50 protein-coding genes (2 of these 50 only partly in view) are annotated in these 56587 nt (G+C 66.7%); 22 read left to right on the top strand and 28 right to left on the bottom strand.

The features are described 5' to 3' along the window. The 3 genes in view from KHP16_RS10040 to KHP16_RS10030 are tightly spaced (at most 12 nt apart) and all read left to right on the top strand, a layout consistent with a single transcriptional unit that may run on beyond the window. Window positions 1–180 carry the 3' portion of a Bug family tripartite tricarboxylate transporter substrate binding protein gene (locus KHP16_RS10040; RefSeq protein ID WP_115953311.1) on the top strand. The gene continues 819 nt to the left of window position 1, outside the view, so the window shows 180 of its 999 coding nt (coding positions 820–999); its start codon lies beyond the left edge, outside the window; it ends in the stop codon at window positions 178–180. 12 nt (window positions 181–192) lie between these two features. Then, complete coding sequence (locus KHP16_RS10035) at window positions 193–1392, top strand: CaiB/BaiF CoA transferase family protein (RefSeq protein WP_115953312.1); 1200 nt, start codon at window positions 193–195, stop codon at window positions 1390–1392. After that, window positions 1389–2234: a citryl-CoA lyase gene (locus KHP16_RS10030; protein ID WP_244214597.1), complete on the top strand. Its 846-nt coding sequence runs from the start codon at window positions 1389–1391 to the stop codon at window positions 2232–2234. Before KHP16_RS10035 ends, KHP16_RS10030 begins: the two co-directional genes overlap by 4 nt. 4 nt (window positions 2235–2238) lie before the next feature. Here KHP16_RS10030 and KHP16_RS10025 read toward each other — a convergent pair whose 3' ends face one another. From KHP16_RS10025 to KHP16_RS10005, 5 genes are all read right to left on the bottom strand, one after another. Next, entirely contained in the window at window positions 2239–3021 is a 783-nt protein-coding gene (locus tag KHP16_RS10025; protein WP_211960105.1) for a phosphate/phosphite/phosphonate ABC transporter substrate-binding protein, read from the bottom strand. 19 nt (window positions 3022–3040) lie between these two features. Further along, entirely contained in the window at window positions 3041–4051 is a 1011-nt protein-coding gene (locus tag KHP16_RS10020; RefSeq protein WP_244214598.1) for an ornithine cyclodeaminase family protein, read from the bottom strand. A gap of 14 nt (window positions 4052–4065) precedes the next feature. Further along, the gene (locus tag KHP16_RS10015) at window positions 4066–5046 is read right to left on the bottom strand and encodes a Bug family tripartite tricarboxylate transporter substrate binding protein (RefSeq protein WP_109583481.1); all 981 of its coding nucleotides are present in this window, start codon (window positions 5044–5046) and stop codon (window positions 4066–4068) included. A gap of 208 nt (window positions 5047–5254) precedes the next feature. Continuing rightward, window positions 5255–6574 carry a GGDEF domain-containing protein gene (locus tag KHP16_RS10010; RefSeq protein ID WP_109583482.1) on the bottom strand — a complete coding sequence of 440 codons (1320 nt, stop codon included), beginning with the start codon at window positions 6572–6574 and terminating at the stop codon, window positions 5255–5257. Window positions 6575–6765: 191 nt separating this feature from the next. Further along, on the bottom strand, window positions 6766–7536 hold the full coding sequence (locus KHP16_RS10005; RefSeq protein ID WP_121491664.1) for an IclR family transcriptional regulator: 771 nt from the start codon (window positions 7534–7536) through the stop codon (window positions 6766–6768). 260 nt (window positions 7537–7796) lie between these two features. On the opposite strand from KHP16_RS10005, the gene KHP16_RS10000 reads away from it, so the two are divergent. After that, window positions 7797–9035 carry an MFS transporter gene (locus KHP16_RS10000; protein ID WP_109583484.1) on the top strand — a complete coding sequence of 413 codons (1239 nt, stop codon included), beginning with the start codon at window positions 7797–7799 and terminating at the stop codon, window positions 9033–9035. On the opposite strand, the gene KHP16_RS09995 is transcribed toward KHP16_RS10000, so the two are convergent. The 5 genes from KHP16_RS09995 to KHP16_RS09975 form a co-directional block, all read right to left on the bottom strand. Beyond that, window positions 8996–9766 (bottom strand): class I SAM-dependent methyltransferase, encoded by a 771-nt coding sequence (locus KHP16_RS09995; RefSeq protein ID WP_109583485.1) that lies wholly within the window; start codon window positions 9764–9766, stop codon window positions 8996–8998. The genes KHP16_RS10000 and KHP16_RS09995 overlap by 40 nt on opposite strands. A gap of 106 nt (window positions 9767–9872) precedes the next feature. Then, the gene (locus KHP16_RS09990; RefSeq protein ID WP_109583486.1) at window positions 9873–10742 is read right to left on the bottom strand and encodes an ABC transporter permease; all 870 of its coding nucleotides are present in this window, start codon (window positions 10740–10742) and stop codon (window positions 9873–9875) included. 2 nt (window positions 10743–10744) lie between these two features. Continuing rightward, window positions 10745–11605, bottom strand: coding sequence for an ABC transporter ATP-binding protein (locus tag KHP16_RS09985; protein WP_115953317.1), 861 nt, complete (start codon window positions 11603–11605; stop codon window positions 10745–10747). A gap of 2 nt (window positions 11606–11607) precedes the next feature. Further along, window positions 11608–12627 carry an ABC transporter substrate-binding protein gene (locus KHP16_RS09980; RefSeq protein WP_109583488.1) on the bottom strand — a complete coding sequence of 340 codons (1020 nt, stop codon included), beginning with the start codon at window positions 12625–12627 and terminating at the stop codon, window positions 11608–11610. Window positions 12628–12655: 28 nt separating this feature from the next. After that, a complete protein-coding gene (locus KHP16_RS09975; protein ID WP_211960104.1) occupies window positions 12656–13534 on the bottom strand; it encodes a TauD/TfdA dioxygenase family protein in 879 nt (292 codons plus the stop codon). 236 nt (window positions 13535–13770) lie between these two features. On the opposite strand from KHP16_RS09975, the gene KHP16_RS09970 reads away from it, so the two are divergent. Together KHP16_RS09970 and KHP16_RS09965 are read left to right on the top strand one after the other, a co-directional pair. Beyond that, entirely contained in the window at window positions 13771–14736 is a 966-nt protein-coding gene (locus KHP16_RS09970) for an aliphatic sulfonate ABC transporter substrate-binding protein (protein WP_211960103.1), read from the top strand. Between the two features lie 84 nt (window positions 14737–14820). Beyond that, the gene (locus KHP16_RS09965; RefSeq protein WP_109583491.1) at window positions 14821–15474 is read left to right on the top strand and encodes a peroxiredoxin; all 654 of its coding nucleotides are present in this window, start codon (window positions 14821–14823) and stop codon (window positions 15472–15474) included. Between the two features lie 101 nt (window positions 15475–15575). Here the strand turns inward: KHP16_RS09965 and KHP16_RS09960 are convergent, their stop codons facing one another. Further along, window positions 15576–16538, bottom strand: a complete 963-nt coding sequence (locus KHP16_RS09960; protein ID WP_109583492.1) for a chemotaxis protein — start codon at window positions 16536–16538, stop codon at window positions 15576–15578. A gap of 481 nt (window positions 16539–17019) precedes the next feature. On the opposite strand from KHP16_RS09960, the gene KHP16_RS09955 reads away from it, so the two are divergent. Then, the gene (locus KHP16_RS09955; protein WP_167468459.1) at window positions 17020–18387 is read left to right on the top strand and encodes an NCS2 family permease; all 1368 of its coding nucleotides are present in this window, start codon (window positions 17020–17022) and stop codon (window positions 18385–18387) included. A 426-nt stretch (window positions 18388–18813) separates the two neighbouring features. Further along, window positions 18814–19134, top strand: coding sequence for an H-NS histone family protein (locus KHP16_RS09950; RefSeq protein WP_109583494.1), 321 nt, complete (start codon window positions 18814–18816; stop codon window positions 19132–19134). A 141-nt stretch (window positions 19135–19275) separates the two neighbouring features. Here the strand turns inward: KHP16_RS09950 and KHP16_RS09945 are convergent, their stop codons facing one another. Together KHP16_RS09945 and KHP16_RS09940 are read right to left on the bottom strand one after the other, a co-directional pair. Next, the gene (locus KHP16_RS09945) at window positions 19276–19812 is read right to left on the bottom strand and encodes a hypothetical protein (RefSeq protein ID WP_109583495.1); all 537 of its coding nucleotides are present in this window, start codon (window positions 19810–19812) and stop codon (window positions 19276–19278) included. 241 nt (window positions 19813–20053) lie between these two features. Beyond that, window positions 20054–20863, bottom strand: coding sequence for an IclR family transcriptional regulator (locus KHP16_RS09940; protein WP_109583496.1), 810 nt, complete (start codon window positions 20861–20863; stop codon window positions 20054–20056). Between the two features lie 270 nt (window positions 20864–21133). Between KHP16_RS09940 and KHP16_RS09935 the strand changes: the two genes are divergently transcribed. From KHP16_RS09935 to KHP16_RS09920, 4 genes are all read left to right on the top strand, one after another. Then, the gene (locus tag KHP16_RS09935; protein WP_109583497.1) at window positions 21134–22585 is read left to right on the top strand and encodes an NAD-dependent succinate-semialdehyde dehydrogenase; all 1452 of its coding nucleotides are present in this window, start codon (window positions 21134–21136) and stop codon (window positions 22583–22585) included. A 97-nt stretch (window positions 22586–22682) separates the two neighbouring features. Next, window positions 22683–23840 (top strand): iron-containing alcohol dehydrogenase, encoded by a 1158-nt coding sequence (locus KHP16_RS09930; RefSeq protein ID WP_211960102.1) that lies wholly within the window; start codon window positions 22683–22685, stop codon window positions 23838–23840. Window positions 23841–24022: 182 nt separating this feature from the next. After that, window positions 24023–24181 (top strand): DUF3309 family protein, encoded by a 159-nt coding sequence (locus KHP16_RS09925; protein WP_109583499.1) that lies wholly within the window; start codon window positions 24023–24025, stop codon window positions 24179–24181. A 40-nt stretch (window positions 24182–24221) separates the two neighbouring features. Continuing rightward, window positions 24222–24410 carry a DUF3008 family protein gene (locus KHP16_RS09920; protein ID WP_109583500.1) on the top strand — a complete coding sequence of 63 codons (189 nt, stop codon included), beginning with the start codon at window positions 24222–24224 and terminating at the stop codon, window positions 24408–24410. Window positions 24411–24524: 114 nt separating this feature from the next. Here KHP16_RS09920 and KHP16_RS09915 read toward each other — a convergent pair whose 3' ends face one another. The 3 genes from KHP16_RS09915 to KHP16_RS09905 are packed head-to-tail and all read right to left on the bottom strand — an operon-like array spanning window position 24525 to window position 26610. Continuing rightward, entirely contained in the window at window positions 24525–25151 is a 627-nt protein-coding gene (locus KHP16_RS09915; protein WP_211960101.1) for a ParB-like protein, read from the bottom strand. Between the two features lie 6 nt (window positions 25152–25157). Continuing rightward, the gene (locus KHP16_RS09910; RefSeq protein WP_211960100.1) at window positions 25158–25676 is read right to left on the bottom strand and encodes a Rossmann-fold NAD(P)-binding domain-containing protein; all 519 of its coding nucleotides are present in this window, start codon (window positions 25674–25676) and stop codon (window positions 25158–25160) included. A 40-nt stretch (window positions 25677–25716) separates the two neighbouring features. Further along, on the bottom strand, window positions 25717–26610 hold the full coding sequence (locus KHP16_RS09905) for an SDR family oxidoreductase (protein ID WP_211960099.1): 894 nt from the start codon (window positions 26608–26610) through the stop codon (window positions 25717–25719). A 247-nt stretch (window positions 26611–26857) separates the two neighbouring features. On the opposite strand from KHP16_RS09905, the gene KHP16_RS09900 reads away from it, so the two are divergent. Beyond that, entirely contained in the window at window positions 26858–27505 is a 648-nt protein-coding gene (locus KHP16_RS09900; RefSeq protein ID WP_109583503.1) for a ParB-like protein, read from the top strand. Here KHP16_RS09900 and KHP16_RS09895 read toward each other — a convergent pair. Together KHP16_RS09895 and KHP16_RS09890 are read right to left on the bottom strand one after the other, a co-directional pair. Next, window positions 27502–27918: a hypothetical protein gene (locus tag KHP16_RS09895; protein ID WP_211960098.1), complete on the bottom strand. Its 417-nt coding sequence runs from the start codon at window positions 27916–27918 to the stop codon at window positions 27502–27504. The two genes, KHP16_RS09900 and KHP16_RS09895, sit on opposite strands and share 4 nt — an antisense overlap. Window positions 27919–28156: 238 nt before the next feature. Continuing rightward, on the bottom strand, window positions 28157–29200 hold the full coding sequence (locus KHP16_RS09890) for a DNA topoisomerase IB (protein ID WP_211960097.1): 1044 nt from the start codon (window positions 29198–29200) through the stop codon (window positions 28157–28159). 325 nt (window positions 29201–29525) lie between these two features. On the opposite strand from KHP16_RS09890, the gene KHP16_RS09885 reads away from it, so the two are divergent. Beyond that, complete coding sequence (locus KHP16_RS09885; protein ID WP_179593922.1) at window positions 29526–30131, top strand: DUF4142 domain-containing protein; 606 nt, start codon at window positions 29526–29528, stop codon at window positions 30129–30131. 73 nt (window positions 30132–30204) lie between these two features. Here KHP16_RS09885 and KHP16_RS09880 read toward each other — a convergent pair whose 3' ends face one another. The 3 genes from KHP16_RS09880 to KHP16_RS09870 form a co-directional block, all read right to left on the bottom strand. Then, the gene (locus tag KHP16_RS09880; protein ID WP_109583507.1) at window positions 30205–31107 is read right to left on the bottom strand and encodes an alpha/beta hydrolase family protein; all 903 of its coding nucleotides are present in this window, start codon (window positions 31105–31107) and stop codon (window positions 30205–30207) included. After that, window positions 31094–32317, bottom strand: coding sequence for a DUF3182 family protein (locus KHP16_RS09875; RefSeq protein WP_218891900.1), 1224 nt, complete (start codon window positions 32315–32317; stop codon window positions 31094–31096). The genes KHP16_RS09880 and KHP16_RS09875 overlap by 14 nt, the downstream gene beginning before the upstream one ends. Before the next feature lie 102 nt (window positions 32318–32419). Next, complete coding sequence (locus tag KHP16_RS09870) at window positions 32420–32932, bottom strand: low affinity iron permease family protein (RefSeq protein ID WP_415831411.1); 513 nt, start codon at window positions 32930–32932, stop codon at window positions 32420–32422. A gap of 168 nt (window positions 32933–33100) precedes the next feature. Here KHP16_RS09870 and KHP16_RS09865 point away from each other — a divergent pair, with 168 nt between their 5' ends. Further along, window positions 33101–33421 carry a BON domain-containing protein gene (locus tag KHP16_RS09865; RefSeq protein ID WP_109583508.1) on the top strand — a complete coding sequence of 107 codons (321 nt, stop codon included), beginning with the start codon at window positions 33101–33103 and terminating at the stop codon, window positions 33419–33421. Between the two features lie 45 nt (window positions 33422–33466). On the opposite strand, the gene KHP16_RS09860 is transcribed toward KHP16_RS09865, so the two are convergent. From KHP16_RS09860 to KHP16_RS09840, 5 genes are all read right to left on the bottom strand, one after another. After that, complete coding sequence (locus KHP16_RS09860) at window positions 33467–33931, bottom strand: PRC-barrel domain-containing protein (RefSeq protein WP_109583765.1); 465 nt, start codon at window positions 33929–33931, stop codon at window positions 33467–33469. A gap of 133 nt (window positions 33932–34064) precedes the next feature. Beyond that, on the bottom strand, window positions 34065–34670 hold the full coding sequence (locus KHP16_RS09855; RefSeq protein WP_115953324.1) for a hypothetical protein: 606 nt from the start codon (window positions 34668–34670) through the stop codon (window positions 34065–34067). Between the two features lie 15 nt (window positions 34671–34685). Further along, window positions 34686–35069 carry a hypothetical protein gene (locus tag KHP16_RS09850; protein WP_244214603.1) on the bottom strand — a complete coding sequence of 128 codons (384 nt, stop codon included), beginning with the start codon at window positions 35067–35069 and terminating at the stop codon, window positions 34686–34688. Window positions 35070–35271: 202 nt separating this feature from the next. Next, entirely contained in the window at window positions 35272–36087 is an 816-nt protein-coding gene (locus KHP16_RS09845; RefSeq protein WP_244214604.1) for a sensor histidine kinase, read from the bottom strand. A gap of 124 nt (window positions 36088–36211) precedes the next feature. Further along, window positions 36212–37612: a sigma-54-dependent transcriptional regulator gene (locus KHP16_RS09840; protein ID WP_109583510.1), complete on the bottom strand. Its 1401-nt coding sequence runs from the start codon at window positions 37610–37612 to the stop codon at window positions 36212–36214. Between the two features lie 237 nt (window positions 37613–37849). On the opposite strand from KHP16_RS09840, the gene KHP16_RS09835 reads away from it, so the two are divergent. The 6 genes from KHP16_RS09835 to malQ all read left to right on the top strand — a co-directional run bounded on the left by KHP16_RS09835 (window position 37850) and on the right by malQ (window position 52616). Continuing rightward, entirely contained in the window at window positions 37850–38869 is a 1020-nt protein-coding gene (locus KHP16_RS09835; protein ID WP_244214605.1) for a sigma-54 interaction domain-containing protein, read from the top strand. Window positions 38870–39113: 244 nt separating this feature from the next. Then, window positions 39114–42458 carry an alpha-1,4-glucan--maltose-1-phosphate maltosyltransferase gene (locus tag KHP16_RS09830; RefSeq protein ID WP_211960096.1) on the top strand — a complete coding sequence of 1115 codons (3345 nt, stop codon included), beginning with the start codon at window positions 39114–39116 and terminating at the stop codon, window positions 42456–42458. Beyond that, window positions 42455–45853: a maltose alpha-D-glucosyltransferase gene (treS, locus tag KHP16_RS09825; protein ID WP_211960095.1), complete on the top strand. Its 3399-nt coding sequence runs from the start codon at window positions 42455–42457 to the stop codon at window positions 45851–45853. The genes KHP16_RS09830 and treS overlap by 4 nt, the downstream gene beginning before the upstream one ends. A 10-nt stretch (window positions 45854–45863) precedes the next feature. Continuing rightward, on the top strand, window positions 45864–48104 hold the full coding sequence (glgB, locus tag KHP16_RS09820; RefSeq protein ID WP_179594063.1) for a 1,4-alpha-glucan branching protein GlgB: 2241 nt from the start codon (window positions 45864–45866) through the stop codon (window positions 48102–48104). Window positions 48105–48207: 103 nt separating this feature from the next. Further along, on the top strand, window positions 48208–50355 hold the full coding sequence (glgX, locus tag KHP16_RS09815; protein WP_211960094.1) for a glycogen debranching protein GlgX: 2148 nt from the start codon (window positions 48208–48210) through the stop codon (window positions 50353–50355). 38 nt (window positions 50356–50393) lie between these two features. After that, complete coding sequence (gene malQ / locus KHP16_RS09810; protein ID WP_211960093.1) at window positions 50394–52616, top strand: 4-alpha-glucanotransferase; 2223 nt, start codon at window positions 50394–50396, stop codon at window positions 52614–52616. 49 nt (window positions 52617–52665) lie between these two features. Here malQ and KHP16_RS09805 read toward each other — a convergent pair whose 3' ends face one another. Both KHP16_RS09805 and KHP16_RS09800 read right to left on the bottom strand, forming a co-directional pair. Continuing rightward, window positions 52666–54627: a PAS domain-containing hybrid sensor histidine kinase/response regulator gene (locus KHP16_RS09805; RefSeq protein ID WP_211960092.1), complete on the bottom strand. Its 1962-nt coding sequence runs from the start codon at window positions 54625–54627 to the stop codon at window positions 52666–52668. A 187-nt stretch (window positions 54628–54814) separates the two neighbouring features. Then, the gene (locus tag KHP16_RS09800) at window positions 54815–54952 is read right to left on the bottom strand and encodes a hypothetical protein (RefSeq protein ID WP_167468446.1); all 138 of its coding nucleotides are present in this window, start codon (window positions 54950–54952) and stop codon (window positions 54815–54817) included. A gap of 193 nt (window positions 54953–55145) precedes the next feature. On the opposite strand from KHP16_RS09800, the gene KHP16_RS09795 reads away from it, so the two are divergent. Further along, a protein-coding gene (locus tag KHP16_RS09795) for a glycogen/starch/alpha-glucan phosphorylase (RefSeq protein ID WP_244214606.1) crosses the window boundary here: on the top strand, window positions 55146–56587 show its 5' portion. It continues 1138 nt past the right edge of the window; the window shows 1442 of its 2580 coding nt (coding positions 1–1442); it begins with the start codon at window positions 55146–55148; its stop codon lies off the right edge, out of view.

Raw genomic sequence — 56587 nt, 5'->3', positions numbered from 1 at the left:
GTCGCGCGGCTCAACGAGGAAGTCAACAAGGCGCTCAAGCAGCCCGACACCATCGCCCGCATGCGCGAGGAAGGCAGCGAGCCGCGCGGCGGCACCGCGCAGGAACTGGGCGCATTCATCAAGAGCGAGAACAGCCGCTGGGGCGCCATCGTGCGCGAGTCCGGCGCTCGCGTGGAGTAAGGAGGGTTTTCGATGCAGAAGCCGCTACGCAACATCCGCGTGCTGGACCTGACCAACGTGCTGGCCGGCCCGTTCTGCTGCCACCAGCTCGCGCACATGGGCGCCGAGGTCATCAAGGTGGAAACGCCGGGCACGGGAGACCTCGCGCGTCAGCTCGGCGCCGATGCGGAACTGAACAAGGCGCTGATGGGCGTGTCATTCCTCGCCCAGAACCCGGGCAAGCGTTCCATCACGATCAACTTCAAGCACGCGCGGGGCAAGGAGGTTTTCCGCAAGCTCGTGCAGAGCGCGGACGTCGTGGTCGAGAATTTCCGGCCCGGTGTGATGACGCGGCTCGGCCTCGGTTACGAGGAGCTACGTAAGGAGAACCCTCGACTGATCTATTGTGCGATCTCGGGCTTCGGTCAGGATGGTCCCCTCTCGGACCTGCCCGCGTACGACCAGATCATCCAGGGGATGTCCGGCGTGATGAGCATCACGGGCGATGCGGAGACCGCGCCGTATCGCGTGGGCTATCCGGTCTCCGACACGATCGGCGGTATCACGGCGGCCTTTTCCATCGCCGCATCGCTGGCCGATCACGAACGCACGGAGGGTTACTTCCTCGATGTGTCGATGCTGGAAGCGACGTTGGCTACGATGGGCTGGGTCGTGTCGAACCATTTGATCGCCGGCAAGAATCCGTCGCCGATGGGCAACGAGAACATGACCGCGAGTCCGTCCGGCACGTTCCATACCGGCGCGGGGCTGCTCAATATCGCCGCCAACAAGCAGGAGCAGTTCGAGGCCGTGTGCCGCGTCATCGAGCGGCCGGACCTCGCCACCGACCCGCGCTTCGCGGAACGCCAGGCGCGCCTCACAAATCGCGGCGTACTGAAGCAGGTGCTGGAAGCCGAACTGGCGCGCAAATCGGCCACGGAATGGTGGACCTTGCTCAACGACGCCGGTGTGCCAGCCGGTCCGGTGATGAATGTGCCGGACACGCTCGCCCATCCGCAGGTGCGCGATCGCGGCATGATCGGCGAATTCCCCAACGTTCCTGGCGTGGGCCGCGACATCCGCCTCGTGCGCACGGGATTCAAGGTCAATCGCGAGGCACCGTCGGTCGATACGCCCCCGCCGCAACTGGGCGAGCACACCGACGAGATTCTCGCGCAGCTCGGCTACGACGCCACGGACATCTCATCGCTCAAGGAGGCACGCGCGGTATGACCATGCAAAACGACAAGCCCGCCGTCGACGCGGGACAGCAGGCTTCGCAGGACTGGTGGCGCACGGAGATCATCGACATGCGCCCCGGCGAGATCCGTTACCGCGGTTATCCGATCGAACAGCTGATCGGCCGCGTCTCGTTCGCGCAGATGATCTGGCTGATGCTGCGCGGCGAACTCCCCGCCCGCCGCGAGGGCGAACTGCTCGATGCCGCGTTGATGGCCGCCGTCGATCATGGCCCGCAGGCACCGAGCATCGCGATCGCGCGCATGGCGGCAACCTGCGGCGTGGGCCTCAACAATGCGATGGCCTCCGCCGTGAACGTGCTCGGCGACGTGCATGGCGGCGCTGGCGAACAGGCGGTGGAGCTGTATCAGGACATCGCGCGGCGCATCGATGACGGGGCCACGCAAGACGATGCGGTGGCCGCGGCGCTGCAGGACTATCGCGATCTGCACGGCAAGTTCGTGTCGGGCTTCGGCCATCGCTTTCATCCGCTCGATCCGCGCGCGCCGCGTCTGCTGGAATTGGTGGATGCGGCCGCGAAGGATGGCGTGGTGTCTGGCCGCTACGCCACGATCGCGCGCGCGGTGGAAGCCGCGCTGGGCGCTGGGCGCAGCAAGCCGATTCCGATGAATATCGACGGCGCCACGGCGGTGATCTACGCCGAGCTCGGCTTTCCGGCGCCACTCGCGCGCGGGCTGTTCTGCCTGTCGCGCTCGGTCGGCATCCTGTCGCATGCCTGGGAGCAAACCCAGCAGGGCGGCCGCAACAAGGGGCCGATCCCGCGTCAGTATCTGTGGACGTACGACGGCAAGCCGCAGCGGGACGTGGAGGTTTGACGTCTCAACGGATCGCGGGGTAGTCCGCTACGGGGTCGAGCAGGACGCCGTAGCTGTCGATGTCCGGGACGACGAAGCGGTCGATGCAGACGTCGTCCAACAGCGCGCGATAGGCCGCTGCATCGCCGATCGCCACGAGGTGCGAGACCAGCGCCTCGCGGTCCGCGACCGGCACGTCGCCTGCCGCGACCAGCAGCGGGTTCGGCGTCCACGGCGTGACCGCGATGGTCTGCAAACCCGCGAGCGTCTCTGGCGCATGGCGGCGCAGCAGGTCGAGGTAGAAGCTGTCGAGCGCGGTCACGTCGATCTGGCGCGTGCGTAGCGCCTCGAGCGTACGCGCGGGCGTGTCGAGCGGGCCGATCGATGCGCTGAACAATGTTTCTCGCTCATGCGCGTAGGAGGAGAGCGCCCGCCGCGCCGCGTGATACCCAGATTGCGAATGGTCGGCCATCCAGCCGAAACGGGAGCCGAACGCATCCTCCATCGTCCGCCATCCGCTCTCCGCACGTACAAGCACCTCGGAGCGATAACGGGCGTGGCCATGCAGTACCGGTGCCACCAACGGCACCACCGGCGCCGCCCCGCGCACGAACGGCAACCCGCACATGAACCCGCACACCAGATCGCGCCGCTGCCAGAGATCGGTCAGCGGCGCGGGCCACGCATGCGGAATGACTTCGACGGGCCAGCGCAGGTCCTGGAATACCTGCGTGAACAGCGCGCGCCACGCGGCCGCGACCGCGGGCGTGGCGTTGTACATGCGGAACGAGGCGATGCCGCTGGCCATCTGGTACTCCTTGCCCTTCTCAGGCGAAACGCAGCGACTGGCCGATGCCGAGCCCGCGCGCCTTGGTCAGCATCGCATGGCCCAGCGCGATATCGGTCGTCGACAGGCCGCGGTGCCAGAACAGGATGGTCTCGTCGTCGCGCTCGCGCCCGGGCTTGAGTCCGGCGACGATCTGGCCGAGCTCCGCATGCAGGTTTTCTTCGTTCAGGCGTCCGCTGTCGACGTGCTGGCGCAGGGCACCGAAGGGCAGGCCCTTGCGGCACTGGCCCCAGTCGTCGACGACCATCTTGCTCATGATGTCGGTCAGGGACAGTTCCACCGCGCTCATGGTGCCGTAGGGAATCACGAGCGCGCCGGGCTTGATCCACTCGGTCAGCAGCATCGGCTGCGGCGCGGGCAGGCGCGAGGCCTCCACCACGATATCCGCGCCGCGCACGCACGATTCCCAGTCGGTCGTCACGGTCACAGGCTTGCCGAGGTCGCGCGACAGGCGCGCGGCGAACGCTTCCCGGCTTTCCGGGCGGCGCGAATGCACGCGGATCTCGTCGAAGTCGAAGATCGAGTCGAGCAGGCGCACGTTCCAGTACGATGTGCCGCGCGCGCCGATGTGCGCAAGCACCTTGCTGTCCTTGCGCGCGAGGTGACGCGCGCCGAGCGCGGTGACGGCGCCCGTGCGCATGTCGGTGATGGCCGTGGCATCGATCATCGCGAGCGGTACGCCGTTATCGGGATCGAACAGGTTGAGGATCGCCATCTCCGACGGCAGCCCCTGCTTGTAGTTGTCCACGTAGTCGGACACTACCTTCACGCCCGCCACGTGTAGCGGACGGATGTAACCGCGCAGCACGTTGAAGTGGCCCTTGTCGGACGACTCGGGCACGAGGTGCACGCGCGGCTCGATCACGGTCTCGCGGCGGCCCTGCGCGGCCAGCGCCGACTCCACGGCGGCGAGGATCTCGGCATCGGTCAGCGCCAGCCTGGCCACGTCCGGACCGTTGAGGTAGGTCAGGTGAATCTGCTTCTCTTCCACTTTGGGGGTCTCCTTTACTGCAGGGGCGGAATATTGGCGCGATGCACGATCGCACGCCATTTGAGCGTTTCGCTCGAGATCGTCGTGCCGAAGGCCTGCGGCGTGCTGCCCACGGGTTCCAGGCCGAGGGCGTCGAGCTTTTCGCGCACGTCTGGCTGGCGGAGCACCGCAGCCACGTCGGTCTGCCATTTACGCACGATCGCGTCGGGGGTGCCCTTCGGCGCGACGAGGCCGTACCACGAGGTCACGTCAAAGCCGGGGTAGCCGGATTCCGCCACCGTCGGCACGTTAGGCAATTGCGGCAGGCGGCGCGGACCGGCGACGGCAATCGGCACGAGCTTGCCCGTACGGATGTGCTGTAGCACCGTCGAGATGCCGCCGAACATCATCTGCACTTGTCCGCCGAGCACATCGTTGAGCGCGGTGGCCATGCCGTTGTAAGGCACGTGCACGGTCTTGATGCCCGCTTCCAGGTTCAGCAGTTCGCCGGCGAGGTGGGCGCCGCTGCCGTTGCCGGGCGACGCGAAGTTGAGTTCGCCGGGGTGGGCCCTGGCGTAGCCGACAAGGTCCCTGAGCGTGCGGACGTGCACGGAAGGATTGACCACAAGCACGTTGGGCGAGGCGGCCAGCATCGTGACGGGCACGAGATCGCGCACGTCGAAGCCGAGCTTCGGGAACAGGATCGGGTTGACGGTCAGGTTGCCGGCCGGTGCAAGGCCGAGTGTGTACCCATCGGGCGCGGCGCGCGCGACCGTCTCCATGCCGATGTTGCCCGCCGCGCCGGGCTTGTTGTCGACGACGATCGACTTGCCCCACTGCTCCGACAGCTTCTGGCCCACGAGCCGCGGCAGGGCGTCCGCCACGCCGCCCGCCGCAAAGGGAACGACGATGCGGACCGGTTTCGAAGGATAGGCGCCGGCATCCGCCTGCGCGGGCTGTGCGTTGGCGGCGGTGATTCCGACCGAAGCGCCGGCCAACATGATACCCGGCAGCATGAGGCATGCCGCCACTTTGTTTGCAAATCGATTCACGCTGAAAGCTCCCCTGGTACGCGTTGTGGCCCGAATGTTAAGCAGCTTGTCTAACACTGTATAGACAGGTTTTCGCAAATCGAAAAGCGTTTTTCGCATAAGGCCCGAATGGCCTCGCGCCAGCACCGGAATGGCGCGCGGGAGGGCCTTGCGTGACGTGCGCTGGTGCGGACTACACCGAGATGGGGAGAGGGTCTGGCTCGCCGAGCGGAAGCAGTGCATCGGCTCCGTGTGACGTTGCGGGTTCTTCTTCGGCCACGCGCGAGGCGATGACGAATTGATCGCGGCCGCGTTCCTTGGCGATGTAGAGCGCGCGGTCGGCTTCCGCGAAGAGGCCGCGCCAGATGACGTCGCGGGTGCCGGCGGCGCCTCGAAGCTGGGCCACGCCGATGCTCACGCTGGCGTGACGGTCGCGGCCGGGCAGCGGGATCGCGCGCACCTTGCGGAGGATGCGGTTGGCGAGCGCGGTGGCCTGCTGTTCGTCGGTGTGCGGGCAGAGGATGCAGAACTCTTCGCCGCCGTAGCGAGCGGCGATATCGGAGGCCCGCCGGGAGTGGTCGAGCGCGGCGGCGATCTCGCGCAGGATGCCGTCGCCGGCGTCGTGGCCGAAGGTGTCGTTGACCTGCTTGAAGTGGTCGACGTCGATCACCAGGCAGGACAGTGCTTCGCCATCGCGCTGCCAGCGGGCGATGAGGTGAGCCGCCGACAGGTCGAGGGCGCCGCGGTTCAGCAGGCCGGTCAGCGCATCGACGCGAGCGCCGTTTTCATTGCGGGCGATGATCTGCTCGGTCGCCATCATGCAGAAGCCGAACAGGCCCAGCAGGACGGCCATCATGGCGGCGATCATTGGCAGGAGGGGCCACGTCATGCCGGATGGCTGCATGAAGAACGGCGTCATGGCGGCGCCGTCCCGGGAGACCGGGGACGCGAACGAGGTCAGCGCGACGACCTGTCCGGCCAGCAGCACGAGGTGGGACATCATGACCACCGGGCCGCCGATGCCGGTGCGGCCCCTTTCGCTGCGGAGCATGATGACGATGGTGCTGAACGACATCATGGCCAGGACGCCGTAGGCCAGCGCGTGGACGAGCAAACGCGCGTCGTTAAGGCCGGTGGCGATCACGAGCAGCGCCACCACGACGAGGCCGAACATGCGGAGGGGGACGGTGTGCTGGGGCAGGCCGTAGAACGTACGGACGCCGCGATAGATTGTCAGCCTGCCGAGGATGTAGCAGCCGGCGGCCAGCGCGCTCAATTGCAGCGCGCCCGGTGGGAGCTGGCCGTGTTGGGGGTGGGCGGGGTGCAGGAGGTCGTAGCCCGCGGTGCAGGCCACTACCATCAACCCGGCGGCCGATGCGACGACATGCCCGATCGCCCACTGCCGTCCCGCTTCGCTGGCGCGCAGGGCGACGACCAGCCCTGCCGACATCAGCAGTGTGCTGGAGAACACCACCATCATGACGACGACGATCGTCTGCTGGGCCAGTTGCACGGGTTTCCTTCGGAACGCGGGCGCGCGAAAACGCGAATCATAACGGCGCGGACTTAGGGCAGGCACCCCCGACAAGGGGTGCATTCGCATGCATGCAACGGAGTGAGTGCACTCCTCCCCGGGAGGGTGGGGAAAGTACGGATGGGACGGTCGGTCGTTGGCGGCTCTTAGGCGCGGAGCAAAGCCGACCGTCAGTCTTTGCTGTCGCTGTCCGTGATCGGCGCCGCCGCCGCGGGGGCGAAGTCGGGGAAGGTGCCGCCGAGGGCCTGAGTGAGCTGGCGCGCGGCGTCGAGGACCTGGTCGCGGAAGCTCACGGAGAAGCGGGGGGTGGGGCAGGTCAGCGTCAGGGCGCCCCGCAGGTCGCCCGCCGGGCCGAAGACCGGAGAAGATACCCCGGCGATGTCCGGACTGCGGTCGCCGACCAGCGCGATGACGCCCTCGTCGCGGATGCGCTGGTAGATTTCCCCGCGCGCCCCGGCAAACGCCCGCAATACCCGGCCGCCCGCGCCACGGTTACGGGGCAGCACATCGCCCGCACGGATGTGGTCGCGCACCGGCTGCGGGGAATCCACCCGGTACAGGCAGAGCCGATGCTCCCCCTGCTCGATGTGGAACGCCGCCGACTCCCGCGTCACCTGCACGAGCTGCCGTAGCGCCGGCATGACCACGGCCTCCAGCGAGAAGGATGCCGCATAGACAGCGTTGAGCCGGGCGACCTCTGGCCCCAGCCCATAACGTCCATCGGGCAACCGCCGCACCAGCCGCGCATGCTCGAGCGAGGCCAGCAGCCGCAGCAGCGTACTTTTGTACAGGCCGCTGCGTAGCGCGAGTTCCGCCAGCCCGAGCGCGCTGTCGCCCTCGCGAAACACCGACAAGACGAACAGCGCCCGGTCGACGGCAACGGCGCCCCCTTCCGCGGCGTGCTTGTCGGCTTCGGAGAGTTGGGCGGCTTTACGTGGCATTGGCGTCGAATGTCAGTACCGGCTTCACCGGAGGCGCAAGCCGGAAGCGGCTTGCGCTGCATGTTGGAACAATTGCCCACCGTATAGAACGGTGTGTGCGTTGTCAATCGGAAGCGCGGGCTGGCATGCGGCGTGCATGGAACGCCGCATCAGGCACCAAACCGGCAATCCCGGTATGATTACTGCTTTACGGGTTTTCCCTTAGTCCAATCGTCAGCGAAACCCTGCCCCCCAGCAGACCCCAAAAGCTGACCCACCCCATGACCGCCCCCTCTTCCTCACTGGATGCCGCGCACGACCATCCCGCCGATGACCGCGTGCTGCGCCGCATCCTCAGCGTCGTAGCGTTCAACTTTGTCGCCTACCTCGCCGTCGGCCTCCCGCTGGCCGTGATACCCGGCTTCGTCCACGACCATCTCGGCTACAGCGCCGTCATCGCCGGCCTGGCGATCAGCATCCAGTATCTCGCTACCCTGCTGTCGCGCCCCTGGGCCGGCACGCTATGCGACGTACAGGGACCAAAGCGTTCGGTGTTGACGGGTCTGGCCCTGTGCGTGGGTAGCGGCGCGCTGACGCTGGCGGCCGCGCTGTGCGGCGGCACCGACTGGCTCGGTCTCACGGTGCTGTTCGCCGCGCGGCTCGTGCTCGGCGCGGGCGAAAGCCTTGTCACCACGGGCACGATCGCCTGGGGCATCGGCAGTGCCGGCACGCGCCACACGGGCAAGGTCATCTCGTGGAACGGCATGACCACCTACGGCGCCCTCGCCGCGGGCGCCCCGCTCGGCGTGGTGCTTGCCGACTTTGGCGGCCTCGCCTCCATCGGGGCGGTGACGGTGCTGATTACCGCGATCGCCCTGCTGCTGGCGCGCCGGAAGTCGCCGTCCGCGATCGTCAAGGGGGAACGCCTGCCCTTCCGGCGCGTCTTCCGCGCCATGACGCCATTCGGCCTCTGCCTCGCGCTCGGCTCGGTCGGCTTCGGGTCGATCACCGCGTTCATCACGCTGTATTACGGCAGCCGCGGCTGGGACCACGCAGCGTTCGCGCTGACCTCCCTCGGCACCTGCTTCATCCTGTCGCGCCTGCTGTTCGCGGATACGATCAACCGCTTTGGCGGCTACACCGTGGCGATCGTCTCGTTCGCGGTGGAAGCGGCCGGCCTCGCCATGCTGTGGCTCGCGCAGTCGCCATGGCAGGCGCTCGCGGGCGCGGCCGTGACGGGCCTCGGCTTCTCGCTCGTATTCCCGTCGCTCGGGATGGAAGCGGTCAAGCGCGTGCCGCAGACCAATCGCGGCTCCGCGCTCGGCGCCTACTCGCTCTTCCTGGATTTCGCGCTGGGGCTGACCGGCCCGCTGGCCGGCCTCGTGGTCAAGCATGCCGGCTATGCGCCCGTCTATCTGTGCGCGTCGCTGGCCGCGATCCTTGCGCTCGTGATGAGCCGCCTGATCGCGGTGCGTTACGGTCAGGACGAACGCTCGCAGCAGTACGCCTCGGTCCGGTAAGGGAACGACACCGTTTCCCGGCCCTTCAGCGCCGGGTTGCGCGCGATCACGTCATGCAGTTGCGCGCGCACGGCATCCTGCTGCGCGGGCTGCAGCGACGCGATGAAGCTCACCGACATCACGCGGTCGACGATCACCTGCTCCGGCGCGCCCGTATGCGCATAAGGCAGGCTCGTCAGCGTGAGCGGACCGAACCCCTCGGCCGGAAACACCTTGCGCCAGTCGCCGCGATGAAATCGCGGCGCATCGCCCTCGAACGGCTTCATGATTTCCGTGAGCCGCGCCACCCAGTCCACCGATTCGTCGCGCACGTTCCACACGAGGCCGAGCCGGCCACCGGGACGCAGCACGCGGCGAATCTCGCGCATCGCCGCCGTATTGGCGAACCAGTGGAAGGCCTGCGCGCAGACGACCGCGTCGACGCTCGCATCGGGCAGCGGCATCGATTCCGCGGTGCCGGCCACGGCCTGCACGCCCGGCAAGGCGCTGGCAAGCTGGTCGCGCATCTGCTGCACGGGCTCCACCGCGATGATGGACGCGCCAGTCGGCTGCAGCAGCCGCGTGAACTTGCCGGTGCCGGCGCCGAGATCGACGACGGTCCGGCCTGCGGCCAGGCCGACCGTGTCGCGCAGCCAGTCGGCGATTTCCTTGGGATAGTCGGGACGCCCGCGGGCGTAGGTGTCGGCTTGACTCGAGAAGCCCTGGGCGGCGGCGTGGTGGATGGCGGTCATCGGAATTGTCGTGAGTCGTTATCTGGCGAACCGCCACGTACCATACTCCCGTCCCGTCACACGAACAAGGCTGGAACAAGAACCCGGGAGGGAACATCGGCCTGCATCAACCGTTCTGCATGCCCCAGCGCCGCACGGTCAGGCGCTCAAGCGAAGCGAACACGATGCCCTCCACGGCCAGCCCGATCAGGATGACGGTCGCGAGTCCCGCGAACACGCGGTCCGTATAGAGCTCGTTACGGTTCTGGAAGATGTACCAGCCCAGGCCGCCCTTGCCCGACGACGCGCCGAAGACGAGCTCCGCCGCGATCAGCGTGCGCCATGCAAAGGCCCAGCCGATCTTGAGGCCGGAAAGGATCGCCGGCAGTGCGGCGGGGACAAGAATCAGCACGACGTAACGCAGTCCGCGCAGGCCGTAGTTGCGGCCCGCCATGCGCAGCGTCTCCGGCACGCCACGAAAGCCTGCATAGGTATTGAGCGCGAGCGGCCACAGCACCGAATGGATCAGCACGAAGATCAGGCTGCCTTTGCCAAGGCCAAACCACAGCAGCGCCAGCGGCAGCAGCGCGATGGCCGGCAGCGGGTTGAACATCGCGGTCAGTGTGTCCAGCAGGTCGCGGCCGATGCGCGTCGACACCGCCAGCGTGGTCAGCACGAACGCGAGCACGATGCCCGCGAGGTAGCCTTGCAGCAGCACCGTTAGCGAGACCGCCGCCTTGCCCGGCAACTCGCCGTTGAGAATGCCATCGAAGAACGCACGTGCCGTGGCACCGAACGTCGGCAGCAGCAGGTCGTTGTCCTGCACGCGCGCGATGACTTCCCAGACGATCGCCAGCGCGATCAGGATGAACAGCTTGCGGAGCCAGCCTTGCTGGAGCACGCGTGTGTGCCACGGCAGCGCGCGCTCGACCGGTGCGGCGGTGAAGGGTTCGAGCTCGCGCTCGTATTCGGGGCGGATGGTGAGCGTGTCGGACATGATCAATGCGTGTGTGTGGCACGCCGCGACTGCGGCGTCGCGGCGGGCGCGGCCTGCTCGGGTTCTTCGAACAGCATGCGATGGATGCGCTGTGCCGCATGCTGGAACTCGGCGCTCCCCTGGCTCGCGAGCGAGAACTGGTGGCTGTTGAGCTCGGCCCGCACGCGGCCCGGATGCGGGGACAGCAGCAGGATGCGGCTACCCACGACCAGCGCCTCTTCGATCGAATGCGTGACGAACAGCAGCGTGAAGGACGCGTCCTCCCACAGCGCCAGCAGTTCTTCCTGCATGCGGCGGCGCGTGAGGGCGTCGAGCGCGGCAAACGGCTCGTCCATCAGCAGCACCTTCGGGCGCATCGCCAGCGCGCGGGCAATCGCCACGCGCTGCTTCATGCCGCCGGACAGCGTGTGCGGATACGCATCGGCAAACCCGGCCAGACCGACCTTGTCGAGAAAGTGCATGGCCGTATCGCTGGCCTCGGCGCGCGACAGTCCGCGCGCGCGCTGCAGCGGAAACATGACGTTCTGACGCACGGTCTTCCACGGCGGCAACTGGTCGAACTCCTGGAACACGACGATGCGATCGGGCCCCGGCGCGCGCACGCGCTGGCCATCGAGCCGGATCTCGCCCTCGGCCGGCGGCACGAAGCCGGCCACGGCCTTGAGCAGCGTCGACTTGCCGCAGCCCGAAGGGCCCAGCAGCACGAACCGATCCGCGGCATGCACGTCGAAACTCACGCGATGCGTGGCGCGGACCACGCGGTCGGGCGTGCGGTATTCGAGCGAGACGTTATCGACCTGCAGGAGCGGCAGGCCGCCACCCACAACCCTGAGGCCCGCGCGCGGATGTTCGTGCGTCGTCATGATCAGCTCCCTTGTGCGGTGGCCGGGTCCTGGAAGAAATAGTCCTGCCACGACTTCGGTGCATTCTTGATAGCGCCCACGCGGTGCATGAACTCGGCCAGCGGGAACGTGTTCTGCGGCGTGACCTTGAACTGGACCTGCGGGTTCTTGAGGATCTTGACCAGCAACGCGCGGTCGATCTTGGCCTTGTTCACGCGGATGTAGAGATCGGCGGCCGCTTCCGGCTGTTTGGTCGCGAAATCCGCGGCTTCCGCCAGCGCGTCGACAAAGGCGCGATACGTCTTCGGGTTCTCGCTGCGGAATTTCTCAGTGGCATAGAGCACCGTGGCCGAGCTCGGGCCGCCGAGCACGTCGTACGAATTCAGGACGATGCGCGCATTGGGATTGCCGGCCAGCTCCTGTTCCTGGAACGGCGGATTGCCGAAGTGGCCCGTGATCTCGGTCCCACCCGCGATGATTGCCGCGGCGGCATCAGGGTGCGGCACGGCCACCGTCCATTTGTCGAGGCGGTTGAACTCCTTGTCGCCCCACTGCTTCGCGGCCGCGAACTGCAGCACGCGCGACTGCACCGATACCGTCACGGCGGGCAACGCGATGCGATCCTTGTCGGTGAAGTCCGCAATCGTCTTCACCTTCGGGTTGTTGCTGACGAGGTAGTACGGGAAGTTGCCGAGCGACGCGACGCCCTTCACGTTCTGTTTGCCATGCGTCCGGTCCCACAGCGTCAGCAGCGGCCCGACGCCGGCACCGGCGATATCGATCGAGCCCGACAGCAGCGCGTCGTTCACCGCGGAACCGCCCGAGAGTTGCGTCCATTCGACCTTGACGTCCACGCCCTGCTGCTTGCCGTGCTTCTCGATCAGTTGCTGGTCGCGCGCGACATTGAGTAGCAGATAGACCACGCCGAACTGCTCGGCAATACGGATGCGCCCTTCGGCGTGCGCGTTGGCGGTCAGCGCGAGACCCGCGACAAGCATCGACACGGCAGCGCGGCGCGGCCAGCGGGAGGTGAACAGGGACATTGCAGATGGCTCCGGTAAGAAATGGAATTCAGTAAGGCAGATCGCCCTCGATCGTGGTGCGGTACATCACGCGGCGCTCGCTGTCGGGCGTGCCCGCCGCCAGATGCATCAGCGAGCGGTTGTCCCAGAACACGAGGTCGTGCTCGCGCCACTGGTGGCGATAGACGAATTCCGGCTTGACACTGTGCGCGAACAGTTCGTCGAGCAGCGCGCGGCTCTCGTCCTCCGGCAGGCCGACGATCTTCGTCGTGAAATGCTCGCTCACGAACAGCGCCTTGCGGCCCGTCTCCGGATGCGTGCGCACGACGGGCTGCAGCGCGGGCTTGACCTGCGCGATCTGCTCGGGCGTCAGGTCGGGACGCCACGGGCTGCGGCGCTGCAGCTCCTTGTATTTCGCCAGGTAGGTGTGCTCGGCTTTCAGGCCTTCCACCTTGCGCTGCAGATCGGCGGGCAGCGCGTCCCATGCGGCATGCATGTTGGCGAACAGCGTATCGCCGCCTTCGCGCGGCAACTCGCGCGCGTGCAGCAGCGAGCCGAGGCTCGGCTTCTCCTTGTAGGAGAGATCGGAATGCCAGAAGTGACCGGCGTCGCCAAGGCCGATCGGCTTGCCGTTCTCGCGCACGTTCGACACGATCAGGATCTCGGGATGCCCCGCCAGCTGGAACTGATGCAGGACGTGGATCTCGAGCGCGCCGAAGCGGCGGCTGAAGTCGATCTGCTGCGCGGGCGTGATGCGCTGGTCGCGGAACACCACGACATGATGGTCGAGATGCGCGCGATGGATGCGCCGGAAGTCTTCTTCCGCGATCGGCTGCGACAGATCGAGACCGATGATTTCGGCGCCCAGGGCGGCGCCGAGCGGGCGGATCTCGAAATCCTGGAGAACGGGTGCGACGGCAGTGGTCATGGTGTCTTGTGCTCGGGGGAAAGCAGTGCAAGGGAGCCACTGTAGACACCGCAGTGCGCGCAGCCAACGAATCAAATCGCGCGGCCATATGCGCCAGACGCATATGGCGCGTACATGGGAGGGCATATGCTTATATGCATATGCAAATGCGGTTTCCTTCGTTCCGCGCGTTGGCGCGAAACCCTAGCCTGTGCGCTGTCCTGGAACCCCTTCCCTTTGGATCCTCCCCTGCCACCATGACCATCAACGCCCATCGCCGCGCGCTGCTCGCGGCCGGTCTCGCCCTGCCCACGCTAACGGTTGCGAACCGATCGTTCGCTGCGGGAGAAGCCGAGACGCTGCGCATCGGCTATCAGAAATCCTCGACGCTGATGATCTGGCTGAAGTCGCGCGAGACGCTCGAAAAAGCGCTCGCCCCGCTGAACGTCCGCGTGCAGTGGCACGAGTTCACCTCGGGCCTGCCGCTGCTCGAATCGCTGAACGTCGGCAACCTCGACCTCACCGCGGACGTGGCCGATGCGGTGCCGCCGTTCGCGCTCGCGGCCGGCGCGAATCTTACGTACTACGCGATCGAGACGCCGTCGCCAACGGCGCAGGCCGTGGTCGTGAAGCAGGACTCGCCGATCCAGTCGATCGCTCAGCTCAAGGGACAGCGCGTGGCCTTCGCCAAGGGCGCGGGTGCGCATTACCTGCTGCTCGAGGCGCTGGCGGAAGCCAAGCTCACGCTGCGCGACATCGAGCCCGCGTATCTGACGCCCGCCGACGCACGCGCGGCATTCGAGCGCGGCGCGGTGGCCGCATGGGTCATCTGGGATCCGTTCCTTGCCGCAGTGCAGCGGCAGGCCAACGCGCGCGTGCTGCGCGACGGCACGGGCCTCGCCAGCTACCGACGCTTTTATCTGGCGGCGACGCCATATGCCAGGCGCCGCCCCGACGTGCTCGCCAGGGTGTACGACGAACTGCGCAGTGCAGGCACCTGGATCAAGCAGAATCCCGGTCCAGCCGCCGCGTGGAATGCGCCGTTGCTCGGACTCGATGCGGCGACGGTCGAGGCGGCCAACGCGCGCCGGACCTATCAGGTACAGACGGTGGACGCGGCGTCGCTCACGGAACAGCAGCGGATCGCCGATGCCTTTGCCGCCCAGTCGATCCTGCCGCGCAAGGTGACGGTCGCGCAGTCGCCAGTGTGGAAGCCGGCCTGACGGTAACTTTTTCCCTGTCAGTTCCTATACTGGATGGCGATCCGCTGCATGCGGCGCCATCCACAACTGACAAGGAGACTCACCATGGCAATCCGATTAGGCGAGACGGCACCGGATTTCACGGCGGATACAACCGAAGGCAAGATCCAGTTCCATGAGTGGATTGGCGATGGATGGGCCATCCTGTTTTCGCATCCCAAGGATTTCACGCCGGTCTGCACGACGGAGCTCGGGTACATGGCCCGGCTCAAGCCCGAGTTCGACAAGCGCAACACGAAGATCATCGGCCTGTCGATCGATCCGGTCGACGATCACAACCGGTGGGTCAAGGACATCGAAGAGACGCAGGGCGCCAAGGTCAACTATCCGATGATCGGCGATGCGGACCTGCATATCGCGAAGCTCTACGACATGATCCATCCGGAGGCCGGCGGCGGTCCGCGTACCGCGGTGGACAACGCGACCATCCGCTCGGTGTTCATGATCGGACCCGACAAGAAGGTCAAGGCGATGCTCGTCTATCCGATGAGCGCGGGGCGTAACTTCGATGAGGTATTGCGACTGCTCGACTCGCTACAACTCAACGCCAAGCACACCGTCGCCACGCCCGTCAACTGGAAGCCGGGCGATGACGTGATCATCCCGACTTCCGTGTCCGACGACGACGCGAAGAAAAAATATCCACAGGGCTTCAAGACGCTCAAGCCGTACCTGCGCACCGTCGCACAGCCCCGTTGAATTCTATCCACAGAGTTGGTGGATATCCTGCCTATTGACTTCCCTGCAAGCCGCGCCAGCTCTGGAAAGAGCTGGCGTGCCTAATTTCTGGGCAATCTTTCTCAAGGATGGCGTGCAAGCACACCACGGATGGTGTCGGCAAGATCTTTTGCAAGAAACTTTGACACATACGCATCGGCACCGACCTTGCGCACGTGCTCTTCGCTTGCCTCGCCCGACAGCGACGAATGGATGACCACCGGCAGAGACTTGAGCCGCGCGTCCGCCTTGATCTTGCGCGTCAGCGTAAAGCCGTCCATCTCCGGCATCTCGAGGTCCGTGAGCACGAGCGCGATCTCGTCGCGCACGGTCTTGCCACGGCCCGCGGCACCCTCGGCGATGCTGCCGAGTAGGTCCCACGCTTCCTGACCCGTCTTGGTCATCACCACGTCGACGCCCATCGCCTTGAGGCCGTTCTCGATGAGCCCGCGCGCGAGCGCCGAGTCGTCCGCCGCCAGCACCTTGGTGCCGGGACGCAGCGTCAGTTGCGGACCGACCGTGGCCGGGTCCACGTCGGGCTGACGCGTCGGCAGCACGTCGCGCAGGATCTGCTCCACGTCGAGCACCTGCACGAGGCGCGGATTGTCGCCGCCCACATCGAGCTTGGCGATGCTCGTGACGAGCCCGCCCTTGACGCTCGTCTCCGCCGAGACCACCTGGCTCCAGTCGAGGCGCACGATCTCTTCGACCGCTTCCACCGCGAAGCCCTGCGTCGAGCGTGCGTACTCGGTCACGAGCATGATGTTGAGACCGGTGACCGGCTTGCACGACAAGAGCCGCGGCAGGTCGATAACCGGAATGACCTGGCCGCGGATATCGGCCATGCCGAGGATCGCGGGCTCCGCGCCCACGACCGTGGTCACGCTGGGCATGACCAGAATTTCGCGCACCTTGAAGACGTTGATGCCGAACAGTTCCGACTGTCCGCTGGTCTCCGCATCGCCGAGTCGGAACAGCAACAACTCGAACTGGTTGTTGTTGGTTAGGTTGGTGCGCTCGTCGATTTCCCTCATCGCGCTGGTCATGCTGTGCTCCGCTCGCCTGGCTGTTTGGTTGATATGTGTACAAGGACTGCGATGCGTCTAACGGCGGCCCGCGCCGAATATTTAGGCGGCCCCGCGTCGGGAGGGGCCGCCATGCTGCGTGGACGCCACCCGGCGGCCGCATCGAGGGAAATCCCTGAGTTGGCGCGAGGCGGGCGGATCCGTCGATATTCCCGTTGCGAGATACCGCGCATGTCCGCGCGATGATGCCGCCCCACCCCGCCTTGACTAGCCTTGAGCCTCGCCGGATCACGCCCGCAAGAGGATGCGACCGGCAAGCCGGCGCAAGCGCCGGCCACCGCCGAGGACAGAGACGCCCACACCTTTGCCCGATGCGCCGGGCGCATCGTCCTTGCACCGAGAACCGAGTGAGACAGCACCGACGCCGGCCATACGCAGCCGCGCGCGGCCCTGCAAGGAGGCAGACATCATCATGATCGACCAGCCCTACGACCGACCGCTCATGCCGCCGGCGGCGGACAGCGACGACGCGCGCGCGCGCCCTCCCCATCGCATCGACCAGTACTTCCAGATTTCCGCCCGCGGCAGCACCGCGCGGCGCGAGGTCGTGGCCGGTACCACCACGTTCATGGCCATGGTGTATGCCGTCTTCGTGGTGCCCGGCATGCTCGGCAAGGCCGGCTTCGACACCAGCGCCGTCTTCGTCGCGGTGTGCCTGACGACGGCATTCGGCTCGCTGCTGATGGGCCTGTGGGCGCGCTTGCCCATCGCCATCGGCTGCGCGATCTCGCTGACCGCATTTATGGCGTTCGGGCTCGTGCTGGGTCAGCATCTGTCGCCATCGGTCGCGCTCGGCGCCGTGTTCCTGATGGGCGTGGTCTTCACCGCGATCTCCGTCACGGGCGTGCGCGCCTGGATCCTGCGCAACCTGCCCGCGGGCGTCGCGCATGGGGCGGGCATCGGCATCGGGCTGTTCCTGCTGCTGATCGCCTCGAACGAGGTTGGCCTCGTCGTCCGCAACCCCGGGGCTGGGCTGCCCGTCACGCTCGGCCATATCACGGCGTTTCCCGTGCTGATGTCCGTGCTCGGTCTGGCCGCGATCTTCGGGCTCGAGCGCCGGCGGGTGCCGGGAGGCATCCTGATCGTGATCGTCGCGATCTCGGCGCTCGGCCTCGCGTTCGACCCCGCCGTGAAATTCACGGGGGTGTTCGCGCTGCCGTCTCTGTCGTCGCCGGGTCACGCCTCGCTCATCGGTGCCATGGACGTGCGCGGCGCGCTCTCGGCGGCCGTGCTGCCCAGCGTGCTCGCGCTCGTGATGACGGCCGTGTTCGATGCGACGGGCACGATCCGCGCGGTCGCCGGCCAGGCCGGGCAGCTGGACGCGAGCGGACGCATCCATAACGGCGGCCGGGCGCTGACCGCGGACTCCGTGAGCTCGATCTTCTCGGCGATGTTTGGCGGCGCGCCCGCCGCGGCCTATATCGAATCGACCGTGGGCGTGGCAGCCGGCGCGCGCACGGGGCTGGCGGCCGTCACGGTCGGAGCGCTGTTCCTCGCGGTGATGTTCTTCTCGCCGCTGGCCGCACTGGTCCCTTCCTATGCCACGGCGCCCGCATTGATGTACGTGGGATTGCTGATGCTGTCGAGCGTCAGCCGCCTGCATATGGATGACCTCGTAGATGCCATGTCCGGACTGGTGTGTGCCGTATTCATCGTTCTCACCTGCAATATCGTCACCGGCATCATGCTGGGCTTTTGCACGCTGGTGATCGGCCGCATCGTCTCGGGGGAATGGAAAAAGCTCAATGCTGGCACCGTTGCCATCGCGATTGCACTCGCGGCCTTCTATGCCGGAGGCTGGGCGATTTGATGGGGCGGCAGAAAGCACAGTAAAAAGGGCCGGCGTAACGCCGGCTCTTTTTTTTATGACTGCAACATGCCAAAAATAACAGCGATGACAATCATGCGACTTTAGCGCATCGTTCGCGCTGGCCGGTAACAAGTGGGTAACAGATTCAAAGAATTCGGCTGGCGTTGCGGCGGCTGGCGTTGCGGCGGCTGGCGTTGCGCCAATCTTGGGCATCGGCTTTGTCACGCGCGCGAGACGTAATCGTTAAAAATCCGGTTACAAACTACGGAAATTGCGATTGCCGTTGCGATGCCATCCAATACGTCAACGACACGGCACCACAATGCGTTTAAATCGTGCAATCCCAGTATTATTTTGTAAGATTAATTCTGCTGGCATGCGATGATTTCTTGTACCATGCAGTCCAACACTGAACGGGGATCCTAAATGCCGACCTACAAGCAACTACTGGCCGAAAAAGAAGCACTGGAAGCCAAGCTCAGCGAAGTTCGCGCCAATGAAGTCGCGGGCGTGATCGATCAGATTCGCCAATTGATGGCCGATTACGACTTGACCGTCGAGGATATTGCGCCCAAGCGCCGCCGCGGACGCCCGGCGGGCAGCGGCACTGGTGCCGCGCGCAAGACGTCCTCGCTGCCGCCGAAATATCAGGACCCGAAAACCGGCAAGACCTGGTCGGGCCGCGGCCGCGCGCCGGCATGGCTGGGCAAGCGTCCCGAGCGTTTCCTGATTGAACAGGCAGCCTGAGAACAATAAGAACTTTCGTATCAAACGTGTGTGCGTACCGCGCTGGTCGTCGCGCGATTCAGCCATCGTGGTGCGCACCCACGTGTCATTGGCCTACTGTCATCGGCCTACTGTCATCGGCCCACTGTCATTGGCCTACTGTCATTGGCCCAGCCGCTCGCAAATATATTCGCGACGCAGCGCCCGAAATCCTTCCTGGGTCGATTCCTGAAATAGCGCCGCGCCGCCCTCCGGCTTTGCCTCGACACGCAGCACGCGTGCCGAGCAGACACTCGCCGCATCGTCGCGGACAAATCTGATTTCGTATTGACCGCCGGGCTCCGGCACGAACGACACGCCCGCCGCGCAACGCATCTCGGGCGCCGGCGGCGCCGCCGAAGACGACACCGCGATATAGACGCGATGACCCGCCTCCACCTTCCGCTCGCGCGTCCGCGAGGGCGGCTCGGGCGAGGCGCCAGCCATGCCGAGGCTGGGCTCCCTGCCCATCGCGGCGAGCTGCTTGCCGGTGCCCGCCAACACACGGGGCCGCGCGGGCGTCGGGCACCCGGCGGGGTCCGCGATCGTGAAGACGGTGTTGTCGTCCGTGGTGGTCAGCAACCGCACGGTCGCGCTCGGGACGCCAGTGGGTACGCGGTACTGCGGCAGACACCCGCCGAGGGCGAGTACAGCGATCAAGGCGGCGCCCAGGGGGGCGGGAGACACGGGCACGGCGCGGGCCAGCGGCCGGGGGGACCTGCGGAGTCGCGTAGCTAGCATGGCGTAAGTCACACTACGGGGGCCCAAAGCGTGCACTTTCCCACATTCGATCTGTTTCGGACACCCTCGGGAACCCGTCCACAGATATCCACAGGTTCTGTGGATATCCTGAGCTTTCATCCCGCCGAACGCCCATATGTGCGCTACCGCACTGGGTTGCCTAAAATTTGAGCAATTTGCGGTGTCCAAGCCGCGCGGAGAGCTTGTCCGCCAGATCGCGAACCCGGGGACCCACCCGCGCCGCCGTGGGTGCGTCGATCTCGTTCGTCAGGTAGCTCACGGCGATGGCGCCTACCGCCTGGTGCCCGGTGGCGTCGAATACCGGCGCGCCAAAGCACGTCATGCCTTCCCGCATCTGACCATTGTCGGTCGAATAGCCCAGCGCCCGCACCGTATCGAGTTCGATCGCCAGCGCATCCGGGCTCGCCACGCTCGCCCGCGTCAGCGGGTCGGGCCACCGGTCCACCAGCAGCGATCGCACGAGCTCGGGCGGCAGCGTACTGAGGATCGCCTTGCCTGTGGCCGTGTAGGGCGCGGGCAGGCGCATGCCGATGCGGAACGTGACGCCTAGCGGGCGGTTGCCGTTGCGGCAGGCCAGGTACACCACCTCGGTGTCATCCAGCATCGACAGCGTCACGGTGGCGTCGTCGAACGCCTCCGTGGCCTCCCAGAGGGTTCGGAACTCCTCGGTGATCTGGGTCTGCGACAGGAAGGCGTTGGCCCAGCCCATGACATGGGGGCCGAGCGCCATCGTGCCGTCCGGCAGGCGCTTGGCCAGCCGCAGATGGACCAGCGTTTCGCAGAGGCCGTGGAGCGAACTCTTGGGGGCGCCCGTGGCGCGCGCCAGGTCGGCTAGTGACACGGGCGCCGGCGCGGCGGCCAGCGCGTCCAGGACCTGCACGGCTCTTACCACCGCGGGGGCCGTGGATTTCAGGGGCGGCTGCGTGGTGGCGTAGGCGGTTTTGGGCATGGGATGGTTGGCAGAGCTTGGGCAGAGCTTGGGCAGGGCTTGGCTTCCTGCCGTCTAAGTTATAGACTGCGTGGACGCCGTTCTGCCTGCCGAATATCGTTCCATCTATTGAACGACAAAATAGGAAATTGTACAAGTCCAAGCTTTAGAAGTCCCAGCTTGTAGAAGTCCCAGCTTGTAGAAGTCCCAAGCTCGTACAAGTCCCAAGCTTTTACAAGTCCACGCTTTTACAAGTCCCAAGCTTTATCAAACCAAGGATCTCCCGTGCCCATGCTCGAACTCAAAGACGCTTCGCTCCTGAAACAGCTTGCCTATATCGACGGCCAATGGGTCGGTGCCGATAACGGGGAGACGCTGCCCGTGAACGATCCCGCCACGGGCGAGATCATTGCGGAGGTGCCCAATCTGGGCGCCGCCGAAACCGAGCGTGCCATCGCCTCGGCCGAGATTGCGCAAAAAAGCTGGGCCGCGAAGACGGGCAAGGAGCGCGCGATCATTTTGCGCCGGTGGTTCGATCTCATGATCGCCAATACGGACGACCTCGCGTATCTGATGACCCGCGAGCAGGGCAAGCCGCTGGCCGAAGCGCGAGGCGAGATCGCCTATGCCGCGAGCTTCATCGAGTGGTTCGCCGAGGAAGCCAAGCGCGTCGATGGCGAGGTGCTGGCCTCCCCCGCGGCGGACAAGCGTCTCGTCACGCTGCGTCAGCCGGTGGGCGTGTGCGCCGCCATCACGCCGTGGAATTTCCCTGCCGCGATGATCACGCGCAAGGTGGCCCCCGCGCTGGCTGCGGGCTGCGCGATCGTCATCAAGCCGTCCGAACTGACACCGCTGTCGGCGTTCGCGCTGGCCGAGCTGGGCGCGCGCGCGGGTATCCCCGCGGGGGTGGTGCAGGTCCTGACGGGCCACTCCAAGCCGATCGGTGGCGTGCTGACGTCCAGCCCGATCGTGCGCAAGCTGTCGTTCACGGGTTCCACCGAAGTGGGCCGCCTGCTAATGGCGCAATGCGCGCCGACCATCAAGCGCCTGTCGCTCGAGCTTGGCGGCAATGCGCCCTTCATCGTGTTCGACGATGCGGACGTCGATGCGGCCGTAGAGGGCGCCATCGCCGCGAAGTATCGCAACGGCGGCCAGACCTGCGTCTGCGCCAACCGCTTCTACATCCAGGACGGCATCTACGACAAGTTCGCGGAGAAGTTCGCCGCGCGCGCCGCCCAGCTGCCGGTCGGTAACGGTCTCGAGAACGGTGTGCTGATCGGACCGCTGATCGAGCCGAAGGCCGTCGACAAGGTGAAGTCCCTCGTCGATGACGCCAGGGCCAAGGGCGCGCGCGTGATGACGGGCGGCGGCGCGCACGCGCTCGGCGGCACGTTCTATGCGCCCACCGTGATCGCCGACGCCACCGCCGACATGCGCATGGCCCGCGAGGAGATCTTCGGGCCCGTGGCGCCCCTGTTCCGCTTCAAGGAAGACAAGGAGGCGATCGCCGCTGCGAACGCGACCGAGTTCGGCCTGGCCGCGTACCTTTACACACGCGACATCGCGCGCGCCTGGAAGACCTCGGAAGCGCTTGAATACGGCATGGTGGGCCTGAACACCGGTCTGATCTCGAACGAGGTGGCGCCGTTCGGTGGCATCAAGCAGTCGGGTGTCGGCCGCGAAGGATCGCGTCACGGCATCGAGGAATACCTCGAGATCAAGTACCTCTGCCTGCAGATGTAATGGCGGACCGTATCGGGCCGGCCGGTGCATACTGTGCGGGCCTGTCCGATGCGCTCACCACGACAAGACGGCCGACAAGACAGATTTTGGAGACAGCATGAACCCATTCCGCTTCCAGACGGTGCCGAGCATCGTCGTCGAATACGGCGCCGCGCGCCGGCTTGGCGCGCTGTTGCGCGAATCGTGGCCGACGGCGCGCCGACTCGTCGTCGTGACCGACGGCTTTCTGTCGAAGAGCGGGCTGCTCGTGCCGGCGCTGGAGGACCTCGCCCGTCACGACTGGGAAGTCACCGTTATCGACGATGTGGTCGCCGATCCGCCCGAGCACGTCGTGCTGGAAGCGACCGAACGCGCGCGAGCCGCGCGCGCGGAAGCGATCATCGGCCTGGGCGGCGGCTCGTCGATGGATGTCGCCAAGCTCATCGCCGTGCTGCTGCCCGCGACGCAATCGCTGAAGGACATGTACGGCGTGCGCAAGGTCACGGGCATGCGGCTGCCGCTCGCGCAGATTCCGACCACTGCGGGCACGGGCTCCGAAGTCACCGCGGTGTCGATCGTCACGACAGGCGAAACCACCAAGATGGGGGTCGTTTCGCCGCAGCTCTACGCCGATATCGCGATTCTCGATGCGGAACTGACGCTGGGCCTGCCCCGCGCGGCCACGGCGGCCACGGGCATCGACGCAATGGTCCATGCGATCGAGGCCTATACGAGCGCGCACCTGAAAAACCCGATCTCCGACATGCTTGCCGTTCGCGCGCTCGATCTGCTCTCGCGCAACGTGATGCTCGCGTGCGACAACGGCAACGACCGCGGCGCGCGCGAAGCGATGCTAGTCGGCGCGATGTTCGCGGGGCAGGCATTCGCCAATGCGCCCGTGGCGGCCGTGCATGCGCTCGCGTATCCGATCGGCGGCATTTTCCACGTGCCGCACGGCCTGTCCAACGCGCTGGTGCTGCCGCATGTGATGAAGTTCAACGCGCGCGATGCGAGCCGCCTGTACTCGGAACTGGCGGACGTCGTCATACCGGGCACGACAGGCAGTTGCGAGACGAAGACGGCCGCGTTGATCCGTCATGTCGAGGGACTGATCGAAGCCACCGGCATTCCGCGTACGCTGCGGGAAGTTGGCGTGAAGGAGAACGACATTTCGCGGCTGGCCAGCGATGCCATGCTGCAGACCCGCCTGCTCGTGAACAACCCGCGCGAGGTCACCGAGCGCGACGCATTCGAGATCTACAGCGCGGCTTACTGAGGGGTTCCCCGAGGTTTTCCCGCCGGTTGTCCGGCCGGTTTTTCTGGCCGGTTTTCTGGCCTGTTTTCTGGCGGTTGGCCGGGCGCGTCGTCCGATTCCTACAGCGTTTTCAGTCCCTTCCCGCCACTTGCGCGAATGGGGCTGTCCTACTCTTGAGACATGACAAGAACAGGAGAGCTTCCATGGGAATCGGCACCATTCTTTTGATCATTCTGATCCTGCTGCTGATTGGCGCGCTCCCCGCGTGGCCGTATAGCAGCGGCTGGGGCTATTGGCCGAGCAGCGGCCTTGGCCTCATCGTCGTGATCGTGGTTCTGCTCGTGGTACTGGGCAGGATATAACGACTCGCGAGAGACTCGGCGAAGCCTGAAGGAGATCGGTATGCCAGCAAAATCGAAAGCACAGCAAATGGCCGCAGGCGCGGCGCTGTCGGCCAAGCGCGGCGACAAGAAGGCCGGCGCGCTGAAGGGCGCATCGCGCTCGATGTACGACTCCATGAGCGAAAAAGAGCTCAAGGACATGGCGCACACGAAGCAGAAGGGCAAGCCCCAGCACAAGTCGAAGGGCTAGCGCCCCACGCCCAAGCTGCGCCGCTGCAAGCCACGCCCCGCTCGAAGCGGGGCGCTTCGTTTATATGGAAGCTGTTGGGCTAGCTGTTGGGCTGAATGCACCCGGCGCCCTGCGCTAAGCCTCGCGCGTGCCGCACTTCCCGATGAATCCAGGGAGCTTGCGCGCCTTGTTGCTCCGCGCGAGCTCGATGGACAGCGACAGCGCGCGCGCAAAGCCGGCGATGCTGTGCATGTCCTCGCGCACGTACTTGCGCAGGAAACCCGCCCACGAAAAATCGCCATAGGCATTGCCGGGCTTGCGGTAGGCGCCCGCGTCTCGCGTGAAGGCCGCGAGACTGCGATAGGCATCGTCCCGCATGCCCAGCACGTTAGGCGGCAGCGCATCGACGCCGAGCTTGTCGCCGTGTTCGTCGTAGGCATGCACGTGGCCCAGTTGATCCATGCGCTTCCAGAACGCGTCCACGTCGAGGTCGCTCAGGTCGAGGTCCACCGATACCGGCGCGCGCCGCCAGCCGAGCTCCAGCCACGCGCGCGCCCAGTGGTGATGATCGGCGATGTACAAACCGCCGCCCGGGCCACGAATCGCGCGGATGCGATGGCTGCGCAGGAACCGGCGCAGGCCACCGGCGCCGCGCGGCCGCGCCGAGACGTCCATCTTGTGGCGAACCTGATAGAGGCCTAGCGTCAGTTGAGTCGGACGCAGCGTGGCGAGGTCCGCCATCTCATGCTTCGGCTTCGCCATCGTGGGTCAGCTATGGCGAGAGACCTGGTTATCGACGAAGTGCTCGAGCTCGCTGCCGGGATCTTCGTTGCCCGTGCTGTCCAGCGCGACGGCTTCCTCGGCGACCGGCTTCGCGTGCGGATGCGCCGCGGCCTTGCCGTCGTCTTGACCCTGACCATGGGTCGCGCTGGCGAGGGGCACCGGCCACGGCTCGCCTTCGGCATCGGCGCCTGTAGTGGCATTTATGGAGGCGTCCTCGGTGGCATCCATCGTCGCGGCGTCGAAGTCCACCCACTGTCCGCCCTCCCATTTGCCTTCCGCGTGTTCGACGTCTTTGCCGCCGCCGTCACGCATGACCTCGGTGGCCTCGTCGCGGCGTTCGCCCTTGGCGCGGGCGGCGAGCATGACGCCGCTCCGCGCATCGCCGCGCGCGCCGACCGACATGATGGACACGTCCCACACCGAGAAGCCGCGCTCGTAGAGCTTGCGCGCAACTTCCTCTGCCTCCGCGGTGGACGCGAAGCGTCCGGCTACGATCGATGACATGATGGCTCCCTTTGGCGTGTTGGCTGTTTCGGAGAGATCGTCAGGCATTGACGATTTCCCCGCCGTTGATATGCAGGACCTGTCCCGTGATGTAGCTCGCGGCGTCCGAGGCCAGAAACACGTAGCCCGCGGCCACCTCGTAAGGCTGGCCGGGTCGGCCCATCGGCGTCTTCTTGCCGAATTCCGCGACCTCCTCGGCGGTGAACGTCGAAGGAATCAGCGGCGTCCAGATCGGTCCGGGAGCAATGCCGTTCACGCGGATGCCACGCTTGACGATCTGCAGCGCGAGGGAGCGCGTGAAGGCAACGATCGCGCCTTTCGTCGACGAGTAGTCCAACAGATGCGGGCTGCCGCGATAGGCCGTGACCGAGGTGGTGTTGATGATCGCGCCGCGCTCCCGAAGATGTGGCAGCAGCGCGCGCGTGACGTGGAACATCGAGAAGATGTTCGTGCGGAACGTGGCCTCGAGCTGATGGGGGTCGATGTCCTCGATGGAATCCTGCGGATGCTGTTCGGCGGCGTTGTTCACGAGGATGTCGACTTCGCCGAAGGTGTCCAGCACCTGCTTCGCCATCGCATCCACGTGCCCGATATCGCCGAGGTCTCCCGCGATGGCGAGCGCCTTGCGGCCGGCGGCCTCGATGAGCCGGACGGTTTCGCGCGCGTCCTCGTGCTCGTCGAGGTAGGCGATCGCCACGTCCGCGCCCTCCCGGGCGAACGCCACCGCCACGGCACGGCCGATGCCGCTGTCACCGCCGGTGACGAGCGCGCGCTTGCCCGCCAGGCGGCCGCTGCCGACGTAGTCGTCGGCCCCGCTATCCGGTACCGGGCGCATGTTTCCCTCGATGCCCGGCTGACGGTCCTGATGTTGGGCAGGCACCTCCCTGGGAGCGGTTTCGGCGTTGAGGGCGGTAGACTGATCTCGCGTGGCCATGGATACGTCTCGCTAATGAATGCGGTGAGGGATGGACAGGGATGGACGAATTGCGCAACGATCCTTGCGCAACGATCATTGCGCAAGGATCGTGCCGCGCCGGCGCTTCCCATGACGTGGTGCGTCATGCGCATCGGGGACGGTAACCCTTACAACGCGCGGCAATCATTGCAGCGATCGCGCGGGGCATGCTTCTTGCACCTTCGGTTGACCCATGGCTCATTGGCTCAACCCAGCTCAGCTAACGATGGCCGTCCGTCTTCGCAAAGGGGCCTGCCTGCGCGTCCCCGTCGATCACCTCCGCCCGACACAGATCACCGTCGGCGCTTATCACGTCTCCCAGAAGATCCACGTCACGCGGCGACTGCCACGGGAGCGCCTTGGCGCGTTCCTGGATCGGCACCGTATTCACATCGTCATCGGCCCCGAGCACACGATGTTCGTCGTGGACCACCATCACTGGGTGCGCGCGTGGCATGAGATGGGCATCGCCACCGTGCCCGCGATCGTGCGGGAGGATCTCAATCATCTGTCGTGGCGCGCATTCTGGCTCCATATGGTCAGGAACCACCTCGTGCATCCTTACGACGAGCATGGCAAGCGGCAGCCGCTCAAGGCGCTGCCCGCCGATATCCACGGCATGCGGGACGATCCGTATCGAAGTCTGGAGGCCTTCGTTCAACTGGCGGGTGGCTATCGCAAGGTCAAGACCGCCTACCCGGATTTCCGGTGGGCCGACTTCTTCCGGCGCGAGATCGACGGGCCGCTCGATAGTCACCATGCGTTCGCGGTGGCGCTCGCGCGCGGCGTCAGGCTGGCGCATAGTCCCAAGGCACGCAAGCTGCCGGGTTACATCGGACCGTGCCCGGCACGCGTCAGGCACAAGCCGCGCTAGGCCGCAGCCGGCCCCGTGGCGGGTCCGGCCACGAGCCCCGCTGCCGCGCGGGCGCGCCGAGCCTGGTCGCGCGCGTGCGTGAGCACGCAGCACAGCAGCAGGTAAGCGCGCTTGAATTCGCCCGCCGCCTCGCGCGCACTGCCTGCCTCGGCGTGCACGAACGCCGCGTCGATCCGTGCCTCGATACCGCTTTCGACATCAGGCTGCGTGAAGATTTCCCGTGGACGCTCTTCCCACAACGCCATGAGGTCGGCGCGGCGGTTGGCCAGCGCGGCGGGCGAACCGCCCGCCTGTGCCGCGCTCAATTCGAGCCGCATCGAGCAGAGCGCGTGCAGCAGGACGCGTGTCTGGCGCAGGTCGGGGCCACGCAAGGGCTGCCCGATATGCCGGCCACGCCGGGACAACTGGGGCAACACGCTTGGCAGCGTCGGAAGTCGATGTACGCGGGAAGGTTCAGCAGAGGCGGAAGCCTGAATTGCTTCCGGTGAATCCGTTGCCGCGCAGCTGCCGGATGCCTGCGCGTGCGGAAATACGACTTGTTCCACTTGGGGACCTCGTACTACGTAAGTCTTATCGTTGTTCGAATGGTTGCCGCTGCGATGTCCTCCAGCGGCTTCCTCCATCCTGGTTGATGCAATTGCCATGCCCAGCTCATGCAGCCTTCCGCGTGATCGCGCGGGCGGCGGGCGCGGCCACGCTCGACTCGAGCAGCGCGAGCAATCGCGCCTCGTCGGCGCGGAGCCGCAGTCCCGCGCGCGGCCCGGGGAGGGCATCGAGCGAGTCCGACATGAACGCGGCCAGCACGTCCGGATGCACATAACATTTGCGACAGACCGCGACGGTATTGCGCAGGCGCTGAGCCACCGCCTTGATCGCGGCGACCACCGCCTTCTTGCGCCCGCTCTCGCTGTCCGCGGAAGTCTTGCGCAGCAGCGCAAGCGCGTGCACGCTTCCCGCCCACGTGCGGAAATCCTTGGCCGTGAATTCGCCGCCGGTAATTTCCTGGAGGTAGGCATTCACGTCCGTCGATCCAACCTCGCGGACCTCGCCATCGGCGTCCTTGTACTTGAACAGCTGCTGCCCCGGCAGATCGGCACAATTGCGCACGATGCGCGCGAGGCGTGCATCGTTGACCGACACGTCGTGCGTCACGCCGCTTTTTCCCGTGAACTGGAACCGCAGCCGGCTGCCGCGCACGGCGACGTGACGGCGCTTGAGCGTGGTCAGCCCATACGTGCGGTTCTGCTCGGCATAGCGCGGCGTGCCGACGCGCACGAGCGTGGCATCGAGCAGCGTGACGACCGCGGCGAGAATCTTCTCGCGCGGCATGCCATTGCGCCGCAGGTCGCGCGCGATACGGCTGCGCAGCCGGGGCAGCGCAAACCCGAACGCGAGCAACCGCGCGTACTTGTCCGTATCGCGCAGGGCCGTCCAGTCTTCGTGATAGCGGTACTGCTTGCGCCCGCGCGCGTCGCGGCCCGTGGCCTGCAGATGTCCGGCGGGGTCCGCGCAGATCCACACATCTTCATAGGCGGGCGGTATCGCCAGCGCGTGGATGCGCGCGATCGTCGCTTCGTCTTCCACCCGCTTGCCTTTGGCATCCACGTAATAGAAGCCGGTGCCCGCGCGCTTGCGCAGGATGCCGGGTTCGGTGTCGTCGACGTGACGCAGGCGCAGGGGAGGATTGGTGGTCATGCGGCAGCGCCACGCATGTCTCGTGCCACCTCGTGTCGTGCTGCGATGACGACGTAAATTCCGCCCTTTTGCAATAGTTACGCGCCTTGGATGCAGAAAACGGCGCGGCCAGCGGGTGCGGGCAGTTGCTACAAATTCCGCCAGAAAAACCACCGCTCCAGGGGGAACTCGGCATGCCATTCGGGAATGCTTTTTGCGCTTCCCGGGGAACCCTCCCCGCGCGACGAACCGCGCGCCCCTACCGATCAAGGAGTCCCCCATGTGCCCCATTCAAAATGACATGTCACGGCATCCGGCCTTACACGCCGCGGCCTGGGCAATGGCGATGGCGGCACTTGCCGCCGGCCACGCCGTGGCGCAACCGTCGGCGTTCGTCCCCGTGGAGGTGGTGGTGGCGAGCGACGCCGCATCGTCCACCGTGCCTCCCTCCACCGTGCCTCCCAACGCTGCCCCGGCAAAGCCGCCCGCCTCGTCGCTATCGACGGACGATCTGCGGTTCGTCGATGAGGCGCTGATGGCCAGCGAAATGGAAGTGGCCGCCAGCGAACTGGCGCTCAAGGTCTCGGCCGACCCCAAGGTGCAGGCCTATGCGCGTCAGATGGTCAAGGATCACGGCGCGGCGGCAGACGCCTTGCGGCAGATTGCGCGGGACAAGGGCGTCACCCCGCAAAAGCGCGTGCCCGAGGCGCCGGAGATTGCCCGGCTGCGCGGCCTCAAGCCGCCGCAGTTCGAGGAGGCATACATCCGCACCGTTGCCGTCGACGCGCACGAGCAGGCCGTGCTGCTGTTCCAGAATCAGGCCACGCGCGGGAAGGATGCCGCGCTGCGTGGCTATGCGGAGAAGATGCTGCCGACGCTGCGCGAGCATCTGAAGGACGGGCGCGCGATGGAAGGCCGCGTCACCGCAAGCGCGACTCCGGCGAAGACCTGAGGCCGCGGCCGGCCGTACCGACCACGTTTAGACCGCGCCCGATCACGTCCCCACGCCGCTCGACACATCCTCCCTACTCCGCCGCGCGCGCATTGGCTGGCGCGAGAACCACGGAGACGGGCGGCGTCGTCTCGGCCGTTTCCGGCGCATGTGGGTCGAGCCCGCCGTCCGCCGACGGGGCCGTCACCGCGGCTGAACCGGACGCCGGCTTCGACGGCCGCGCCGCAATCGCGGCGCCGGCGCGGGCTTCGGTCACCATCTCGCGCAGCCAGCCGACCAGCAGCTTGCCGTAGGCGCGCTGGCTGTCCTCGCTGGACAGCCCGTGATCGGCGCCCTTGAGTTCGCGGTAGGTGATCGAGGACGCCTGTACGCACGCATCGACGTAGCTCAGTACCGCGGTCTTCGGCACGATGGCATCGTGCTCCGACGACACCACGAGGATATCGCCCTTGAAATTCGTGCACGCACGCAAGGCGCGGTTGGTATCGGGTGCAACGACCTTTCTGCGATAGGCGACCAGGTCCTGATCGACGTGCAGTTGCCGCTTGGGCGAATCCCATCCGCTGTCCATGTACAGCGCGGGCGCGCGGAAGGCCATCCAACGCACGGGGCGCAGTTCGCTGAGCACCGCGGCCAGATAGCCGCCGTAGCTGCTGCCTACCACCGCGATCGCATTACGATCGACTTCCGGATGCCGCACGAGCATGTCGTAAGCGGCGAGCACGTCGGCCAGATTGCGCATGCGGCTGACGGTCTCGTACTGCGCCGACGTGCCGGCATGGCCCGTCAGGTCGAACGTCATGCAGACGCAGCCGAGGCCGGCGACTTCACGCGCGCGCGCATGGTACTGCTGCTGGCTGCCGCCCCAACCGTGCACGAACAGCACGCCCGGCAGCTTGGTGGCGGGCATGATCACCGTGCCCGCGATGCTACCTCCCTCTGTGGGGATCTGGATCGATTCTTCATGTGTTGCCATCGGAACTGGACTCCAGGATTGCGAATTTGACGAGCGTGCCGACGTTTCGGTCCTCGCCCGAGAAGTACACGTCGGCGCCCGGTGGAACCGCGACGCGCGCGGGATCGGCCGCATACCGTTCATGCGTGGAAGCGGTGGCGCGCACGCAGCGCGGATCGTCGCGGAACGCCTTCAGGATCGCCAGCTCGGCGCCCGTGGCGCCGCCCGCGCGCCACGATTGCTCGAGCACGCCGAGCCGCGGCTGGCCATTGTCGGTGCCCATTACCACGTCATAGTTGCAGCGCGACACGAGCATGCCGGGGAAACAGTCGATCGCCGCGGCGTGATAGGACACCGCCGCGCGGACGGCATCGCGCAGATGCGCCTCGATCGGATGCGACAGCAGGTCCTCGAGCGTGCCGCGCACCGCGCGCAGCGTCGACCCGCCGTAGACCATTTCACCGTGGTGATTGGGTGTGAGCGTCTGCGTGCCGCAATAGCTGGCCGTCAGACTGCCGAGCTCGACCTGCCCTACGCTGAACGTGGTGACATCGTCGAGATTGCGTTCGAGCACGATGCCCTCTGCCGCCAGCCGTTCTGGGTCGAGCGATTCAAGGGCGGCAACGAGTTCGGCATCGGTCTTTGCCACCTGCTGGCCAAGGCCCCCGATGCCGCAGGGCTCCTTCACGCGCACGGCGCCCGACTTGAGCATCTCTCGCCCGGCGGCAAGCGCGTCGCCGCGATCGAACGCCGTGTAGCCCGGCAATACGCAGTCGCGCACGCGCGCGCCGAAGTCCCCGCTCCACCCTTCCGGTGCGCGCGCGTCTGGCCGGATCAGCCCGTGCGAAATCGCCTTGGTCGCGATGAACGCATGCGGCACCACGCCGCCGAACAGGTCGTCGATGCCAGCGATGCCGAGCTGCCGCGCGTAGTCGATGCCCACGAGCGTGTCGGCGGGCACAAAGTACATGCGTCCGGTGGAAAGATTCGCATCGTTTCGCACCGCGTCATAACTGCCGGCAAACCGGTAGCCGGCGATGTCGGCGACCTCGCGCGCGATCCTCGCGAGGGTCGCGCCCTGATGGCTGTTGGGATCGTCGACATCGGCGCGGCCATAGGCAACGACGCGTACGTCGCGCTGGAGCGCGCGCGGGTCCGCGCGGGGGTCAGCCTTTTGCGCGGCCCGAGGCACGGCTTGCGGTGCTGCGATGAGGGGTGCGGTGGTCGCCAAGTTGGGCTCCTGTCAGGATAAGCCGCCGGTCGTTGCTTCTGCGGTTGCTACTGCGCTTTCCTCACTGCCAGAACCATGCCAGATGCGTGACCCGATACGTGTCTATCCCTGCGCGGTCTCGTGTCCGCGCTGCATTCTCGTGCGCCGCAAGCGCTCGTGCAGCGCCCGCGACTTGTCCTCGTGGATTTCCTGCGCCTCGTCCAGCGAGTGGCTGCACTTCACGCCGCCCTCCTGGTCCGCCAGTTCCGCCAGATGACGATAGAAGCGAACGAGCTGGCGCAACTCTTCCTCGTCGAGGTCCTCGATCGAAATCAGGTGGTTGCTCGCCTCCTTGTGGGAGGCCAGCAATTCGTTGAGCTTGAGGTGTACCGCGGTAGAGTCCTTGTTCTGGCTCTGCTGGATCAGGAACACCATCAGGAACGTAATGATCGTGGTGCCCGTGTTGATCACCAGTTGCCAGGTCTCGGAGAAACCGAACAGCGGTCCGCTGATCGCCCATATCAGCACCACGGCAACGGCCAGCGCAAACGCCGCGGGCGAGCCGGCCTGCCGTGTCGCGGCACCGGCAAATCGGTCGAACAGATGCATCATGCGCCGGTTCTTGCTGGACTCCATGGCTGCGCTCCCGAATATCAAAGTCTTGAATAAATTCTAGGGAGCGTGTACGACCGCGGTAAGCCGGTGTCGTCCTACAAGCCGAAGCGCGCAGATGCTGCTCCTGCGGCGGCACGGTACATGCTACGTTGGAGGCATCCCAATCAAGCGACGAAGAAAGGAGCGGCCATGGCGGACCATGACGATGACGAAATGCTGAGGGAGCGCGTCGGCACGTGTATCGCGGAAGTGTGCGGCGGGGACATGCCGGACACGGTTGCCGTGCATGTGGTGGACCGGCGCGTGACGCTGACCGGGCGCGTGGAAGACATTGAGCTGTCGCAGCGGCTCGAGAAGGCCGCCGCCACGCCGCCGGGCATTCTTGGCGTGTCGAACCAGCTGACTACGCGGATTCCGCCGCCGGAGGAACCGCCGGGCCAGCCGCAGGCGAGCGGCATGCGCGCGGACCCGGCCGAGCGGCCTCCCGGCCAGGTCAATCACAAGGTCTGACGCGAACGGGTCCGGGCAGACCGGACCCATTGCCAGGGGCATTGATCACGCCCACGGATCGTAGCGATCCGACTCCCAGTACGGCGAGATGCCGTAGTACTCGTGGATGCTCGTGGCCCATTCCGAGTTCGCCATCGTCGGCCAGTGCTCCTTGTCGAAGCCCGGGGACGCCTTGATGCGTTCCTTTTCCACGCCCAGCACGAAGCATTTCCGCCGCGTGTCCAGCGTGAGCGCGGACCACGGCAGCGCGTGCAGCTTCTCGCCGATACCGAGGAAGCCGCCCATCGCCAGCACCGCATACGCGATACGCCCACCGATCACGTCAAGCATGATGTGGTCGATGGTGCCGATCTCCTGGCCGGACGGATCCACGACCTTGTTGCCCTCGAGCGTGTCCGACGCCATCACGAACGGACCGCAGCCTCCCGAAGGATTCTGGTCCGCGCCGCCGATAATGGCGGCGCCACGCGGTGGGAGGGTCGAGGGCGCTTGCGGTTCATCGACATTCATGGATCTCTCCTTCGGTTGCAGCGTAGCGGCCAGCGTGGCGGCTTTGGTATCGGCCGACGCGTCGGTCAACGAATCGGACGTCAGACCTGGGGACGTGAGTTTCAGGCGGCGGGGGCAGAATGGTACGAGCATTTCAACGCGTCTCCACAGGCATCACTTCAGCGGGTTTCGGGGGTTGCAGCGGATCGAAGTCTTCCCATTGACCGTTCCGCCATTGGCCTTCGGCGCGCTCGACTTCCTCGGCGCCGCCCGTGCGCAGCAGCTGGGCAGCCAGAGCGGTGTTGTCAGGCGAGACGTGGGCGGCCAGGAGCACGCCGGCATTGCGTACCTGCGGCTGTCCGGTGCGCGGGTCGCGACGAGCGCCGCTCGTCAGGCTGAGGGCGCCGATCAGCGAGCCGATGTAGGCGCCGATCCCGGTGGTCAGCGCCAGCGTCAGGACGAGCAGCCAGCTCTGGAGCGGGGCGTCCATCCACGCGCGCATCGCGGCGCACGCGCACACTCCCACGCCGACGCCGACCGCCGCGCCGACCATGATGCCGCGGCCGGCGCCTTTGCCGGTCCCGCGTGCGGCCGGATCGACCGCACGGTCGCCGCCAATCGGGAAGGCGCCGTGCTGACCGGGCGGATTGACATAAAACATGCTCAGGTCATCCTGGCGGAAGCCCTGCGCGAGCATGCGGTTGGCAGCGTTCTCGGCACGGGCGAAGGTTTCGAAGCGTCCTGCAATGATCGTAGACATCGTTTCCCTCCGTATTCAAGTTTTACCGCCGGTCTTGCCGGACTGGTTCTTGGACTTGTCGGTGGAACTCTTGCCCGCGGTGGCCTTGCCCGTCGCGCCCTCGCGATGCGCGGCCGGCTTTTCTCCCGCGGGTTGGTGATCGCTGCCCCGCTTGAGCGTCCAGTCGACGTCGTCGCGTGCCGTCTGTGTCTCTCTTTCGGCATGTATGGCGGCCCCTGGCGAGATCGGATCGCTCGCGGGGAACGTCATGTCGAGCGAATCATCGACAGCCGATTGATAGGTATCGGGCTTTTGCGGCTTGTGCGACTTGCCCTTGCCGGTCGACTTGTCTTCGCGTGCGGCTGCGGTGGACTTCTGCGAGCCCTTGCCGGCCTGTGCGGAAGCATTGGCTTTTTGCATGGCGGTCTCTCCTTGGGTTGGAGCCTTTGGGTGGCTCCCCCTCCATCATGCAAACAGCGCGCCAGATCGACATCGGGATAATGGCCAGCATTCGTGCGGAATCCCACGTCCCCACGCATGCACATTGTGCGCGAAGCGGGTAAGAAATGCGCGTGAGGTGTCTTGACCCATCCGCGGGGCAAACCCGCGGCACGGTCAGGAATCAGGCGTGAGCGCGGGGGAAGCGGACGGCGATGCAGACGGTAACGTTGTCGGCGTCGCAATTGATGTTCTCGGCGGTGAGTTCCGCGCCCTGCATCTCGACGATGCGGCGGGTCAGCAGCAGGGCCGTGCTCTGGCGCGGCGTGGGCGTGCCGTCGGCGGGCGCCCGGCGGCCGAAGAAGTCCGTCAGCGTGGCGAGCCGGCTTGCGCCGCGCGAACGGTCCACGGGCTGGCTCTCGGAGATCCGGAACTTGACGTAGTTTGCCTCGGCGGTGAGGTACACCGTGACCGTGCCGCCCGCCGGCGCACGCCACACGCAATGGATCAGCAAATGGCGCAGCAAGGGCGCCAGGCGCAGGGCGTCGCCCTGGACGACGAAGTCGTCCCCGCCGGCGAGTTCGCTCGATAGCGGCATGAGCTGCACGCCACGGGCTTCCGCGGCGACGCGCTTGTCGGCGATGGCCTGTTCGGCCGCGACCAGAAGGTCCGTCGTCTCCCAGGCCGGCTGCCCCTCGTTGAAGAGGAGGCGTACGGCTTCCTCCATTTCCTCGATCAAGGCAAGCTGTTGCTGCATACCCGAGCGCATGCCTTCGAGCGCCCGCTGCGCCGGCGGGGGCAGCGTCTCGACGGAGCGGTCGAGCACGTAGCTCCAGCTTTGAATGGCGTTGAGCGAAGAGCGCAAATCATGCGCGGCCTGCTCGATCAGCGTGGAAATTTCTGCCGCGCTTTCGATGCGCGGGGCAAAGCGTGACGGATCTCCGGATGCAGCGTTATCCGCGACGCCTCCATTGGAAGTGTCGGGAGTGGTAGGTTTCATTACGTCGGCCATTGTTTTGTCTTGCGTGTCCGCCCAACCGTTCGTGCGACTCCTGCCGATGCTGCCATGCAAGATCCGTGCTCCGCTCGCGGCGGGCATCCAGCGCCATCGAACCGGACCGCGATCATGCGGCCGGCGGGCTGTTGTCGCCGTTGCGCGAAGCTCTCAGCCACTCGGGCAATTCGCCCTTGGCCGCATAATCCTCGAGCCGGTTGTACAACGTCTTCAGACTGATGCCGAGAATCTCGGCGGCATGTTTTTTGACGCCCGCGCATTGCTCGAGCGTCGCGAAAATCAGCTGGCGGTCCGCGTCGGCGAGCGACATGCCGACCGGCACCGAGACCACTGCCGTGCCCGGCGACGGCGTGGCCGCGACCTGCAACGGAATCTGGACTTCGGTGATCACGTCCTGATCGGCCAGGATGTAGGCGCGCTGCACGAAGTTGCGGAGCTCTCGCACGTTGCCGGGCCACGAATGCATGCGCAGGCTTTCCAGCACGTTGGCGGCGAACCGGCGCTGCGTGCCCTGCTCGCCGTTGAGCTGTTCCAGCATCGTGTTGGCGATCTGCACCACGTCGTCGCCGCGCACGCGCAGCGGCGGCAGTTCGATCGGGAACACGTTCAGGCGGTGATACAGGTCAGCGCGCAGCTTGCCTTCGGCGACGGCTTCTTCCGGATTGCGATTGGTCGCCGCGAGCACGCGGACGTCCGCATGGCACTCGCGATTCGTCCCGACGCGCATGAAGGTGCCGGTTTCCAGCACGCGCAGCAGCTTGACCTGCAGCTCGAGCGGCATCTCGGTGATCTCGTCGAGGAATAGCGTGCCCCCGTCGGCGCGTTCGAAGTAGCCCTTGTGCTGGCGATCGGCCCCCGTGAAGCTGCCGCGCTCGTGGCCGAACATCTCGGACTCGATCAGGGTGGGCGAAATCGCCCCGCAGTTCACGGCGAGAAATGGCTGACGCCGACGCGACGACAGCTCGTGCACGGTCTGGGCGGCCAGTTCCTTGCCGGTTCCGGACTCCCCGATCAGCAGCACGGTGGCCTCGGTCGGCCCGACCTTGCTGAGCTGGTCATAGACGGCCTGCATCGCCTCGGAACTGCCGAGCAGGCGGCCGAACCGCCCGTAGCGGCGCAGTTCCCCGCGCAGCGAATGGATTTCCGCTTTCAGTTCTCCCGTGGTGGCGATACGTTTGAGCACGGCCTGCAGGCGCGTGACGTTGATGGGCTTGACGAGGTAGTCGGTGGCGCCCATGCGGAGCGCTTCGACGGCAGATTCGACACTCGCATAGCCGGTGGTCAGGATGACTTCGACCCCGGCGGAGGAGACTTCGCCGAACAATTCCATGCCGCTGCCATCGGGCAGCCGCAGGTCGGCGAGCACGGCGTCAGGCATGCGCCAGCCAATCTGGAGACGAGCTTCGCGCAGGTTGCCTGCCGTTGCCGACGAAAAGCCCTCGATCGCGACAATCTCGGCCAAAGCGGCGCAAGCGTTCTCGTCGTCGTCAACGATCAAAATATGTGGCATGGTCGGATGGGTTGGCAGCGGGCGCAGGGCGGAAAGATACAGCGAAGTGTAATGGTGCCGTCATGGCGGTTATGCCAGTGTCCGTCTGACACGGCTGTCGGACCTTGCCGCGATCCATGCGCGGGCGGTAGCCACTGCCTGCCTCAACAGATAGCATAAGAGCCATCAACCACCAATCCCGCCGCGTTGTCCGCCTCTCTCCCTGGGGAGGCCGACGCCGTGGCATAGGCGACCCCAGTGTCCACTACCACCGTCACCAGCCCTCCGAGCCGCACTGCTCCGCCGCCCCGCGCGCCGGCTCGCCGTGCCGTGCCCGGCCAGGTTTCCCTGCTCTGGGAATCCACGTCCCCCGCGATGCAGCGGCTGCTGAGCCAGCTCGATCGCGTCGCGGCCACCGATGTCACGATGCTTGCCGTCGGGGAGTCCGGCGCGGGCAAGGAAGTCGTCGCGCGTGCCGTGCATGAACGCAGCAATCGCCGCACGGGACCCTTCATCGCCGTAAACTGCGGTGCGATCGCGCCGACGCTGATCGAATCCGAGTTGTTCGGGCACGAGAAAGGCGGCTTCACGGGCGCATTGGAGCAAAAAGCAGGCTACTTCGAACAGGCGCAGTCCGGGACGCTGTTTCTTGACGAAGTGACAGAAATGCCACTTGAGATGCAGATCAAGCTGCTCCGCGTGCTGGAAAGCCGGACGTTCCAGCGGGTGGGCGGCGATACCCTGCTGGTCAGCGACGTGCGCATTCTGGCCGCCACCAACCGGGACCCCATGGACGCCGTGCGCAATGGCCATCTGCGCGAGGATCTGCTCTATCGGCTGGCCGTGTTCCCGTTGCAGATTCCGCCGTTGCGCGAACGCCCCGAGGACATCATCCCGCTCGCGCGGCATTTCCTCGCCGAGTTCAACGCCATGGAGCAGACCGACAAGACGTTTTCGGCGGGCACGCTCGAGCGGCTTGTGCGATACGACTGGCCCGGCAATGTGCGCGAACTCAAGAACGCCGTGTATCGCGCGTACATTCTCGCCGACAAGCTCGTGGAAATCGGCAATCCGAATCTCGCGAACCAGCCGCCGCGTCCGACGACCGTCGATGGCGTCGTGAGCGTGCGCGTGGGCACCACGCTTGCGGACACGCAGCGCGAGATCATCCTCGCCACGCTGGCGCGCTACGACGGCGACAAGCGGCAGGCCGCGCGCGCACTCGGCATCAGCCTGAAGACCTTGTACAACCGCCTGGACGTTTATCGCGCCAGCTGAGTCACCAGCCGAACCGGCCGCCTGGCCGGTTCGCTGCGATGCGCAAAGACGCGCCTCGCCGCATGTAGGAATTACATGTGGCCCCTCCCCCTCCTCTCTTCAGCACGCGCTTCACACCCCGCCATCCGTTGCCTTGCAAGGCGCCACGGCTTTTTTTCCTGCGCTTCGACGTTCTGGCACAGCCTTCGCATGCCTCGCCTGATCTATTCACGGCTCAAGGCGCATTGCCGCCAAGGAACGTCACGTGCGTATTTGCCAACTCACTCCGACCGCCTCGCGAACGAACGACCAGCCGATCAACGACAGCGCGCTGACGCGCGTCGCTTCGCTGGGTTACGACCATGTGCTGCTGGCAGGCTGGTCGGTCCCCCATAACCGCACCGAATCGCTGTCCGCCGTCACGGCATCCTGCCGCCGGCACGGACTCGGCGTGCTGCTCGATCTCTCGCTGGACCGTTTTCCCCAGGACGCGGCCGCGCACCACGATGGCTGGCTCGATCACGCGCGCCCGAATGGCGGCCCGGATGCCAGCGATCATCATCTGCCCGGCGTGCGCCTGCGCTGGCACGATCCCGCCGTGGCGTCCGCCGCGATCCACTGGTGGGCCACGCAGATTCGCGATGCCCTGGATAGCGGCGTGGCGGGCTTCATCTGTCGCGCGCCGACGCGCGTGCTGGGGCTGCACTGGACCGAACTGATCAACGAGGTTCATCGTGGCGGTGCCGCGCGGGGCGTGTTCCTCGCCTGGACGCCGGGCACCACGCCGCAACAGCTCGACGACCTCGCACAGGCACCCTTCGACGGGGCTTTCTCGTCGCTGCCGTGGTGGGACTATCGGAGCGCGTGGCTGACCGAGGAGATCACGCGGTTGCAGCGGTTCGGCCGCGTGCTGGCCGCACCGTCCCTCACGCCAAACGGTCTCGACGTGCTCGCCGCGCGCCGTGCGCTATGGACGGCCGCGGCGATCGGCGACGGTTTGCTCGTCCCGGCCGGGTTCGAAACCGGTGGCGGCGGACTGGCCGCGGATCTGGAAGCGCATGACACGCCGTTCGACCTCTCGCACGAGGTCATCGAGGTCAATGCATGGATCGCGGCGCAGCGCGGAGCGCATGCGGTGGCGGTCCGGCAACTGAGCGGACCCGATGCGCCGCTGACCGTGCTCGCGCGCGTTCCGCGCTATCTGGCGAACGGGAAAGGCGGCGAGGCAGGTCCGGGGGGCCAGGGGAATGATGGCGCGGCAGATGGCGCGGCAGTCGGTGCGCTGACGGTCGTGCTCAACCCGTGCACGGACAATCCGGCGTCGTTCGGTGCCGACCGCATCCTGCAGGGTCTGCCGCAGCCGGCGGCCACGCTGCGCCCTAGCGAAGGCGGCCCCGGCAGCGCGCTCGCCCCGCAGGAGACGCTGGATCCCTGCGGCACGATCACGCTGGCCCCGGCCGACATCCGCATTTACTGCGCCTTGCCCGCCGTGGCGACGAAGCCCGCGGCGAAGGCGAAGAAGGGCGCCAAAAGCAAGGACACGAAGGGAGGCGTCAATCGGCAGCCTGCAGTCTCTGTTGCCGATGCCATGGCCTCGCCCCGCGTCGCCATCGAGAACCTGACGCCGTCGTGCGATGCGGGCCGCTTCGCGGTGCGCCGCGTGGTCGGCGAGCGCGTCGAGGTCAGCGCCGACATCTGGATGGACGGACACGACAAGCTCGCCGCCGCGGTGGTCTGGCGCGCGCCAGGGGAATCGACGTGGCAGTCGTCGCCGATGGTGCCGATCGTCAACGATCGCTGGCGCGGCAGCTTCCCCATGGTGGCGATGGGCCGCCACGAATACACGGTCGAAGCGTGGAAGGATAGCTTCGGCAGCTGGCTCGACGAGGTCGGCAAGAAGCGAAAGGCCGGCGTCGACATCACGCTCGAGATCGAGGAAGGCGCCCGCCTCGTGCAGGAGACGCTGGCCGGTCCCGATGCCGCGCGGATCGAGGACGCGAGTGCCATCGTCGCGGATCTCGAGGCCGCGCGCGGCGACGATGGGCTGCGGCTGGAGATCCTGCTCTCGCCGCGCACCGACTCGGCGATGCGTGCCGCGATGGCCTTCCCGTCGGGACGCCCTTTCCTGAGCCGCTTTCCCTCGACGCTACCCGTCGAGGCCGACCGGCTCGCGGCACGCTTCGCCAGCTGGTACGAACTGTTCCCGCGATCGGAGAGCGGCGATACGCAGCGCCACGGCACCTTTGCCGATGTCATCCGACGCCTGCCCGACATCCGCGCGATGGGCTTCGACGTGCTGTACTTCCCGCCGATCCATCCGATCGGCCTCCAGCATCGCAAAGGGAAGAACAACAGCCTCAAGGCCGAACCGGGCGACGTGGGCAGTCCCTATGCCATCGGCGCGGCCGAAGGCGGGCACGACGCGATTCATCCGGAACTGGGCACGATCGAGGACTTCCAGCGGCTGCGCCACGCGGCCGCCGACCTCGGTATCGAGCTCGCGCTCGACTTCGCGATCCAGTGCTCGCTCGACCATCCGTGGCTCAAGGAACATCCCGAGTGGTTCCAGCATCGGCCCGATGGCACGCTGAAGTACGCCGAGAACCCGCCAAAGAAATACGAGGACATCGTCAACGTCGATTTCTATGCATCGCCGGGCGGCGACAAGCTGTGGGAAGCGCTGCGCGACGTGGTGATTTTCTGGGCCGAGCAAGGCGTGCGCATTTTCCGCGTCGATAACCCGCATACCAAGCCGCTGCCGTTCTGGGAATGGATGATCGCGGACGTGCGCGCGCGTTATCCGGACACGCTGTTCCTGGCCGAAGCGTTCACGCGTCCGAAGATGATGGCGCGGCTGGCCAAGCTCGGTTTTGCGCAGTCCTACACGTACTTCACGTGGCGCAACACCAAGGCCGAGCTCATCGAGTACATGACCGAACTCACACGCGGCCCGATGCGCGAGTTCTACCGTCCGCACTTCTTCGTCAACACGCCGGACATCAACCCGTACTTCCTGCACGACGGCGGCCGCCCCGCGTTCCTCATCCGTGCCGCGCTGGCGTCTCTGCTCTCGGGCCTCTGGGGCATGTACAACGGATTCGAGATCTGCGAGAGCGCGCCGCTCGTCGTCAATGGCGTGACCAAGGAGGAATACCTCGATTCCGAGAAGTACGAGCTGCGCACGCGGGACTGGAAGCAGCCCGGCAACATCGTTGCCGAAATTTCGCGCCTCAACCAGATCCGCGCAAGCCATCCTGCGTTGCAGAACCACCTGGGCCTGCGCTTCTACCACGCAAGCGACGACGCGGTACTGTACTTCGCGCGGTTCGTCCCGAGCGGCGCCGAGCAGACGGGCGCATTCGGTGACGACGTGCTGCTCGGGGCGATCAGCCTCGATCCGCGCGCGCCGCGCGAGGCCGATATCGAATTGCCATTGTGGGAATGGGGGCTGCCCGACGACGCCTCGCTGCTCGTGGAAGACCTCATGTTCGGCCACCGCTTCACGTGGCAGGGCAAGCATCAGCACATCCGCCTGAACCCGTACGAGCTGCCGTTCTCGCTCTGGCACGTCAGGCCACAACCGACAACAACATCCGGAGACACGGCATGAAGCGTCTACCCGATCGCGCCAACGCCGCCATGCTCAACGCCGACCCGCTCTGGTACAAGGACGCGGTCATCTATCAACTGCATATCAAGTCGTTCTACGACGCCAACGGCGACGGCGTGGGCGACTTCGCGGGCCTGCATGCCAAGCTCGACTACCTTGTCAACCTCGGCGTGGATACGATCTGGCTGCTGCCGTTCTATCCGTCGCCGCGCCGCGACGACGGGTACGACATCGCGGACTATCGCGGCGTGCATCCCGACTACGGCACGCTGGCGGAAGCGAAGCGCTTCGTCAGCGCCGCGCACGCGCGTGGGCTGCGCGTGATCACGGAGCTCGTGATCAACCACACGTCGGACCAGCATCCGTGGTTCCAGCGCGCGCGCAAGGCCAAGCCGGGCTCGGCCGCGCGCAACTACTACGTGTGGTCCGATAACGATCAGGCCTACGCGGGCACGCGCATCATCTTCTGCGATACGGAGAAGTCCAACTGGAGCTGGGATGCCGAGGCGGGCGCGTATTTCTGGCACCGGTTCTATTCGCACCAGCCGGACCTGAACTTCGACAATCCGCAGGTCATCAACGAAGTGTTGTCGGTGATGCGGTACTGGCTCGACATCGGCGTCGACGGCCTGCGCCTCGACGCGGTGCCGTACCTCGTCGAACGCGAGGGCACGAGCAACGAGAACCTCGCAGAGACGCACAAGGTCATCAAGCAGATCCGGCGGCATCTCGACGAACACTACACCGGCCGTCTGCTGCTTGCGGAAGCCAATATGTGGCCCGAGGACGCGCAGCAGTACTTCGGCGGCCAGAGCGGCGGTGCCACCGCCGACACGACGGGCGCCGCGAGCCCCGACGGCATTGCCGGCGACGAATGCCACATGGCATTCCACTTTCCGCTGATGCCGCGCATGTACATGGCCATCGCGCGCGAGGACCGCTTTCCGATCACGGACATCATGCGGCAGACGCCGGAAGTGCCGCCGAACTGCCAGTGGGCCATCTTCCTGCGCAATCACGACGAGCTGACGCTCGAGATGGTCACCAGCAGCGAGCGCGACTACCTGTGGGAGGTCTACGCCTCCGACCGCCGCGCGCGCATCAACCTCGGCATCCGCCGCCGCCTGGCGCCGCTGATGGAGCGCGACCGCCGCCGCATCGAGCTGATGAACAGCCTGCTGTTCTCGATGCCCGGAACGCCGGTCATCTACTACGGCGACGAGATCGGCATGGGCGACAACATCCACCTTGGCGACCGCGATGGCGTGCGGACGCCGATGCAGTGGTCGCCGGACCGCAATGGCGGCTTCTCGCACGCGGACCCGGAACGACTCGTGCTGCCGCCGCTGCAAGGGCCGCTGTATGGCTACGAGGCCGTGAACGTCGAGGCGCAGAACCGCGATCCGCACTCGCTGCTCAACTGGATGCGCCGCATGCTCGCCCTGCGCCGCCAGCATCGCGCGTTCGGCCGCGGCACGCTGCGCTTCCTGTTTCCCGGCAATCGCAAGATCCTCGCCTATCTGCGCGAATACGATGGCGAGCACATCCTGTGCGTGGCCAACCTGTCGCGCGCGCCGCAGGCCGTGGAGCTCGACCTCTCCGCATTCGCCGGCCGCGTGCCGGTGGAGATGCTCGGCGCCACGCCATTCCCGGCCATCGGTCAGCTTACGTACCTGCTCACGCTGCCGCCCTATGGTTTCTATTGGTTTGTGCTCAGCGAGGACGCGCAACCGCCTTCCTGGCACGTTGACGCCCCCGAACAGATGACCGACCAGATTACGCTTGTCGTGCAGAACGTGGCCGGCCGCTCGGAGCTGACCGAGTCCGCGCGACGCGCGCTCACCACCGAGGTCCTGCCGCACTACCTCGCGCGCCGCCGCTGGTTCGCGTCCAAGGGCGACAAGATCGAACGCGTGAACGTCGCCTACGCGTGGCCATTCACGAAGAGTCCCTCCGGCGAGGAGATCTTCCACTGCGAGGTCGAAGTCGTACTCTCGGGCCGCTCCGAATGCTATCAACTGCCCGTGGCATTGCTGTGGGACAAGGAAAGCCCGGAGGGTGTGTCGCAGCTCGCGTATGGCCTGTCGATGGCGCGTGTTCGCCGCGGCGCGCGCGTGGGCATGGCGACGGACGGGTTCGTGGTCGAGCCCTTCGCGCGGCAGGTCGTGACGGCGCTGCGCGAGGGCACCGAGGCCGAGACCTCTCATGGCGTGATTCGTTTCCGCGCGGAACCGGGCCTCGCCAGCGTACCGCTCGAACAGCAACCCGTGCAGTGGATGTCCGCCGAGCAGTCGAACAGCTCCCTCGCCTATGGCAACTACGGCGTGCTCAAGATGGTCCGCCGCATTGCGGGCGGCATCCATCCGGAAGCCGAGATGACCCGTTATCTCACGAAGCATGGCTACGCCCACTCGGCACCGTTGCTCGGCGAGGTCGTGCGCACGAATGCCGACGGCACGCCTTACACGCTGATGCTGCTGCAGGGGTACATCCTCAACCAGGGCGATGGCTGGGACTGGACGCTGGACTACCTGAGCCGCTCCATCGACGACGCGCTGCCCTCCGATGGCGGCGAGGACGATTTCGACGAGGCGCTGAAGGGCTACGCCACGATGATCGGCACGCTCGGGCGCCGCATGGCGGAACTGCACGCCGTGCTTGCGCAGCCTACCGACGAGGAAGCGTTCTCCCCCGAGGTCGCCGACGCACCGCAGGCCGAAGCATGGGCGCGCGATGCGCTGACGTCCTTCGAAGACGCCATGACGCTGCTGGAAGCGCGCCGTGCCGAGGCGAAGGGTTCGTTCGCGGAGGACATCGAAACGCTGATGGCCGCGCGCGCGCGGCTGCCCGAGGTGATCGCGCGCCTTGCCAAGGCGGCGCCCGGCACGCTGCAGACGCGCATCCACGGGGACTTCCACCTCGGGCAGGTGCTGATCGCGCAGAACGACACGTACATCGTCGACTTCGAGGGTTCGCCACGCTATTCGCTGGACGTGCGACGCCGCAAGACCTCGCCGCTGCGCGACGTGGCCGGGCTGCTGCGTTCGCTCGACTATGCGGCGGCCACCGTCGGCACCGACCGCCGCGAACGCACCCATGTCACGCTGCCGCCGGCCCTGGCCGAGCGGCGCGCGGCGCTGCTCGAGCGCTTCCATGAAGCCGCCAGCGGCGCCTTCCTCAATTGCTACCAGCAGACGATGCGCCAGGCGCCGCAGCCGTGGGTCGAACCCGCGCAGTTGCAGCCGCTGCTCGATCTCTTCCTGCTCGAGCGCGCGGCCTATGAAGTCGGCTACGAAGCCGCCAACCGTGTGGCCTGGATCGATCTTCCGACCAGCGGGCTCGCCCGCCTCGTGCGCAAACTGCTGGGAACCGGAGCCGCTGATGGCCAGCCATGACACCGCAGAGATGGACCAGAAAGCCGACCTCACACTACCCGATCCGGTGATCGACTCGCTGCTGGCGGGGCGCCTTGCCGATCCGTTTGGCGTGCTCGGCCCGCATCGTGACGACCGCGGCGTGGTGGTGCGCGCGCTGCTGCCCGGCGCCGAGGCCGCATACCTTGCGGATGCCGCGGGCAAGACCGTGGCGGAGATGTCGCGCCTGCATGACGGCGGCGTGTTCGCCGGCCGGCTGCCCGGGTGGGGCAAGGGTCAACCGGGGCCACGCGACTATCGCCTGCGCATTCGCTGGCCCGATGGCAGCGAACAAGTCACGGCCGATCCCTATGCCTTCGGCCTGCTGCTCGGCGAGCTCGACCTGCACCTGATCAACGAAGGCCGCCACCTCGAGCTTGGCGCTTGTCTCGGCGCGCAGTGCATGACGGTTGACGGCGAGACCGGCGTGCGGTTCGCGGTATGGGCGCCGAACGCGCAGCGCGTCTCGGTGATCGCCGACTTCAACGGCTGGAACTGCACGCGGCACCCGATGCGCATACGGCATGGCTCCGGCGTGTGGGAACTGTTCCTGCCTTCCGCGCTGGGCGCGGGTGCCGGTTCGCGCTACAAGTACGACCTGATCGGCGCCGACGGCACGCCGCTTCCCGACAAGGCGGATCCCCTCGCGCTTGCAACGGAGCCGCCGCCCGCCACCGCCTCCGTGGTCGCATGCGCGGGCCAGAGCGCTCCGCCGTACGGATGGAACGACGGGGAGTGGATGCGCGAGCGCGCGTCGAGGAATCCGTATGCCGCGCCGATGTCCGTGTACGAGCTGCACGCGATGTCTTGGCAGCGCGCCGCGGACGACCCGGAACGCGGCTGGGAAATCCTTGCCGAGCGGCTCGTCCCCTATGTGCGCGATCTTGGCTTCACGCACATCGAACTGTTGCCCATCACGGAACATCCGTTCGGCGGATCGTGGGGCTATCAGCCGCTTTCGCTCTTCGCCCCCACCGCGCGCCTTGGCCGGCCCGAGCAGTTCGCGGCGTTCGTCGATCGGTGCCATCAAGCGGGCATCGGCGTCATCCTCGACTGGGTGCCCGCGCATTTCCCGACCGATCCGCATGGTCTGGCCCGCTTCGATGGCACGGCGCTCTACGAGCACGAGGACCCGCGCGAGGGCTTCCATCAGGACTGGAACACGCTGATCTACAACCTCGGGCGCAACGAGGTGCGCGGCTTCCTGCTGGCGGGCGCGCTGCACTGGCTGGAGCGCTTCCATATCGATGCGCTGCGCGTCGACGCGGTTGCCTCGATGCTCTATCGCGACTACAGCCGTCAGGCAGGACAGTGGATTCCCAACCGCTACGGCGGGCGCGAGAACCTCGAAGCGGTCGCGTTCCTGCGCGACCTCAACACCATCGTGCATGAACGGTGTCCCGGTGTGCTGACCATCGCCGAGGAATCGACTGCCTGGCCCGGCGTGACCGCGAGCGTCGAGTCGGGTGGCCTCGGGTTCGACTTCAAATGGAACATGGGCTGGATGCACGACACGCTGCGCTACATGGCGCACGCGCCGATTCATCGCCCGTGGCACCACTCCGACATGACCTTCGGCATGGTCTACGCGTGGTCGGAGGCCTTCGTGCTGCCGCTCTCGCACGACGAGGTGGTGCACGGCAAGGGCTCGATGATCGGGCGCATGCCCGGCGACGACTGGCAGCGGCTGGCCAACCTGCGCGCGTACTACGCCTTCATGTGGACGCATCCCGGCAAGAAGCTGCTGTTCATGGGCGGCGAGTTCGCGCAGTGGCGCGAGTGGAATCACGACGACGAACTCGACTGGTCGCTGCTCGACCAGCCGCAGCATCGCGGCGTGCATTCGCTGGTGCGCGACCTGAACCGCCTCTACCGCGAACTGCCCGCGCTGCATGCGATGGACCATCACCCGGAAGGTTTCCAGTGGGTAGTGGGAGACGACCACCAGAACAGCGTCTTCGCCTATCTGCGCAGCGCCGGCCGAGGCAGCCGCGACGTGGTGCTGGTGGTCGTGAACATGACTCCGGTGCCGCGGCCCGACTATAGGCTTGGCGTGCCGTTTCCAGGCGCCTGGGAGGAATGCCTGAACAGCGACGCCGCCGTCTACGGTGGCAGCAATGTGGGCAACGGCGGACGCGTGGAAGCGGCCGAGGAACCTTCGCATGGCCAGCCGGCCTCGGTCACGCTGATGCTGCCGCCGCTCGCCACGCTGGTGCTGCGCTTCACTGGCTGACCACGGGAGATGCGCTGATCGACCGAGACGCGCGCGGCGGCCTGGCGAGGGTCCGAGAACAATCACTACAACCGTAACGACTTCTCAGGAAGGAGCTGACTTCATGGCGAGCGCCCCCATCGACCGCCTCCTGCCCGGCAAGCCCTACCCCCTCGGCGCGCACTGGGACGGGCTCGGCATCAATTTCGCGGTGTTCTCCGCCAATGCGAGCCGCGTCGACCTGTGCCTGTTCTCGGCCAACGGCCGGCGCGAGCGGCAGCGGCTGCAGTTGCCCGAGTGCACCGACGAGATCTGGCACGGCTACCTCCCGCACGCGCCGCTCGGCACGGTGTACGGATTCCGCGCGTTCGGTCCATACGAGCCCGCGCGCGGCCATCGCTTCAACCCGCACAAGCTTCTGCTCGACCCCTACGCGCGCCAGCTCACGGGCCCGGTGCGCTGGTCCGATGCATTGTTCGGCTATCGCCTCAACAGTCCGCGCGCGGACCTCACGCCCGATCGCCGCGACAGCGCGCCGATGATGGCAAAGGGCGTCGTCGTTGACGAGAGCTTCCATTGGGGCGACGACCGTCCGCCCGCCGTGCCCTGGCCGAAGACGACGATCTATGAAGCGCACGTGCGCGGCCTGTCGATGCAGCGCGAAGACCTGTTGCCGCATGTGCGCGGCACGTTCGACGCGCTGGCCGATCCGCGCTTCGTCGACCATCTGCATTCGCTCGGCGTGACGTCGATCGAACTGCTGCCCGTACACGCGTTTCTGCAGGACCGCTTCCTCATCGAGCGCGGCCTGCGCAACTACTGGGGCTACAACACGCTCGCGTTCTTCGCGCCGGAGCCGCAATACCTGTCGACGAACCAGCTGCACGAGGTCAAGATCGCGATCCGGCGGCTGCATGCCGCGGGCATCGAGGTGATCCTCGACGTGGTCTACAACCATACCTGCGAAGGCAACGAGCTCGGACCGACGGTTTCGTGGCGCGGCCTCGACAACGCCAGTTACTACCGGCTCATGCCGGGCGACGAGCGCCACTACATCAACGACACGGGGTGCGGCAACACGCTCAATCTCTCCCATCCGCGCGTGCTGCAGATGGTCATGGACTCGCTGCGCTACTGGGTGCAGTGCTATCACATCGATGGCTTCCGTTTCGATCTCGGCAGCACGCTGGGCCGGGAGGCGCAGGGCTTCGATCCCGGCTCGGGCTTCTTCGATGCGCTGCTGCAGGACCCCGTGCTCTCGCGCGTGAAGCTGATCTCCGAACCATGGGACCTCGGGCCCGGCGGCTATCAGGTCGGCAACCATCCGCCGGGCTTTGCCGAATGGAACGACAAGTTTCGCGACAACGTGCGCCGCTTCTGGCGCGGCGACCCCGGCCAGCGCGGCGAACTCGCGGCGCGGCTTACGGGGTCCGCGGACCTGTTCGATCGCCGCCATCGCAAGCCGTGGGCGAGCGTCAACTTCGTGACCGCGCACGATGGCTTCACGCTCGCGGACCTCGTGAGCTACTGCCACAAGCACAACGAAGCCAATCGCGAAGACAACCGGGACGGCAGCGACGACAACGCCAGCGCGAACTGGAGTCCCGACGGCAGCATCGAGGGGCCAACGGACGATCCGATCATCCTCGAGACACGCGGCCGCGTGGCGCGCGCGATGATGACCACACTGCTGTTGTCCCAGGGCACGCCGATGATCACGGCCGGCGACGAATGGGGCCGTAGCCAGGGCGGCAACAATAACGCGTACTGCCAGGACAGCCCGATCTCGTGGCTAGACTGGAACGATGCCGCCGATCCTGCCAACGCGCCGATGCTCACGTGCGTGCGCCGGCTGCTGGCATTGCGCAAGCAATTGCCGGTGCTGACCGAGAACCGCTTCGTGCACGGCCGCACACGTCCCGCGCCGGGCCTCGCGGATATCGCGTGGTTCGACCCGGAAGGCAACGAACTGAGCCCGGAGCAATGGGCCAACCCCGAGGAGCGCACGCTCGCGCTGCGGCGCGCGACGCACGATCCCGCGCAACAGGATGTCGTGCAGGTGATCCTGCTCTGTCTGAACGCGAGCGGAGAAGACGTCGTCTTTCGCCCGCCCGCGCCCGGCACGCAGTGGCGCGTGCTGTTCGACAGCACTACGCCCGACAGCGGAGAGACCTCTGTCCGATACGGCGACGACGGGCGCGCGATGCAACCGGTGCCCGCGCACGGCGCGGTGCTGCTCGCCGCGGACGTTCCGAAGGACGAGAGCGCCTAATCAACCAAGCGCCTCATCGACCAAGCGCCTCATCGACCATGACCACATCCAACACCGATCCGCTCTTAGCACTCGCCGCGCAGGCGGGCCTGCAAACCCAATGGGACGATGCGTGGGGCAATCCGCAGGCGCTCTCGCCGGAAGCCATCCGCACCGTGCTGACGGCCATGGGCCTGCCTTGTGACAACGACAGCCAATGCGAAGCCTCCCGCGCGCGCCTCGCCGCCGAGGACGCCGCGCAGGCGTTGCCGCCGCTGATCACCGCCGACGTCGACCGGCCCGTCCATGTGCCCTGGCGCGACGAGATCGCGCAGCGGCCCTATCGGCTCGAACTCGAGGACGGCACCGTCGTGGAAGGCGTCGCCAACCGGCTCGCGGGTACGAGCACGCCGAACGGCCCAGCCGATACCGGCGGTGGACGGCTTGCACTGGCGCCGATCGCCACGCCGGGCTATCACCGCCTGCTGATCGGCGACCTGCAAACCACCGTCGCCGTGGCGCCGCCACGCTGCTATGGCGTGGCGGATGCCCTCGCCGATCGCAAGGGGGTCCATACCAATACGAAGCCATGGGGGGTCTCCGTTCAGCTGTATTCGCTACGACGCGGCGCCCAGACAGGCCTCGGCGACCTCACGGCCCTGGCCGAGATCTGCGAGGCCGCTGCCGGCGCGCAGGCGCATGCGGTCGCGATCAATCCGCTGCACGCGGGCTTTGCCGCGCTGCCCGCGCGCTATAGCCCTTACTCGCCGTCGAGCCGACTGTTCCTCAATCCGCTCTATGTGGATCCCGCCGCGGTCTTCGGCGCGGAAGCCACGGCGGACGCGATCGCGGCGCTGTCGCTCGCGGACACATTCGCAACCGCGGAGGCGCGTAGCGAGATCGACTGGCCCGCGTTGTCCCCCGCGCGCTATGCCGTGCTGCGCTGGCTGTGGGAGCGCCATGCGGACCTGCTGCCCGCGGACGTATTGCAACGCTTCTCGGCCTATCGCGCTCGCGGCGGCAGTGCCCTGCATGCGCACGCCTGTTTCGAGGCGATGCAACAGCATCGGCTCCGGTCGGACGGCGAAGAGGGGGCCGACTGGCGCAACTGGCCCGACGCATGGCGGGACCCGCAAAGCGACGCGGTGGCGGCGTTTGCGCGCGATCACGCCGACGACGTCGCCTTCCACACGTTTCTGCAATGGATGGCCGCCGACGGCCTGGCCGCCGCGCAGCAACGCGCGCGCGACGCCGGCATGGCCATCGGCGTGATTGCGGATCTTGCGGTGGGCACGGATCCCGGCGGCAGTCATGCGTGGACGCGACAGGCCGAAGTCCTCAACGGCTTCCATGCCGGCGCACCGCCCGACGTGTACAACCCCCTGGGCCAGGATTGGGGTGTGGCGGTGTTCTCGCCGCGGGGCCTGCGTCAGCATGGCTACGCCGCGTTCATCGAGATGCTGCGCGCGAACCTTGCCCATGCGGGCGGCCTGCGCATCGATCATGTGCTCGGGCTTGCGCGCATGTGGCTCGTGCCCGAGGGCGCCTCCGCGCGGGAAGGGGCCTACCTCACTTACCCGCTCGAGGACATGCTGCGGCTCGTCGCGCTGGAATCGTGGCGGCATCGCGCGATCGTCATCGGCGAAAATCTTGGCACCGTGCCGGACTCCCTCAATGACGCACTGGCGTCGCGCGGGTTGCTGGGCATCGACGTGCTGTGGTTCGAACGCGAAGCCGATCCGCCCGCCGAAACAACGACTCCCGCGACGGCTCGATTCACGCCGCCCGCGGAATGGCCCCGGAACGCGGTGGCCACCACGACCACGCACGATCTGCCCACGATTGCCGGATGGTGGACGGGCCGCGATATCGCGTGGCGCGCGAAGCTGGGCCAGCTCGGCCCTGACGAGACCGAAGCGGACGCCATGGCGGGGCGCGCCGCGGATCGCGCGGCGCTCTGGCATGCGCTAGTGGAAGGCGGAGTGGTCGGCGGCGATCGCGACGCGCCGGCACAAGCTTCGCCTGAAGCTTCACCTGAAGCTGTGCCCGAAGCCGCGCCCATCGAGGCGATCCTTGCCTGGCTCGGCCGCACGAAAACGCCGCTGCGGCTGGTGCCGATCGAAGACCTGACGGGCGCGGTCGAGCAGCCCAATCTGCCCGGGACAACGAGCGGGCATCCGAACTGGCAGCGGCGTCTCGATATCGATGCCGGAGCCGGTGAGCTTTTCGCGCGCGGCGACGTGGCCGCACGCGTGCGCGCGCTACGGAGCACGGATGCCTGAGCGGGAGATCGAGCGGGCGGGTACGATGCGGCGCGCCCTATGCCGCCCCCTATGCCCGCAACGCGCCGTTCAGCGACTCCACGGTGATTGGCTTGACGAGGTGATCGACGAACCCCGCATCGAGCGCGCGGCGGCGGTCGTCCGCCGTCCCGCGGCCCGTCAGCGCGAACACGCGCGCGCCCAGGCCGCGCGCGTGCATGGCGGCAATCACCTCGTAGCCATCCATTTCCGGCATTTCGAGGTCCAGCAGCACGACGTCCGGGACGAAGTCGCGCGCGATCTCGAGCGCTTGCGCGCCGCCGTAGGCGGCCCGGGCTTCGTGGCCCAGCACCGCGAGCAGCTCGACCATGCTGTCGGCGGAGTCCGCGTTGTCGTCGACGATCAGCACGCGGCGCGCGACGCTGGCGTCGGGCACCGCGCGTACCACGGATTCGCCGTCCATCTCCACCTCCGGCAGGATCACGGTGAACGTGCTGCCCCGGCCCCTGCCGGGACTGCTTGCCTGAATCGCGCCGCCATGGGCTTCCACCACCGCGCGCGCGAGCGCGAGACCGATGCCGAGGCCGCCACGCTGCCCCGCGTCGCCCTCCTGCGCGAACAGGTTGAAGATGCGGTCGATCGCTTCCGGCGCGACGCCCTCGCCCGTATCGGCCACGGTCGTGATGACGTTGCCGCCCTCCGCGGATACGCCGACGGAGATCGCCCCGCCGCGCGCGGTGTATTTGGTCGCGTTGCTGAGGAGATTGGACAGGACCTGCCCGAGTCGGCCCGCATCGGCGTTGACGAACAGCGGGTCGGCGGGCAGTGTCACCGACAGACGCTGGCCGGCCGACTCGATGACCGGGCGGACCGCCTCGATGCATGTGCTGACGATCTCGTTGTACATGGTCGGCGCGAGCTGCACCTTGAGCTTGCCCGTGGTCACGCGCCCCACGTCCATCAGGTCGGAGACGAGCCGCGTCAGCAGATGGACCTGCCGCCCGATGATGTCCGCGCAATGGCGGATGCGCCCGTCCGCCGGCGAGGTAAGACGGATGACGTCCACCGCATTGCGGATCGGCGCGAGCGGATTCCGCAGCTCGTGGGCAAGGATCGCGAGAAAGGCCTGGACGCGCTGGCCGGAACCCTCGAGTTCCCGCAAGCGCGCCGCGTCGGTCATGTCGCGCGCGGTCCAGAGGATGCCGGTCGGACAGGCTGCCGCATCGCGCGACAACATCAGGCTGATGCCACAGCGCACCAGTGTGCCGTCCTTGCGCTGCAGCCGGTCCTCGCCGGTCCACGCGCCCTGCGCGCGCACGGTGTCCAGCACGGCGAGGTCGTTGCCGGCCCCGATGTCCTGCCGCGAATAGAGCAGCGATACCGGCTGGCCGATGGCGTCGCCGGCACTGTAACCGGTCAGCGCGGTGGCGCCATCGTTCCATTCCAGAATGACGCCGTCGAGGGTCAGTTCCAGCACCGCGTGGTTGGGAAGCGCATTGGCCAATTGCGTGCGGCGGGCCTCGGCCTGCTCGGCGCGCTCCTCCGCCGCATGCCGGACGGTCACGTCATGGCAGGCCACGGCGAGGCCGTCGTTGCTCGGCACCGCATGCATATGCGCGTAGAACACGCTGCCATCGCGCCGCGCGCACCAGCCACGCCACTCGGCATGCCCCTCCGCGCACGCGGTATCGAACCATCTATCGAGCCACCGGTCGCCGTCCGCCGCGCCGTCCACGGAAAGGGTGTCGTCATGCGCGGTGGTGCCCTGCAGGCTGCCGCCCGACAACAGGCAAGACAGGTGGCGGCCCAGCACTTCGTCCTCCGCATAGCGGAACACCCGGCGGGCCGCGCCGGTCCATTGACGAATATGCCCGTCCGCAGTCAGATCGAACACCGCCACATCCTGCAAGGCCTCGAGCCATGCGGGCTGGGATGCCCATCCGTCCGTCATGCCGCGCGGCACGCCACCGCCGTGCGTGCCCACGGATCCCTCCCGCGCCGGTGCCATGACCGGCGCCTGCCGCTGCCACATAATTTGTCCTTCTCTTATCGCGAGAGAGCTGCTTTTCTTGGAAGCCAGGGGACGCGCGCGAAGACCGCCGCGCCCATCCATGATAGACGGTCGCACCCCCTTGCAGTCTTTGCTCAAGCGGGTAAATGCGGACGGGTCGCGCGGGAAAAAACTACAACACGGCGGATGGCCGGGCTCAGTGCGCGGCTCAGGAGGAAGGCGGCACCGGATGCTTGTCCGGCAGGTCGCGCGCGGGCTTGTCGCCGCGCTCCTTGCCGTGGTCCGGGCACTGGTCGGGCCGATGATCCGGGCGGCGGGCAGGTTCGTGCGGAATATGGGTGGCCATGGAGGGTCTCCGGAGCGTGGGCGCGAAGCGACGGGATTTCGTCGCGAGGCAAGCGCATGGGGACGCGCTTCCGAACCCACCCTTGCACATTCTGTACCCATCGCGCGTTTGATACGAACCGGGCCGCCCGGCCATTCTTTTTTCTAGCATGGAGGCTGACGTCTCTCCCGTCCATCCCAAAGGAGTTGCTACGATGAACGAACCCACACGGCTGCGCGCCGCACCCGCGGCGAGCACGGACCAAGGCGACGATACCCGTACCGCGATGTCGGGCGCCACGATCCGCCGGGCCTTTCTCGATCACGTCTTCTATACGCAGGGCAAGCTGCCCGGCCACGCCAGCGGGAACGATCTGTATCAGGCGCTGGCGCATACGGTCCGCGACCGCCTCGTGCAACGCTGGATCAGCACGGCGGAAACCTATCAAAGCCAGCCGTCGCGCACGGTGGCTTACCTGTCCGCCGAGTTCCTGATGGGTCCGCACCTCGGCAACAACCTCGTCAACCTCGGCATTTTCGACGACGTGCGCGCCGCCATGGCCTCCCTGGACCTCGATCTGGACGAAATCCTCGCGCAGGAAGTCGAACCGGGTCTCGGCAATGGCGGTCTGGGCCGGCTGGCGGCGTGCTTCATGGATTCGCTCGCGTCGCTCGAGATCCCGGCGCTGGGCTACGGCATCCGCTACGAATACGGCATCTTCCATCAGAACATCATCGACGGCATGCAGGTGGAGAGCACCGACACCTGGCTGCGCAACGGCAATCCGTGGGAGATTCAACGCTCCGAATGGGCCGCGCAGGTGCGGCTGGGCGGCCATACGGAACACTATATCGACGATCGGGGCCATTACCGCGTGCGATGGGTGCCGGCGAAGACCGTGGTGGGCGTGCCGTTCGATTCGCCGATCCTCGGCTATCGCGTCAACACGGTCAACACACTACGGCTATGGCGCGCGGAGGCGACGGAAGCCTTCGACTTCCACACGTTCAACCGCGGCGATTACCTCGGCGCGGTCAACAAGAAGGTGACGTCGGAAAACCTTACCAAGGTGCTCTACCCCAACGACGAAACCCAGCAAGGCAAGGAGCTGCGGCTCGAGCAGCAGTACTTCTTTGTCGCCTGTTCGCTTCAGGACATGATGCGCCTGCTGGCCTCGCAGGGCATGCCCGTCACCCGCTTCCACGAGAAGTTCGCGGTACAGCTCAACGACACGCATCCGGCCATCGGCATCGCCGAACTGATGCGGCTGCTCGTGGACGATCACGATGTGCCATGGCAGGAAGCCTGGCACATCACGCGGCACGCCTTCGCGTATACCAACCACACGTTGCTGCCGGAGGCGCTGGAGCAATGGCCGCTCGAACTGTTCGGCCGCATCCTGCCGCGCCATCTGGAGATCATCTACGAGATCAACGCGCGCTTCCTCGACGACGTGCGCATCCGGTTCTACGGCGACGAGTCGCGGCTGGCGCGGCTGTCCCTCATCAGCGAACATGGCGGCCGCCACGTCCGCATGGCCAATCTGGCCTGCCTTGGCAGCCATGCGATCAACGGCGTGGCGGAGCTGCATTCGCGGCTGATGCGCGAGGATGTCCTCAAGGACGTCTATGAAATGTGGCCCGAGAAGTTCACCAA

Source organism: Cupriavidus plantarum (assembly GCF_905397285.1).
Classification (GTDB): domain Bacteria; phylum Pseudomonadota; class Gammaproteobacteria; order Burkholderiales; family Burkholderiaceae; genus Cupriavidus; species Cupriavidus plantarum.
This window is presented reverse-complemented; position numbering and strand designations above follow the sequence as displayed.

What these genes read in the sequence shown, in the direction of transcription:
- KHP16_RS09970 (WP_211960103.1), top strand. Translation starts at nt 13,771, where the DNA reads ATGACCATCAACGCCCATCGCCGCGCGCTGCTCGCGGCCGGTCTCGCC.
- KHP16_RS09905 (WP_211960099.1), bottom strand. Translation starts at nt 26,610, where the DNA reads ATGGCCACGCGAGATCAGTCTACCGCCCTCAACGCCGAAACCGCTCCC.
- KHP16_RS09955 (WP_167468459.1), top strand. Translation starts at nt 17,020, where the DNA reads ATGCCGCCGGCGGCGGACAGCGACGACGCGCGCGCGCGCCCTCCCCAT.
- KHP16_RS10025 (WP_211960105.1), bottom strand. Translation starts at nt 3,021, where the DNA reads ATGGCCAGCGGCATCGCCTCGTTCCGCATGTACAACGCCACGCCCGCG.
- KHP16_RS09855 (WP_115953324.1), bottom strand. Translation starts at nt 34,670, where the DNA reads ATGTCTACGATCATTGCAGGACGCTTCGAAACCTTCGCCCGTGCCGAG.
- KHP16_RS09885 (WP_179593922.1), top strand. Translation starts at nt 29,526, where the DNA reads ATGGCGGCACTTGCCGCCGGCCACGCCGTGGCGCAACCGTCGGCGTTC.
- KHP16_RS10035 (WP_115953312.1), top strand. Translation starts at nt 193, where the DNA reads ATGCAGAAGCCGCTACGCAACATCCGCGTGCTGGACCTGACCAACGTG.
- KHP16_RS09890 (WP_211960097.1), bottom strand. Translation starts at nt 29,200, where the DNA reads ATGACCACCAATCCTCCCCTGCGCCTGCGTCACGTCGACGACACCGAA.
- KHP16_RS09940 (WP_109583496.1), bottom strand. Translation starts at nt 20,863, where the DNA reads ATGCCCAAAACCGCCTACGCCACCACGCAGCCGCCCCTGAAATCCACG.
- glgB (WP_179594063.1), top strand. Translation starts at nt 45,864, where the DNA reads ATGGACCAGAAAGCCGACCTCACACTACCCGATCCGGTGATCGACTCG.
- KHP16_RS09975 (WP_211960104.1), bottom strand. Translation starts at nt 13,534, where the DNA reads ATGACCACTGCCGTCGCACCCGTTCTCCAGGATTTCGAGATCCGCCCG.
- KHP16_RS09920 (WP_109583500.1), top strand. Translation starts at nt 24,222, where the DNA reads ATGCCAGCAAAATCGAAAGCACAGCAAATGGCCGCAGGCGCGGCGCTG.
- KHP16_RS09800 (WP_167468446.1), bottom strand. Translation starts at nt 54,952, where the DNA reads ATGGCCACCCATATTCCGCACGAACCTGCCCGCCGCCCGGATCATCGG.
- KHP16_RS09910 (WP_211960100.1), bottom strand. Translation starts at nt 25,676, where the DNA reads ATGTCATCGATCGTAGCCGGACGCTTCGCGTCCACCGCGGAGGCAGAG.
- glgX (WP_211960094.1), top strand. Translation starts at nt 48,208, where the DNA reads ATGGCGAGCGCCCCCATCGACCGCCTCCTGCCCGGCAAGCCCTACCCC.
- KHP16_RS09805 (WP_211960092.1), bottom strand. Translation starts at nt 54,627, where the DNA reads ATGTGGCAGCGGCAGGCGCCGGTCATGGCACCGGCGCGGGAGGGATCC.
- KHP16_RS09985 (WP_115953317.1), bottom strand. Translation starts at nt 11,605, where the DNA reads ATGACGACGCACGAACATCCGCGCGCGGGCCTCAGGGTTGTGGGTGGC.
- KHP16_RS09935 (WP_109583497.1), top strand. Translation starts at nt 21,134, where the DNA reads ATGCTCGAACTCAAAGACGCTTCGCTCCTGAAACAGCTTGCCTATATC.
- KHP16_RS09850 (WP_244214603.1), bottom strand. Translation starts at nt 35,069, where the DNA reads ATGCAAAAAGCCAATGCTTCCGCACAGGCCGGCAAGGGCTCGCAGAAG.
- KHP16_RS09925 (WP_109583499.1), top strand. Translation starts at nt 24,023, where the DNA reads ATGGGAATCGGCACCATTCTTTTGATCATTCTGATCCTGCTGCTGATT.
- malQ (WP_211960093.1), top strand. Translation starts at nt 50,394, where the DNA reads ATGACCACATCCAACACCGATCCGCTCTTAGCACTCGCCGCGCAGGCG.
- KHP16_RS09960 (WP_109583492.1), bottom strand. Translation starts at nt 16,538, where the DNA reads ATGACCAGCGCGATGAGGGAAATCGACGAGCGCACCAACCTAACCAAC.
- KHP16_RS09995 (WP_109583485.1), bottom strand. Translation starts at nt 9,766, where the DNA reads ATGACCGCCATCCACCACGCCGCCGCCCAGGGCTTCTCGAGTCAAGCC.
- KHP16_RS09990 (WP_109583486.1), bottom strand. Translation starts at nt 10,742, where the DNA reads ATGTCCGACACGCTCACCATCCGCCCCGAATACGAGCGCGAGCTCGAA.
- KHP16_RS09860 (WP_109583765.1), bottom strand. Translation starts at nt 33,931, where the DNA reads ATGAATGTCGATGAACCGCAAGCGCCCTCGACCCTCCCACCGCGTGGC.
- KHP16_RS09870 (WP_415831411.1), bottom strand. Translation starts at nt 32,932, where the DNA reads ATGGAGTCCAGCAAGAACCGGCGCATGATGCATCTGTTCGACCGATTT.
- KHP16_RS10015 (WP_109583481.1), bottom strand. Translation starts at nt 5,046, where the DNA reads ATGCTGCCGGGTATCATGTTGGCCGGCGCTTCGGTCGGAATCACCGCC.
- KHP16_RS09930 (WP_211960102.1), top strand. Translation starts at nt 22,683, where the DNA reads ATGAACCCATTCCGCTTCCAGACGGTGCCGAGCATCGTCGTCGAATAC.
- KHP16_RS09845 (WP_244214604.1), bottom strand. Translation starts at nt 36,087, where the DNA reads ATGAAACCTACCACTCCCGACACTTCCAATGGAGGCGTCGCGGATAAC.
- KHP16_RS09980 (WP_109583488.1), bottom strand. Translation starts at nt 12,627, where the DNA reads ATGTCCCTGTTCACCTCCCGCTGGCCGCGCCGCGCTGCCGTGTCGATG.
- KHP16_RS09865 (WP_109583508.1), top strand. Translation starts at nt 33,101, where the DNA reads ATGGCGGACCATGACGATGACGAAATGCTGAGGGAGCGCGTCGGCACG.
- KHP16_RS09880 (WP_109583507.1), bottom strand. Translation starts at nt 31,107, where the DNA reads ATGGCAACACATGAAGAATCGATCCAGATCCCCACAGAGGGAGGTAGC.
- KHP16_RS09965 (WP_109583491.1), top strand. Translation starts at nt 14,821, where the DNA reads ATGGCAATCCGATTAGGCGAGACGGCACCGGATTTCACGGCGGATACA.
- KHP16_RS09915 (WP_211960101.1), bottom strand. Translation starts at nt 25,151, where the DNA reads ATGGCGAAGCCGAAGCATGAGATGGCGGACCTCGCCACGCTGCGTCCG.
- KHP16_RS10000 (WP_109583484.1), top strand. Translation starts at nt 7,797, where the DNA reads ATGACCGCCCCCTCTTCCTCACTGGATGCCGCGCACGACCATCCCGCC.
- KHP16_RS10030 (WP_244214597.1), top strand. Translation starts at nt 1,389, where the DNA reads ATGACCATGCAAAACGACAAGCCCGCCGTCGACGCGGGACAGCAGGCT.
- treS (WP_211960095.1), top strand. Translation starts at nt 42,455, where the DNA reads ATGAAGCGTCTACCCGATCGCGCCAACGCCGCCATGCTCAACGCCGAC.
- KHP16_RS09840 (WP_109583510.1), bottom strand. Translation starts at nt 37,612, where the DNA reads ATGCCACATATTTTGATCGTTGACGACGACGAGAACGCTTGCGCCGCT.
- KHP16_RS09950 (WP_109583494.1), top strand. Translation starts at nt 18,814, where the DNA reads ATGCCGACCTACAAGCAACTACTGGCCGAAAAAGAAGCACTGGAAGCC.
- KHP16_RS09900 (WP_109583503.1), top strand. Translation starts at nt 26,858, where the DNA reads ATGGCCGTCCGTCTTCGCAAAGGGGCCTGCCTGCGCGTCCCCGTCGAT.
- KHP16_RS10005 (WP_121491664.1), bottom strand. Translation starts at nt 7,536, where the DNA reads ATGCCACGTAAAGCCGCCCAACTCTCCGAAGCCGACAAGCACGCCGCG.